This window comes from Pantoea sp. 18059, assembly GCF_902706165.1.
Taxonomy (GTDB): domain Bacteria; phylum Pseudomonadota; class Gammaproteobacteria; order Enterobacterales; family Enterobacteriaceae; genus Pantoea; species Pantoea agglomerans.
On sequence record NZ_CACSJS010000003.1, the window covers coordinates 456,927 to 512,901 of the forward strand.

The 55,975-nt window shown below is 51.9% G+C and carries 57 protein-coding genes and 1 pseudogene (1 of these 58 running past the window's edge); 28 read left to right on the forward strand and 30 right to left on the reverse strand.

The window, feature by feature from the left end:
* A protein-coding gene (locus GVJ63_RS11620; RefSeq protein ID WP_033786794.1) for a LysR family transcriptional regulator crosses the window boundary here: on the reverse strand, positions 1–701 show its 5' portion. Its footprint begins 202 nt before the window's first position; the window shows 701 of its 903 coding nt (coding positions 1–701); it begins with the start codon at positions 699–701; its stop codon lies beyond the left edge, outside the window.
* Between the two features lie 118 nt (positions 702–819).
* Between GVJ63_RS11620 and GVJ63_RS11625 the strand changes: the two genes are divergently transcribed.
* Entirely contained in the window at positions 820–1,545 is a 726-nt protein-coding gene (locus GVJ63_RS11625; RefSeq protein WP_159226895.1) for an SDR family NAD(P)-dependent oxidoreductase, read from the forward strand.
* Positions 1,546–1,951: 406 nt separating this feature from the next.
* Here the strand turns inward: GVJ63_RS11625 and GVJ63_RS11630 are convergent, their stop codons facing one another.
* Positions 1,952–2,299: a metalloregulator ArsR/SmtB family transcription factor gene (locus GVJ63_RS11630; RefSeq protein ID WP_064690677.1), complete on the reverse strand. Its 348-nt coding sequence runs from the start codon at positions 2,297–2,299 to the stop codon at positions 1,952–1,954.
* Positions 2,300–2,350: 51 nt separating this feature from the next.
* On the opposite strand from GVJ63_RS11630, the gene GVJ63_RS11635 reads away from it, so the two are divergent.
* Both GVJ63_RS11635 and GVJ63_RS11640 read left to right on the forward strand, forming a co-directional pair.
* Positions 2,351–3,343, forward strand: a complete 993-nt coding sequence (locus GVJ63_RS11635; protein ID WP_176442713.1) for a threonine/serine dehydratase — start codon at positions 2,351–2,353, stop codon at positions 3,341–3,343.
* A gap of 208 nt (positions 3,344–3,551) precedes the next feature.
* Positions 3,552–3,992: a GNAT family N-acetyltransferase gene (locus GVJ63_RS11640; RefSeq protein WP_187515290.1), complete on the forward strand. Its 441-nt coding sequence runs from the start codon at positions 3,552–3,554 to the stop codon at positions 3,990–3,992.
* A gap of 152 nt (positions 3,993–4,144) precedes the next feature.
* Here GVJ63_RS11640 and GVJ63_RS11645 read toward each other — a convergent pair whose 3' ends face one another.
* Together GVJ63_RS11645 and GVJ63_RS11650 are read right to left on the reverse strand one after the other, a co-directional pair.
* Positions 4,145–4,765 (reverse strand): protein phosphatase CheZ, encoded by a 621-nt coding sequence (locus GVJ63_RS11645; RefSeq protein WP_010259809.1) that lies wholly within the window; start codon positions 4,763–4,765, stop codon positions 4,145–4,147.
* Positions 4,766–5,093: 328 nt separating this feature from the next.
* On the reverse strand, positions 5,094–5,777 hold the full coding sequence (locus tag GVJ63_RS11650) for a hypothetical protein (RefSeq protein WP_159226896.1): 684 nt from the start codon (positions 5,775–5,777) through the stop codon (positions 5,094–5,096).
* Between the two features lie 310 nt (positions 5,778–6,087).
* Here GVJ63_RS11650 and GVJ63_RS11655 point away from each other — a divergent pair, with 310 nt between their 5' ends.
* Positions 6,088–6,399 (forward strand): cupin, encoded by a 312-nt coding sequence (locus GVJ63_RS11655; protein WP_031594071.1) that lies wholly within the window; start codon positions 6,088–6,090, stop codon positions 6,397–6,399.
* Here GVJ63_RS11655 and GVJ63_RS11660 read toward each other — a convergent pair.
* Together GVJ63_RS11660 and gstA are read right to left on the reverse strand one after the other, a co-directional pair.
* Entirely contained in the window at positions 6,396–7,139 is a 744-nt protein-coding gene (locus GVJ63_RS11660) for an alpha/beta fold hydrolase (protein WP_159226897.1), read from the reverse strand. The genes GVJ63_RS11655 and GVJ63_RS11660 overlap by 4 nt on opposite strands.
* A 171-nt stretch (positions 7,140–7,310) precedes the next feature.
* On the reverse strand, positions 7,311–7,916 hold the full coding sequence (gene gstA, locus GVJ63_RS11665; RefSeq protein WP_159226898.1) for a glutathione transferase GstA: 606 nt from the start codon (positions 7,914–7,916) through the stop codon (positions 7,311–7,313).
* A 129-nt stretch (positions 7,917–8,045) separates the two neighbouring features.
* On the opposite strand from gstA, the gene GVJ63_RS11670 reads away from it, so the two are divergent.
* A complete protein-coding gene (locus tag GVJ63_RS11670; RefSeq protein WP_200843120.1) occupies positions 8,046–8,936 on the forward strand; it encodes a LysR family transcriptional regulator in 891 nt (296 codons plus the stop codon).
* A 196-nt stretch (positions 8,937–9,132) separates the two neighbouring features.
* Here GVJ63_RS11670 and GVJ63_RS11675 read toward each other — a convergent pair whose 3' ends face one another.
* From GVJ63_RS11675 to GVJ63_RS11690, 4 genes are all read right to left on the reverse strand, one after another.
* Positions 9,133–10,650, reverse strand: a complete 1,518-nt coding sequence (locus GVJ63_RS11675; protein ID WP_159226899.1) for a hypothetical protein — start codon at positions 10,648–10,650, stop codon at positions 9,133–9,135.
* A 247-nt stretch (positions 10,651–10,897) separates the two neighbouring features.
* The gene (locus tag GVJ63_RS11680) at positions 10,898–11,866 is read right to left on the reverse strand and encodes a YiiG family protein (RefSeq protein WP_122890078.1); all 969 of its coding nucleotides are present in this window, start codon (positions 11,864–11,866) and stop codon (positions 10,898–10,900) included.
* 135 nt (positions 11,867–12,001) lie between these two features.
* Entirely contained in the window at positions 12,002–13,879 is a 1,878-nt protein-coding gene (locus tag GVJ63_RS11685) for a M48 family metallopeptidase (RefSeq protein ID WP_159226900.1), read from the reverse strand.
* A gap of 358 nt (positions 13,880–14,237) precedes the next feature.
* A complete protein-coding gene (locus GVJ63_RS11690; RefSeq protein ID WP_010670648.1) occupies positions 14,238–14,675 on the reverse strand; it encodes a DUF2628 domain-containing protein in 438 nt (145 codons plus the stop codon).
* 400 nt (positions 14,676–15,075) lie between these two features.
* Between GVJ63_RS11690 and GVJ63_RS11695 the strand changes: the two genes are divergently transcribed.
* Complete coding sequence (locus GVJ63_RS11695) at positions 15,076–15,417, forward strand: hypothetical protein (RefSeq protein WP_010259779.1); 342 nt, start codon at positions 15,076–15,078, stop codon at positions 15,415–15,417.
* A 30-nt stretch (positions 15,418–15,447) separates the two neighbouring features.
* Positions 15,448–16,047 carry a hypothetical protein gene (locus GVJ63_RS11700; RefSeq protein ID WP_010259156.1) on the forward strand — a complete coding sequence of 200 codons (600 nt, stop codon included), beginning with the start codon at positions 15,448–15,450 and terminating at the stop codon, positions 16,045–16,047.
* A 244-nt stretch (positions 16,048–16,291) separates the two neighbouring features.
* Here GVJ63_RS11700 and GVJ63_RS11705 read toward each other — a convergent pair whose 3' ends face one another.
* Positions 16,292–17,422 carry an ABC transporter ATP-binding protein gene (locus GVJ63_RS11705; protein ID WP_370516266.1) on the reverse strand — a complete coding sequence of 377 codons (1,131 nt, stop codon included), beginning with the start codon at positions 17,420–17,422 and terminating at the stop codon, positions 16,292–16,294.
* 312 nt (positions 17,423–17,734) lie between these two features.
* On the opposite strand from GVJ63_RS11705, the gene GVJ63_RS11710 reads away from it, so the two are divergent.
* The 6 genes from GVJ63_RS11710 to GVJ63_RS11735 all read left to right on the forward strand — a co-directional run bounded on the left by GVJ63_RS11710 (position 17,735) and on the right by GVJ63_RS11735 (position 25,224).
* Positions 17,735–18,955: an extracellular solute-binding protein gene (locus GVJ63_RS11710; protein ID WP_159226901.1), complete on the forward strand. Its 1,221-nt coding sequence runs from the start codon at positions 17,735–17,737 to the stop codon at positions 18,953–18,955.
* A 41-nt stretch (positions 18,956–18,996) separates the two neighbouring features.
* Complete coding sequence (locus tag GVJ63_RS11715) at positions 18,997–20,304, forward strand: carbohydrate ABC transporter permease (protein ID WP_029519279.1); 1,308 nt, start codon at positions 18,997–18,999, stop codon at positions 20,302–20,304.
* 10 nt (positions 20,305–20,314) lie between these two features.
* Entirely contained in the window at positions 20,315–21,166 is an 852-nt protein-coding gene (locus tag GVJ63_RS11720; RefSeq protein ID WP_010259151.1) for a sugar ABC transporter permease, read from the forward strand.
* A gap of 3 nt (positions 21,167–21,169) precedes the next feature.
* Positions 21,170–22,363: a glycosyl hydrolase 53 family protein gene (locus GVJ63_RS11725; protein ID WP_159226902.1), complete on the forward strand. Its 1,194-nt coding sequence runs from the start codon at positions 21,170–21,172 to the stop codon at positions 22,361–22,363.
* A 41-nt stretch (positions 22,364–22,404) separates the two neighbouring features.
* Complete coding sequence (locus tag GVJ63_RS11730) at positions 22,405–24,480, forward strand: beta-galactosidase (RefSeq protein WP_159226903.1); 2,076 nt, start codon at positions 22,405–22,407, stop codon at positions 24,478–24,480.
* A 420-nt stretch (positions 24,481–24,900) separates the two neighbouring features.
* Complete coding sequence (locus GVJ63_RS11735) at positions 24,901–25,224, forward strand: glucose PTS transporter subunit EIIB (protein WP_010259145.1); 324 nt, start codon at positions 24,901–24,903, stop codon at positions 25,222–25,224.
* Between the two features lie 83 nt (positions 25,225–25,307).
* Here the strand turns inward: GVJ63_RS11735 and GVJ63_RS11740 are convergent, their stop codons facing one another.
* Complete coding sequence (locus GVJ63_RS11740; protein ID WP_022624645.1) at positions 25,308–26,570, reverse strand: maltoporin; 1,263 nt, start codon at positions 26,568–26,570, stop codon at positions 25,308–25,310.
* A gap of 265 nt (positions 26,571–26,835) precedes the next feature.
* On the opposite strand from GVJ63_RS11740, the gene GVJ63_RS11745 reads away from it, so the two are divergent.
* Both GVJ63_RS11745 and GVJ63_RS11750 read left to right on the forward strand, forming a co-directional pair.
* Positions 26,836–27,906, forward strand: a complete 1,071-nt coding sequence (locus tag GVJ63_RS11745; RefSeq protein WP_010259142.1) for a LacI family DNA-binding transcriptional regulator — start codon at positions 26,836–26,838, stop codon at positions 27,904–27,906.
* A gap of 184 nt (positions 27,907–28,090) precedes the next feature.
* Positions 28,091–28,417, forward strand: coding sequence for a hypothetical protein (locus GVJ63_RS11750; protein WP_159226904.1), 327 nt, complete (start codon positions 28,091–28,093; stop codon positions 28,415–28,417).
* Positions 28,418–28,520: 103 nt separating this feature from the next.
* Here the strand turns inward: GVJ63_RS11750 and GVJ63_RS11755 are convergent, their stop codons facing one another.
* From GVJ63_RS11755 to GVJ63_RS11775, 5 genes are all read right to left on the reverse strand, one after another.
* The gene (locus tag GVJ63_RS11755) at positions 28,521–29,294 is read right to left on the reverse strand and encodes a membrane protein (protein ID WP_022624647.1); all 774 of its coding nucleotides are present in this window, start codon (positions 29,292–29,294) and stop codon (positions 28,521–28,523) included.
* 406 nt (positions 29,295–29,700) lie between these two features.
* On the reverse strand, positions 29,701–30,444 hold the full coding sequence (locus GVJ63_RS11760) for an SDR family oxidoreductase (RefSeq protein WP_122890060.1): 744 nt from the start codon (positions 30,442–30,444) through the stop codon (positions 29,701–29,703).
* Between the two features lie 54 nt (positions 30,445–30,498).
* Complete coding sequence (locus GVJ63_RS11765; RefSeq protein WP_159226905.1) at positions 30,499–31,602, reverse strand: alkene reductase; 1,104 nt, start codon at positions 31,600–31,602, stop codon at positions 30,499–30,501.
* Between the two features lie 53 nt (positions 31,603–31,655).
* Complete coding sequence (locus GVJ63_RS11770) at positions 31,656–32,237, reverse strand: TetR/AcrR family transcriptional regulator (protein WP_235038348.1); 582 nt, start codon at positions 32,235–32,237, stop codon at positions 31,656–31,658.
* 60 nt (positions 32,238–32,297) lie between these two features.
* The gene (locus GVJ63_RS11775) at positions 32,298–32,939 is read right to left on the reverse strand and encodes a TetR/AcrR family transcriptional regulator (RefSeq protein WP_060678978.1); all 642 of its coding nucleotides are present in this window, start codon (positions 32,937–32,939) and stop codon (positions 32,298–32,300) included.
* A gap of 233 nt (positions 32,940–33,172) precedes the next feature.
* Here GVJ63_RS11775 and GVJ63_RS11780 point away from each other — a divergent pair, with 233 nt between their 5' ends.
* Both GVJ63_RS11780 and GVJ63_RS11785 read left to right on the forward strand, forming a co-directional pair.
* Entirely contained in the window at positions 33,173–33,556 is a 384-nt protein-coding gene (locus GVJ63_RS11780) for a nuclear transport factor 2 family protein (RefSeq protein WP_010670660.1), read from the forward strand.
* A 433-nt stretch (positions 33,557–33,989) separates the two neighbouring features.
* Positions 33,990–35,237 carry a sensor domain-containing diguanylate cyclase gene (locus GVJ63_RS11785; protein WP_033780070.1) on the forward strand — a complete coding sequence of 416 codons (1,248 nt, stop codon included), beginning with the start codon at positions 33,990–33,992 and terminating at the stop codon, positions 35,235–35,237.
* Between the two features lie 292 nt (positions 35,238–35,529).
* Here the strand turns inward: GVJ63_RS11785 and GVJ63_RS11790 are convergent, their stop codons facing one another.
* From GVJ63_RS11790 to GVJ63_RS11800, 3 genes are all read right to left on the reverse strand, one after another.
* Entirely contained in the window at positions 35,530–35,781 is a 252-nt protein-coding gene (locus tag GVJ63_RS11790; protein WP_228312711.1) for a hypothetical protein, read from the reverse strand.
* A gap of 198 nt (positions 35,782–35,979) precedes the next feature.
* Positions 35,980–36,366 (reverse strand): hypothetical protein, encoded by a 387-nt coding sequence (locus GVJ63_RS11795; protein ID WP_159226907.1) that lies wholly within the window; start codon positions 36,364–36,366, stop codon positions 35,980–35,982.
* A gap of 613 nt (positions 36,367–36,979) precedes the next feature.
* A complete protein-coding gene (locus tag GVJ63_RS11800) occupies positions 36,980–37,753 on the reverse strand; it encodes a helix-turn-helix transcriptional regulator (RefSeq protein ID WP_010259125.1) in 774 nt (257 codons plus the stop codon).
* A gap of 113 nt (positions 37,754–37,866) precedes the next feature.
* Here GVJ63_RS11800 and GVJ63_RS11805 point away from each other — a divergent pair, with 113 nt between their 5' ends.
* The 4 genes from GVJ63_RS11805 to GVJ63_RS11820 all read left to right on the forward strand — a co-directional run bounded on the left by GVJ63_RS11805 (position 37,867) and on the right by GVJ63_RS11820 (position 40,804).
* A complete protein-coding gene (locus tag GVJ63_RS11805; RefSeq protein ID WP_010259124.1) occupies positions 37,867–38,592 on the forward strand; it encodes a type 1 glutamine amidotransferase in 726 nt (241 codons plus the stop codon).
* 66 nt (positions 38,593–38,658) lie between these two features.
* Positions 38,659–39,279, forward strand: coding sequence for a LysE family translocator (locus tag GVJ63_RS11810; RefSeq protein WP_159226908.1), 621 nt, complete (start codon positions 38,659–38,661; stop codon positions 39,277–39,279).
* Positions 39,280–39,321: 42 nt separating this feature from the next.
* A complete protein-coding gene (locus GVJ63_RS11815; protein ID WP_156323603.1) occupies positions 39,322–40,227 on the forward strand; it encodes a right-handed parallel beta-helix repeat-containing protein in 906 nt (301 codons plus the stop codon).
* A gap of 124 nt (positions 40,228–40,351) precedes the next feature.
* Complete coding sequence (locus GVJ63_RS11820; protein ID WP_122890079.1) at positions 40,352–40,804, forward strand: GNAT family N-acetyltransferase; 453 nt, start codon at positions 40,352–40,354, stop codon at positions 40,802–40,804.
* A gap of 240 nt (positions 40,805–41,044) precedes the next feature.
* Here the strand turns inward: GVJ63_RS11820 and GVJ63_RS11825 are convergent, their stop codons facing one another.
* Positions 41,045–41,776, reverse strand: a complete 732-nt coding sequence (locus GVJ63_RS11825; protein WP_033780081.1) for an aspartate/glutamate racemase family protein — start codon at positions 41,774–41,776, stop codon at positions 41,045–41,047.
* Positions 41,777–42,103: 327 nt separating this feature from the next.
* On the opposite strand from GVJ63_RS11825, the gene GVJ63_RS11830 reads away from it, so the two are divergent.
* Positions 42,104–42,520 carry a GNAT family N-acetyltransferase gene (locus GVJ63_RS11830; protein WP_159226909.1) on the forward strand — a complete coding sequence of 139 codons (417 nt, stop codon included), beginning with the start codon at positions 42,104–42,106 and terminating at the stop codon, positions 42,518–42,520.
* A gap of 81 nt (positions 42,521–42,601) precedes the next feature.
* Here the strand turns inward: GVJ63_RS11830 and GVJ63_RS11835 are convergent, their stop codons facing one another.
* The gene (locus GVJ63_RS11835) at positions 42,602–43,060 is read right to left on the reverse strand and encodes a GNAT family N-acetyltransferase (RefSeq protein WP_071998026.1); all 459 of its coding nucleotides are present in this window, start codon (positions 43,058–43,060) and stop codon (positions 42,602–42,604) included.
* 139 nt (positions 43,061–43,199) lie between these two features.
* Between GVJ63_RS11835 and GVJ63_RS11840 the strand changes: the two are divergent.
* From GVJ63_RS11840 to hemH, 3 genes and pseudogenes are all read left to right on the forward strand, one after another.
* Positions 43,200–43,334: pseudogene (locus tag GVJ63_RS11840) on the forward strand (molecular chaperone DnaJ); the annotation flags it as partial.
* Positions 43,335–43,535: 201 nt separating this feature from the next.
* Positions 43,536–43,826, forward strand: coding sequence for a Bor family protein (locus tag GVJ63_RS11845; RefSeq protein ID WP_010259114.1), 291 nt, complete (start codon positions 43,536–43,538; stop codon positions 43,824–43,826).
* 629 nt (positions 43,827–44,455) lie between these two features.
* The gene (gene hemH, locus GVJ63_RS11850) at positions 44,456–45,427 is read left to right on the forward strand and encodes a ferrochelatase (RefSeq protein ID WP_159226910.1); all 972 of its coding nucleotides are present in this window, start codon (positions 44,456–44,458) and stop codon (positions 45,425–45,427) included.
* A gap of 256 nt (positions 45,428–45,683) precedes the next feature.
* Here the strand turns inward: hemH and GVJ63_RS11855 are convergent, their stop codons facing one another.
* Together GVJ63_RS11855 and GVJ63_RS11860 are read right to left on the reverse strand one after the other, a co-directional pair.
* Positions 45,684–46,208 (reverse strand): VOC family protein, encoded by a 525-nt coding sequence (locus GVJ63_RS11855; protein ID WP_010670676.1) that lies wholly within the window; start codon positions 46,206–46,208, stop codon positions 45,684–45,686.
* 43 nt (positions 46,209–46,251) lie between these two features.
* A complete protein-coding gene (locus GVJ63_RS11860; protein WP_158132225.1) occupies positions 46,252–46,818 on the reverse strand; it encodes an NADPH-dependent FMN reductase in 567 nt (188 codons plus the stop codon).
* Between the two features lie 127 nt (positions 46,819–46,945).
* Between GVJ63_RS11860 and GVJ63_RS11865 the strand changes: the two genes are divergently transcribed.
* Both GVJ63_RS11865 and GVJ63_RS11870 read left to right on the forward strand, forming a co-directional pair.
* A complete protein-coding gene (locus tag GVJ63_RS11865; RefSeq protein ID WP_033773749.1) occupies positions 46,946–47,875 on the forward strand; it encodes a LysR family transcriptional regulator in 930 nt (309 codons plus the stop codon).
* 172 nt (positions 47,876–48,047) lie between these two features.
* Complete coding sequence (locus GVJ63_RS11870; RefSeq protein WP_022624669.1) at positions 48,048–49,235, forward strand: MFS transporter; 1,188 nt, start codon at positions 48,048–48,050, stop codon at positions 49,233–49,235.
* 116 nt (positions 49,236–49,351) lie between these two features.
* Here the strand turns inward: GVJ63_RS11870 and GVJ63_RS11875 are convergent, their stop codons facing one another.
* The 4 genes from GVJ63_RS11875 to GVJ63_RS11890 form a co-directional block, all read right to left on the reverse strand.
* Positions 49,352–49,828 carry a glutathione peroxidase gene (locus GVJ63_RS11875; RefSeq protein WP_050679441.1) on the reverse strand — a complete coding sequence of 159 codons (477 nt, stop codon included), beginning with the start codon at positions 49,826–49,828 and terminating at the stop codon, positions 49,352–49,354.
* Between the two features lie 161 nt (positions 49,829–49,989).
* Positions 49,990–51,012, reverse strand: a complete 1,023-nt coding sequence (locus GVJ63_RS11880) for an NADP-dependent oxidoreductase (protein WP_200843121.1) — start codon at positions 51,010–51,012, stop codon at positions 49,990–49,992.
* Between the two features lie 201 nt (positions 51,013–51,213).
* Positions 51,214–51,996, reverse strand: coding sequence for an SDR family oxidoreductase (locus tag GVJ63_RS11885; RefSeq protein ID WP_159226911.1), 783 nt, complete (start codon positions 51,994–51,996; stop codon positions 51,214–51,216).
* Positions 51,997–52,071: 75 nt separating this feature from the next.
* Positions 52,072–53,160 (reverse strand): alkene reductase, encoded by a 1,089-nt coding sequence (locus GVJ63_RS11890; RefSeq protein WP_159226912.1) that lies wholly within the window; start codon positions 53,158–53,160, stop codon positions 52,072–52,074.
* Positions 53,161–53,287: 127 nt separating this feature from the next.
* On the opposite strand from GVJ63_RS11890, the gene GVJ63_RS11895 reads away from it, so the two are divergent.
* Positions 53,288–53,836, forward strand: coding sequence for a TetR/AcrR family transcriptional regulator (locus GVJ63_RS11895; protein WP_159226913.1), 549 nt, complete (start codon positions 53,288–53,290; stop codon positions 53,834–53,836).
* 180 nt (positions 53,837–54,016) lie between these two features.
* Here the strand turns inward: GVJ63_RS11895 and GVJ63_RS11900 are convergent, their stop codons facing one another.
* Together GVJ63_RS11900 and GVJ63_RS11905 are read right to left on the reverse strand one after the other, a co-directional pair.
* Positions 54,017–54,817: an SDR family oxidoreductase gene (locus GVJ63_RS11900; RefSeq protein WP_010259100.1), complete on the reverse strand. Its 801-nt coding sequence runs from the start codon at positions 54,815–54,817 to the stop codon at positions 54,017–54,019.
* Between the two features lie 433 nt (positions 54,818–55,250).
* Positions 55,251–55,877: a LysE family translocator gene (locus GVJ63_RS11905; protein WP_159226914.1), complete on the reverse strand. Its 627-nt coding sequence runs from the start codon at positions 55,875–55,877 to the stop codon at positions 55,251–55,253.
* Positions 55,878–55,975 lie beyond the last annotated feature (98 nt).

Below are 55,975 nucleotides of genomic sequence, written 5' to 3' on the forward strand. Positions count from 1 at the left end.
TTTTTTGCCAGCTCAATTGCGCCTGATGCGCCATTGACACCGATAGTCAGGCGACCAGCAGGGTTGACGCTGACGGTTTCTCCGTTGCGTTCAAATTCCCAGGGAATCAGCGCGCCGCTGGAATACTTAAGGCGGATGCAGTGATGTTCGGCCAATGCCGTCGGGTGAACGGGGAGACCGCGCGAAGCAAGGTAGTCGGGTGCCGCCGCGAGAGCCAGACGCTGGCGGCGAGGGCCGACAGGAACGGCAACACTGTCCCGGGCCAGATGTTCGCCATAGCGTATGCCTGCATCGCAGCCTTCCGCCGTGGCATCAACAAGGCGATCGTCCACCATAATCTCCACCCGCAGCAACGGATGGCGATCGAGAAATTGCTCAAGCAGGGGCGGAAGAATATCGACCATCACCGCACCCGTCACGTTCAGCCTGAGTAGCCCGCGCACCTCCCGTTGAGAACTTGCCACGTCATTCATCACCGATCTCATTTCGCTCAGCAGAGGTGCCATGCGATCGGCCAGCATCCGGCCTGCTTCGGTGGGCGTTACGCTGCGGGTTGTGCGGATAAACAGCGGAACGCCCAGGCTGACTTCCAGCGCGGTAATCCTCTCACTGACCGTTGAGGGTGCCAGGCCTAACGTTTTAGCTGCGGCCCGGAAACCCTGACCCCTGAAGACGGCAAGAAATATCGCGACATCATCCATCTCAACTTCCGTTACTGTTCGCTTTTCCGAACAGCGTATTCGTATTGCGGCCTCTTATCAAACAGCTCTGAGAGATTTATAACTCAGATACACCTGCATAAATCACTGAGGCAACAACATGAAGAAGAGAACGGTTTTAATTACCGGCGCAAACAAAAGTATTGGCTTTGAAACGGCCAGAGTGATGGGGAAACTGGGATTTAATGTCTGGCTGGGTTGCCGCGATGGGGGGCGCGGTCAGGATGCTGTCAGCCGGTTGCTGTCGGAAGGCATTAAAGTGCGGCTGGCTATCATTGACGTGACAGACCAGAAAAGTGTTGATGCGGCCGTCGGGCAGATAAAGTCAGAAGATGGAAAACTAGATGTGCTGATCAACAATGCGGGTATTCCCGGAACCTGGCCCATCGCGCCTGAGTCGCAGAGCATCAGCGATATTATGACGGTGTATAATACCAACGTTTTCGGCGTCATCAGAATAACGCAGGCTTTTCTGCCGCTGCTCAAACTGGGCGAGGAACCCCGGATTATCATGGTCAGCAGCGGGTTGGGATCGCTGGAATGGGTATCTGGCAAAGCGCATCCCTACTCTCAGGTAGCGGCACTGGGCTATACCAGTTCAAAAACGGCATTAAATGGCGTTACGGTGGCATTTGCCAATTCACTGTCTGAGTATGGCATCAGCGTAAACGCAGTTGACCCGGGATATACGGCCACCGATTTTAACGGACATACCGGTTACCGGACTGTATCCCAGGCGGCCAGGGGGATCGTCTGGCTCGCTGCTGAAGCATCCCAGACAATCACCGCAGGATTCTTTTTGGATGGAGAGTGCGCACCCTGGTGAATCTCGTCTAATAAAGCATTCCACCTGCCTGGATGGGGCAGGTTGGTTGACGGGTGTGGGCAGAACGCCTGGCGTGTCGTGCGCAGTCGGTTCTCAAATATGTCCGAATCATCCTGAAGGAAAATAAGCGGCTCAATGTTTCTTAGCGCATCTGAATGTAATTAATGGCCGCCTCAGGCACGGATCGTACAGAAAATTAGGTCATAAGGTCCGCTTTGAACGAAAGCGGATCCAAACCTACAGGCTGGTCATCAGCCGGGGTAGTTTCTGAAGTTAAACGGCAGTTTTACAGAAGATGACAACAGATAACGATGACCGAATAAATTTATCTGAAAGGCGGGCACGCCAGGAGCGAGATACACACACACACTGGATTTACTGACCTGTAAATACACATACTGCCCAATTATGGCTGTTCAGGTGAATCAGTCGCCAGCTTCCCATATCCAGACAACATTGCCGTAGCTTCATCCATCCGTTGTCTATCAAGTTTATAGAACACCCAGTTCTTGATACGTTTCGATGTCACAATTCCGGCCTTAGCAAGAATTTGCAGATGGCCTGTCACGGTGGGCTGACTCAGTCCAATTTTTTCGGTGATAAATCCGACACACACACCATCCTTAACCAGATCGCCGTCCTGCTGCACCGGAAAATGTGACTCTGGATCGGACAGCCATTCAACAATCACGAGCCGATGCTCATTACCAAGGGCACGAAAAATATCGGCCATTAATGTCTTTGAGTTGTGCATATAGTCAATCGCCTATATAGTCATTTTCTTATATAACTTTAGGGGCATACTATGACAAACCACAGACAAAGGCTAACAGACAGTGTCACGCTGAAAGATATTTATGCAGCTTCCGGGCGAATTAAATCAACAGTATGCAAAACTCCGCTGGAGCTTTCGCACCCGCTGTCTGCTCTTGTCGGGACGGAGGTCAGGCTTAAGATGGAAAATCTTCAGCATACGGGTAGCTTTAAGCTGAGAGGTGCTGCAAACGTTCTTGCCAGTCTTAATGCAGACCAGCGACGTGCCGGCGTCATCGCTCCGACGGCAGGGAATCATGGTTTAGGGCTTGCCTGTGCGGGACATGCGGCAGGCATACCCGTATCCATATTCTTACCGTTTTCAGCAGACCCGATTAAGGTTTCTGCAATGAAGAGTTATGGTGCGCAGGTTACGTTTTTTGACAATATTGAAGATGCAAGGCAGGAAGCCATTGTTGCAGCGCAACAGTCCGGCGCAACGTTCGTCTCAGCCTATAATAATCAGCAGATGATTGCCGGAGGCGGCACCGTCGGTCTGGAAATCATGGAAGACTGGCCAGACGCTGACGTTATTCTCGTGAACATTGGCGGCGGCGGGCTGGCCTCCGGTATCGCAACAGCCATCAAGGGCATAAACCCTGCAGCCGAAGTGTGGGCAGTGCAGAGTGAAGCAAGCCCGACGTTTGAGCGCTGGAAAGAAGCTGGTGAGGCGATCCCAGTGGAAATATCGTCGTCAATCGCCGAAGGCATAAGTGGCTATATAGAGCCTGAAGCGATGACCTGGCCACTTATACGCGATCGTGTCGATCGTGTTCTTCTGGTTTCAGAAGCCGAAATCAAAGCAGCGATGCTGTTAATGCTTAATCTGCACAGCCATGTTGTAGAGCCTTCAGGCGTACCCGCAGTTGCGGCAGCCATCCGTTATGCAAAAGAACTGAGCGGGCGTAAAGTTGTCTGTGTGGTGAGCGGTAGAAACATATCGGGTTCCCGCTATCTCAAATTAGTTAATGAGGCGTCACTATGAAGAAACAGAGCGGAGTTAAGGTCGGCTGAGCTCATATTGCATAACGTTCTTATCATAACGGCTTCATTCATTACGCAGGCTTTGAGGTAGTGCCGCCTTTGACGGCCTGCCGTTTAACAGCCTTTTCGCTTAAAATTCTATGGTTCGTTTAAGGAAATGTCTGGCATCATAATCAAAAAATATTTTTGTCATACAAGGAGTAAGACTAATGAATATAAATATAAGAACAGCCCGGGCTTCTGATGTTGACAGTATTTTCGAAGTCAGAACCTCAGTGCTCGAGAATTATTTGAGTCGTGAAGAAATGCGTCAGATGGGGATCACTGAAAGCGTCGTGGCGGATATGATTGAAAAGAATTTATGCGCCTGGGTTGCGGCTGAAAGCGAAAAAATAGTCGGCTTTTCAATGGTTTTACCGGATGAAGGCTGTCTTTTTGCGGCCTTTGTTCTCCCGGAATATAAAGGCCAGGGGATAGGTCGCAGGCTGGTTTTTCTCGCCGAGCAGGAATTATTCAAACATCATAAGATTGCCTGGCTGGAAACCGATAAAAATAGTCGCGCGGCGAAATTTTACATGCAGCTCGGCTGGGGCAATAAAAAAGAGATTAACGATACCGATATCAAACTGGAGAAATATCGCAGCGTGTAATCTACTGTCATTTTCATAAACGTCTGCCAATGGCATAAGGCGGACGTTTAGCCAAAATAACATCTTTGCTGTCAGCAAGACCGATTGGGTGGCCTGGCGAAAACGCTTTAATCATTAATCGTCCTTTCTCAGAGCGATTTTATTACGTCGGCTTACATTCCCAGACTGGCCAGCAGGTCGTCCACATCATCCTGACTGGCAGGAGTCTCTGGTGCGGAGGAGGGTTTAGACGGCGCAGTGCGCTCGGCGGTGCTATGTGAGCCGGTATTATCGCGGATGACCTGTATCAGCTGCTGCTCAGCCTGATTCAGCACGGCCATCATAGCCTGCACAATCTGTCCTGTGAGGTCCTGGAAGCCCTGTGACATCATAATCGCGTGTAACTGCTGTTGCGTCAGACCCGTGACGCGGGGGACATCATTCAGCAAGGCAACGGTATCTGCCGCTAATGCCTGGGTCTGTTCTTTGTCTGACAGCGTACCGGAAGTGGCATCCCAGCGTTGCGAGAGTTTCTCAGCTTTTTCTCCCAGATCGGTTTGCAGAGGCTGCGTGATTTCCACGCTGTTGATTACGCCCTCTGCTGCTTCGCGGGTCATTGTGACGACATAACCCAGCCTTTCACGGGCGTTTGGGATGCTTCCCGCCACATCGGCGATGGTTTTATCAAGCCCCAGCTGTTGCAGACTGTCGCGAAGCTGCCGCAGGATGAAGCCAGCACGCGCCGTAATTTCGCCAATTTCCTGATGCTTACTATGGGTGTCGGATGGTGACATGGATGTTGTTTCCTGCGTAGAGATTTTCGATACCTGAGGTTATCGGCAGCTCGCGGCGGTTTTTTAAATTTCCTGAGGTTTTTACTCGTGTAAAAAGTGACATGATGTGAATGAGACACCCTAGAGCTAACGACATCAGGGTTGTAATAGGCAGAAAGTGTTGCGCGCAGGCCTTGTTTTTTCAGCCGGAGGGGGTTGTCAGGTATAGAGCGGAATGTGTGCGAGTTAATGACTGTTATGAGCGAAAAAAGGGGCGTATTACCCACTTCTGAAACGTTTACGCGAGGGCAGGCAGTATCTTATTTATCATGTAATTTCTTCGTCTTAATTAATCCGCCAACGAATAACATTTTGTCCAGTTGTAGTTAACCCTCGCCAGTTTTAATTCTCCATCTACATCCCCAAAATTAATGGTCTGACGTTCAAAAATAAACTCACGCACGGGTGCAGGTAAAAAATCAGCGCCGTAGCGCAGAATCGTGCTGTGCCAGAAGGGTGCCGGTAATGGGCTGCCGGTATGACGCATCAGCAACTCATTTTTCCAGTGCGAATCCAGAACTTTTTCGCAGAATGAGTGGCGCATGGCTATTGCCGAACTATCAGGGATCCCTGCAAGCAATAACTGACTGGGCAATGCAACTAACCGCAGATCTCTGATAACAATTTTTATCGCATCAAATCCGCTCCAGATATTCGTCAATTCATCGATTTTTTCGGGCAATGGCTCGTTTTCGTTATAGAGCGGCAGAGTCAGGGGCAGGAAGGTAAAATGGAAACCCTGTGTGGGCAGAATATCGGCAAGGGGATCATCCTTTGTGAGCTGCTGTAATTCACAAATAAGACGTGAGACATCAAAGGTCACCGGCGGCTGAATGCCCGCTGCAAGAGCCAGCCTTATAGGATCGTAGTAATTCCCCTCTTTAACAGCCCCAATTCCTGCATTTTCCGACCAGATGGAGAGGGTGTTCTCGTTGGCAGAGCGATACAAGCTTTCCAGATTTATCGATTTCATTACAGACCTTTTGCACTGGTATGAACAGAGGCGATTCGTCATCCATGCGATTTCAGCCCATAACTGTTCAGAAGTATCCCTGTGGCTAATCGTGAACACATTACCATACGCTCAACGCCTGCTCTGGCATAAAGCGGACATGTGCGGTGCCGGGTTTGCCTGAAAAGCATTGCGACCTTCCCGCTCTGCCCCTAAACGGACAACCAGAGGACAGATCAGGACAACAGATGCCTGACGTATAGAATCGATCAACTCTCTCTGATATTGATGATGTCGATGGCGTTAAATCACTCCTGTTGAGAGAGCTAAAATGAATTTTTATTGCAGTAAGGAATTTACCGGTTCGAAGGCCTGGGACTCACAGCATATTGCCAGCTTCGATAATGTCAGCGTGAAACTTCACTGGACCGATCAGCCTTATAAGTGGCACATCAACGATGGTCAGGAGGTTTTTGCTGTCATGGATGGGTGTGTTGAAATGCAATATAAAGAGCAGGGCGAAGTTAAAAGCCGGGTACTCAAAACCGGTGATATTTTTTATGCCAGTGAAGGGACAGAGCATATTGCGCGTCCACAGGGCGTCGCCCGCGTGCTGGTGATTGAAAAAGAGGGATCGGTTTAATTAAGTTGTGATTCATTATCTGGCTGAGCCAACAAGCCAGTGACAAAACGGGCAATCTCTTCTCCCAGATTGATAAGAAAGGCGTCGCGTGATGGGTGGGTGTCAGTGATATGCGGCGGCAGGATGTTCATGAAGGTGAAATGCCCGGCATCTTTAACCACGCAAAGTTTTGTCTCAGTTCGAATATCTAATTCTTCTTTGATGAACAGCGCTTGCGATGGCGGTGTCAGGGTGTCCTGCTCGCCAGTCCAGATCCTGACAGGCACTTTCACGGAGGCGAGGGCCGAGGGTGCTCTGAAAAAATCCGCAGGTGGCGCTAACAGCACCAGTTGATTCAAATCCTGTCTGCCTGCATATGTCACCTTCTCTCTGGTGCGAGTCCACGCCGTCGCCCCGGCGTGCATCAACAGAATCACGGTGCCGAGTGAGTGCCCGACGCCGGTAATCGAGGCATAATGTTGACAAAACGCATCGCGGGCGAGGGCCAGCCTTTGGCTGCGTTCCAGTAAGTCAGCCTTTGAGGGCGTGGAAGAGGTTAACCGTTCGAAATGGGGCGCTACAACTGAAATACCATTGCGGCTAAAGGTCTGCAGAAGCTCAAGATGACGCAATGGACTTCCGCCAGCACCTGCTGCAAAAAGGATACACTGGCTGGCCTCATTCACCTTCAATAACGTGACGTCAAAATTCCTGTCGGCATGCCTGATGACAGAGGTTTCCCCCCTGGTGTTGTTAATCATAAAGCCGACTCCCCGCTAAAAGGTCAGTCTGGAGATACTAACTTGTTCCCTGTGAAACGATAAATTTCCGTCTGCTTCTGGCTCCAGACCACCGTTACGCAAGGCGCCAGCAGCAGATCAAAGCGGACCGGTTATTCATACTCTGGCGTCAGGCCGCCGACCTTTCCGCGCTTACTGCGTCGCCTCTGCCCGTAATGCCGCCTGCACAGCACGGCGCGCACTGATATTTGCTCTGTACGCCACCAGCGCAGGCCAGCGATCCAGTTCAATGCTGAAGAACTTACACCAGCCCAGTACGGTGAAAAGGTAGGCGTCAGCAACGCTGAATGATGGCCCCATCAAAAACGCTTTTTCGGCGAGCGTGTCCTGCAGAAAGTCGAACCGCCGGAAGAGCTTTTCACGAAACAGTGACAGGACAGCGTCGGGCAGTGCCTGGTTAAACAACAGAGCGGAACCCGCGTGGATTTCACTGGTAATGAAGTTCAGCCACTCCTGCAGTCGAACACGCGCCCAGCTGCCTGCTGGCGGTGCCAGCCCGCTTTCCGGCCTCAGGTCGGCGAGGTACTGCACAATCGCCGGCCCTTCAGTCAATATCTGCCCGTCGTCCAGTTCCAGTGCAGCAACATAGCCCTTGGGGTTGATAAGGCGAAAGTCGCGTCCGTCAGAGGTGAGCTTGCTCCTGTTATCCACTTTAACCAGCTCAAACTCCAGTGCGAGTTCACACAGCACGATATGGGGTGACAGCGAACAGGTATCCGGGGCGTAATAAAGTTTCATGTCTTCTCCGTTAACATTGAAAGCGATGTGAGATTCTCTTTGTCGTTACGGAACAGACTGTACTTAACACAGAGGATTCTGTAAAATTAATACTTCAATAATTAACTATTAGCTGGGCTACTGATAACCATGATGAATCTTCTGCACTGGCGCTTGCTGGTGGCGGTGGCCGATGCCAGTAATATTTCGCGTGCTGCTGAAACGACAGGCATGACACAGTCCGGTGCCAGCCAGGCTATCGCCCAGTTAGAGTCGTCACTCGGGTTCGCGGTATTCGTGCGTGAGCGCCGGCACATCGGTGTTACCGCGCTGGGAGAGCAGGTCATTGAACATGCCAGAATTATGCTGTCGCAGCTCAGCGCGATCCGCGTGCTGGCTGATGAGAGCCGGGGTTTAAAGGGCGGACGCATTCGGCTTGCCAGCTTTCCCTCTGTGACGTCCACACTCCTGCCTGGGCTGTTGCGTAACTTCAGGCGTCTGCATCCGGGCATGGAGGTGGTGGTGCTGGAAGGGACGGATGAAGAAGTTGAGGAGTGGCTTGCAGCAGACACCGTTGAACTGGGGGTGGTAATGAACCCCACACCCGGACGTGCTGAGGTGATACTGGGAAAAGACGCCTGGGTCGCCGTCATGCCAGCCAGCGCTCCGCACATCGGTCAGTCAGGCGCGAACGGTATAACCCTGCAGGAACTGGCAGACCAGCCCTTTGTGCTTGCAACAGGCGGATGCGTCGTTAATGGCAAAAGCCTGATGGAACAGTCAGGATTCCACCTCTCTGACGTGCGCGTAAAGGTCCGCGACTGGATCAGCGCCTGCATGCTGGTGCGTGAAGGTATGGGTGTCGCGCTGGTGCCGGAATCAGCCCTGCCAGCGGAACGTCGCGGCCTGTCAGTGATGCCGGTCATCCCGCCTCTGCACCGTGAATTCGGGCTGGTCTGTTCGCCTTCCGGAAAAGCTTCTGGCGTGACTCAGGCACTCCTGAACGGGCTACGTAAAGGACAGGGTAATATCTCCGGATAATCCCACTGCACCGCTGACTTTATCTGCCGTTACCCGATCATAAACAGCAGAATGGCTGGCCGGGAAAGAGAGGTCTGCAGACTCTCCCGCCCGCGATCCTTTCTCAACTCACGTCTTAACGCTTTGCCGCATAAGGTGATCGGGGCGAATAACGGTTTTATGGCGTGGCGGAACACGCCTGAATCATCGGGATGGCTCAGAATTCGCGTAACTGGTCGAACAGCTGATACAACCGCGGCTGATCCACAAGCGTGGCGCCTTGCTCGCCCAGTTTCTGCTCCAGCGGGTTCAGAACATCGCACAGCACACTGTAGATCTCCTCACGCTCGACCGTCTCGAGCGCCTTTGAACGCCGGTCGATGAGATTAAAGGCTTCGGTGTAGGCGGTTACGGCGGCGGTTAACAGGCTCGCCACATCCATGCTGCTATCGATGTTGTTCGTGGCAGCCCGCAGGTTTTTGTAAGCCAGCGATGCTTTTTTGGCATAAGTGGCTGAAATATGTTCGCGTCCATCCCAGTCCCGGAACGGATTGTGCAGATTCTCAGCCAGCCATTCCGGCTTGCGTGCTTTACTCAGCGAGAGATCCAACCCCTGAGTTGTCGCCTTTTTATAAGCGGCTCTGACAGAGCTGACAACGTCAAGCGGGACGCTGGTCATCCACAGGCATGAGAGATTGGGCAACGCTTCTGGTGAGGGAAAGTCAGCCGCGCTGAAGCCAAACAGGTTGAAGAAGGTCAGCATCTGCAACTGTGGCAGTGCGGCAATACGATGCATATTGCTGGCTACGCCGGGATTTCCCCAGATGCGCAGCTCAGTCAAACAGGTAAAGCGTTCAACGACTGGCGCCAGGTCAATCTCTTTAACGCCTGTTAGTGACAATGCCCTGAGCCGGTCAATACCCTGCAGCACAGGCAAAGTCTGCGAACATTGCAGGCACAGATTGCGTCCCTCCTGATCCGCCTCTACCTGAAAGCCTGAAGAAGGCGTTGCGGTGAGTGACAGCAGGGAGAGATCAGGATTCAGACGCACGCAGCTGACGCCTTCAGGGTGCAGAATAAAACGCGACAAACGAGTCGCCCCGACATCGATTTCGCTGACGACAGCGGATTGCCAGTGCAACTCATTAATGAAGTCATGCTGCTGTATATAGGCCATCAGTTCCGGGGTGCCATGGCGGGTTTCGATGGTCATCAGGCAGGGCAGGCGATCCAGTTCAGAGAGATCGGTCAGGGTTTGCAGGAGGTGGTCATTGATACGGGTGGTGTCCTGGCGAAGTGTCTGGCCGCCGACAACCACGTTGTGCGCGCCTGAAGCAGCCTTGAACCGCGCACGGCTGGCCGGGTCGATCTTCTCCCAGTTTCGCTGACGAACAAGACTGTCTCCCACGTCCCAGCCGAACTTGTAGGCGTTTACTTCCTGATCTGACAGCGGCGGCAGGTTGGCAATTAATACATGTCCCGGTGGGACATTGGCAGAAACATAACCGTGATCGAAGCTGTCTTTGACAAAATAGTAGCTACAGCGCAAAGGCTGCATACGGCTGGCTTCCGCCCTGTCAGGCAAATGATCACCTGCCCAGTCGAGCTGGAGTATGGCTGCAAGGACTTTACCTCTGGCATTAGCAGGCTGCTGGAGGTGTGTCACCTGACAGGCGACGTACTGCTGCAACTGCGGGGAATACACGCTGTAGATATCGCCGACCTTTGCTTGCACTCTCACTCCTCTCAGTCAAAAATTTTACAGTCAGAAAATCTGATATAGCGCGCATCCTGCTCAGGGGTGCGCTTTGCCACGGATCTCAGATCCATCCAGCACACTAGCCTGGCATAACGTTTTAACGAAATGCTGGCGCGTGAACATTTTTATTTTTTTTTCGCGGCAGGTGACAGCGTCAGTCGGGTTGCACGCAGCAGCCCGACTGACGAAGTCTGCCCGGAGGCATGCGGGGCAGGTATTCAGCTTACAGGCGGTTACCGGCCTCAACCAGTTCGTTATAGGATTTTAAAACACGCATCGGTGAACCCGATACCATCCAGCCTGAATTGCCGCTTCCTTTCAGCAGACTCTGCTCACCCGTGCTGTAAGGTGTTTTATCGCGAATCCGACGCATGCGATCCTTGCAGTCTTTCAGGAAGGTTCCGGCATTATCCTGGAAGATGGACCAGGTTAATGGCTTGCCCGCTTCGCTGGCCGTTGCCTTTTCTGCCTCACTCAGCAGCGTACTGTAAGCATCAATCGCTTTTGTCATCTCTGTCACGTCGGGAGCGGAAGAGGTAAACAGGGTCGCCAGCGGTTTGGCCTGTGTGACTAATGCCAGGCGGTAGTAGCGACTATGACGGCCCTCAGACTTTTCAATCTCAACGAGTTGCGCAGCAACGACCTCATTGTTCTCTTTTTCAACTTCGGCACCGAACTGGTCGCTGGATTTCATAAAGCTGTTAAACGCCTTCATGAGTGGCGGATGCATTTGCTTGCCTTTCGCGAAGCCATCATCCTTGTAATCTTCCTGACTGTAGTAAAGATGAGCCTGCGAAACCAGCGGCTGCAATGTCGTTAAATCCGCCAGATACTGTGTTGCTGCAGCATCCAGCGCCGGTAACGTCGGTTTAGCCTTTGATGCCTGATTGATGGCTTTAGTGCAGCTCTCCAGTTCATAAGGCGTGACCTCGCCCAGTACGTTAACGCTGCGCTCTTTGCCGGTTGGCCCCTTTTCAGCATTCGCCATCCAGCTCACATAGCGCAGGGCACTATCGCGAACCGATCCATCCGTAGTGTTAAAGCAACCCACATAGGCGTTTAATTTTGTGGTGAGTTGCGCAGCGCTATCCTCCGCAACAGCCTGGGGTTGACTCTGCGGGGCGGGTTTTGCATCCGCTTTGTCACTGTTGTCACATGCTGCCAGCGGCAGCACAAGGGCAGTCAACAGCATCCCGGGTATCATGGCCCTGCTTGCTCTTTTAAACACAATCGTTCCTTTATTTATGTGGTCAGAAATAGAGATTGAAAATAAATGTTCGCATTGGCTCCCTTTTCAGCTGCGAGGAGGGAGCCGATGACAAACGGGTTATGCGTTTTGCGTCGCTGCCGCCGTTTCTTCTTTCAGCAACGCTCTGACTGTCTGATGACGATGCCAGTAATAGCCGAGGGTGTTTTTAAAGGCTTCAATCTCCTTTTTCAGGCCCGGCAGAGGGATCTCACTGCGTTTTTTTCCCTGCGAGTTTGGCTGCACATGTTGCACGTAGAGCTTATCCCGGCCGAAGCTACGAATGACGTTGATGTTTTTAACGTTATCCCACTCCAGCACTTCGCCGGTTTTCGGCGACACGATGCCCTGCCAGGTGATGACGATCTGCGAGCCATCTTTCAGGGTATAAGGAACATTGGGGAAATGCTTCAGCACCAGCGCGGTTTCCATTTCACCGTCAGGCTGATAGCGCCAGGCCAGGCTCTCTTCATGCACAGAAGAAAAGTCGCGCTCGTATTTCTGCCACAACTGCTGTTCAATCTCGTTGGCAACCGGCATCAGATCGACCCAGCTCTGGGCCGGGAAATCGGCGGCGATCGCTGCATAGTCAGCTTCGTTAATCTCATACCCTACGTTGCGCATCCTTTCCGCCAGCGGCGGGTGTGAATCAAACGGGTGCGGCACATTCTGCTCACGGATGACGCTGATAAAGTCCGGAGAGGCGACATGTTCAGGCAGACCGGCAGCAATAGCTTTACTGATCCCCAGTTCATTTTCGTGCAGCGTCTGATTATTAAAGAAGTTTCGTTCAACTTCATTCCGGTAGCTGGCATACGCAGATACTTTGATCAGTGATTCGATAATCGCGGCAGGGGAGACCAGCGTTGATGCATTGCGATCCGCGACAAACTCACGTTCACGGCTGTTACGCTGCCACGCCAGTTCAAACAGCATGCGATAAAGATAGAGCGGATAGAAGACGATCAGCGTGGCCACATTCTGACCCATCAGCTGCATATAGAGATCAAACCGATGCAGTTTCGGTCCCAGTAATGCGCCGGAGGCGGTGTCGCCTTCATGCAGGTGGGTCAGCTCATGGACCATCACGCCATCAGCCTGCGCAACGGTGAGCTGACGCAGGAGCGGAATACTGACATAGAGCTTACGGCCGGTGAGCGGATTCCCATTCACGTTCAGCGGAGCTTCGGTCACGTAGAAGTTGGTGTCGATACCCGCAACAATATGATCGGGTGGCGTGGTGCCCACTCTGGCGGCCAGCATATCAATCTGTGACCAGAGTGCCGGTGCCGCTTCGCGGGTCACGACTTCGCCTTCAATACTCTCTTCCGGTGGGAGTTTTTTGAAGATGCCTTTAATCATGTAATACATGCCGGCCAGCACCAGCAGTCCTACTGCCATCACCAGTTTTGGATAGTAGGTTTGTGTAAAGAAGGCGGTGCCCCAGAATGAGAGCCATACCAGCATGCCGCCCTGTACCATGACTTCCAGCGAACAGGCCAGCATCAGGAACTTGCGGGCCAGTGCCAGACTGATAACCTGTCCCTGGCGGCTTTTAAAGGCCAGCGCACTGAACAGCAACACCATCAGCAGGACAGCGCCGCTGCCGATCAGTGTCCAGAATGCCACTTTATCCATCATGTAGAACTGCCACAGTTCGGATTGCGGTTCGCAGACGGCGTTTTTGTAATCCTGCAGATTTTCATCTACCGGACCGCAGACACTGGAAGGCGGGTTCTGCTGCAGAAACGCCTGTAGTTTGTCCGTATCCTGATGTTGTTCCCGCGCATCGTCCATGAAGAACTGCGTGTATTGCTGATCAAGTTGTTTGTTGCCATATTCAGCAAAAAACAGGGTAATGACAGGGACGAGAAACAGTGTGAACAGCAGCCAGAAAAATACCTTTAGATAACCCTTTTTCAATTCCGTTAATGTATTCAAAATAATAACATCCTGCATGTCTATGAAAGGGAGAAGCTGCTGCTATCAGGAAATTCCGAAAAGAATATCCTGGCCCCGGTTAAACGGTGCGGAAACATTTATGCGAGCTTCACGATATTATAATTATTGCAGAGCGATTATAAGCCAGTCTGAAGCCGTTTTGAAAAGGTATAGCCGGATATTTTGGGCGATTTTTTCCTTTTCCGTCAGGTTATTTTTCTGGCGGCTTCCGGTGGTTCTGCCACGACAGCACTAATTTGAGTTAGTTCTCATCACTTATTCTGTCCGATCTCCTGACCGAGGGCTAATCCCCGCCATCTGTCTGCATCCGATACACCATAATCCTATATTTTACCATCAGAGCGGTGCGAAAAAATTACCAGCGCATCCCTTTGAAGGGATTCCAGCCGTTATCGCCTTTTTTCTCTTTCAGGTAATAACTGTAATTGGTGCTCATGCCGTACAGGGCATTAAAACCATAGCCCAGGCCAACCTGAAGATACCGTGGAAATTCCATGCCCGCTATCGCTAAGGCGATGATCAAAATAGTATAAACAACTACCATAATTAAAATCAGCATGATGTTCTTCTTCCACAGGCCGAGTACGAACAGATAAATCGGGCCGAAAAGAAAGGCAATTAAATTCATGTTCACTTTTAATTTTTGCCTGAAAGGCAGTTGTTTCAATGCCTGTCTGAAGCCTGGTGTACTGGGAGCACCATGAAGGTCGAAAAAATCAAATCGGGTCTGCCATTTCGCACTGTACTCTTTAGTAGCGTTTACTTTATTATGATTTTCAATAGGTTGATTCATGGTTGCCTCAATATCCTGCGCAGAAAACTACAGAGACCGACACTGTTACAGACGGGTGACAGCCGCATGAATGGTGCTCATCGACCGCCAGAACAGCGCATACGAATTTTAAAAACAGGGAAGCCGCGTTAATTCGCACCAAAATAATATCGGTACGGTACAAATAGCCATGCTACACCCTGGGTGCGCTATTATCTGCACGGGTGCCGAATTCAGGTTAAACAACAATATTTGAAAATAAATCCATCAGAATCAGTAATGTGAAACTTGCACAGGCCGGACATCTCCTGTGGTGGATGTAATTGATATTAGCACCAAAGAAAATATCGCCACAATGATAAAAATATGTTAATTTTCAAAAAAATATTCCTCGTTCCTCACACCTTAGAAGGATATAAAGATGATCGCATGGAGCGGAGTGGGTTTTTTCGTCGCAGTATTAATTTCTGCCGCCTACCTCCTGTGTAAATGGCTGTTAGATATTTATTACTACGACGGTTTCTTTGTCGCCCATCTATGGGCGACAGGGGCTACGCTGATCGTTTCTGCCCTTTTTTGTGCGGCCTTTGTCTGGGTGCTTCGGCAGGAAAAATGGCTGGACTCCCTTGCACAAGCAACGAAAAGCCAGCCAATGATGGCCCCCGAAAAAACCCACAACTTCTTTTTTATTCCCGTTCTCTACTGGCCGATTATTCTGTTTCTGCTCGGCTCAGGGATCTGTATTTACGACCTGACCCGATAACACTTCACATCACTGATACAGGCCATACTGATGCTGTATCAGCGAAATGGAAATATCATCAATACGAAGGAGTTCATGGTGAAATTAAGAAAATCATTAAACATTATGGGTGCGATCTGCCTGGCAACTGCCATCGGGGCTACTTCTCTGATGGCATCAGCCGCTGAGACAGCACCAGCTGCAAACACGCAGACTCAGACGATCTCTTTGCTGGATGGCAAACAGACGTTCAAACTGCAGGGCTATGAAAAGCAGCCTGTGCCGGGCGGCGGACCAGGCACCATGTATGTGAACAAGCAGGAAAAACGCGTATTGATCATTGGCGAAGAAGAGATCCCATTGATTGCGCGCGGTGGCAGTGACGCTGATTTTCTTGAAGGCGGGAAGTCTATCAAAGACAAGCAGAAGCAGGCTTCACCTTCTTATACGGTGATCAGTGAGAAAACTGAAAATACCAACGGTTTGCCGGTCTATCATATTGAAGCCACCGACAAAATGGGTGGCAACGATGTGCAACAGGCGACGCTGCTGGCGGTCGCCAACAAGAAATTCACCGTTATTCAGGTGATTTCAAACCACAAAGACAAGGCTGGCCACCTGAAAGCAGTAAACAATATCCTCGGTAAGTAAGGCCTCAGTCGATAAGCCCGGTTAGCTGATCGACCCGGATAAGGGGTTGCCGGTGGGGTTCATGAGTTTACTCAGAACTCACCTGCAATGCCTTGTCTGAACAATGCTCAGGCTGACGCGTCTGCGCGTCATCACGGCTTGCCCGCAAACCCCTTTCCTGACCTCTTTCTTCAGGCGTTATGCCAGACCTTAAAACAGAAAAGGCCGTCTCCGGCCTCTCGTTAACGCTCTGCAAACATCTACTTCAGGCTGCGCGAACCTGCGGCATCGCTATATCCGCGCTGATACGAGCACCTTCAGCATCAAACACCATGCAGTGGTGCGGATGGAAGGTGGGGCGCAGCGTCTGATAAGGACGGAAATGCACATCGCCGGGCAGCAGCATCTTGAAGCCGTCGTGGCCGTGGCTCTGACCAAACAGATAGGTGTTGTTGCCAAGTCGCTCAACCACTTCGCAGTGGAAATTGATATTCAGTGGCGCATCGCCGTTGATCTGCAACTGCTCCGGCCGGATACCCAGCGTGATCTCATCACCAGGCTGCAACTGGCGGATGGGCGAGGGGAGCTGCAGCCGATGCTCGCCGTCATTGATCAGGGCGACCAGGCCAGCAGGGCCGCACTGCTCCACGCGCGCAGGCAGGAAGTTCATCTTAGGTGAGCCGATAAAACCGGCGACAAAGCGGTTAATCGGGTTGTAATAGAGCGCCATCGGTGAACCCACCTGTTCAACCTTGCCGTAGTTCATGACCACAATCTTATCGGCCAGCGTCATCGCTTCCGTCTGATCGTGCGTCACATAGACCATGGTGGTTTTCAGCTCCTGGTGCAGCTTCGCAATGTGCAGCCTCATATCGACACGCAGCTCCGCATCCAGGTTCGATAAGGGCTCATCAAACATAAACACCCGGGGATTTCGCACGATTGCGCGACCAATGGCGACACGCTGACGCTGACCGCCGGAAAGCTGCTTTGGTTTACGATCCAGCAGATGCGCAAGCTGTAGCGTCTTCGCCACCATCTCTACCTGATGCTGAATCTGCGCTTTCGGCACGCCGTTCACCTTCAGTCCGTAACCGATATTTTCCGCCACCGTCATATGCGGGTAAAGCGCATAAGACTGAAACACCATTGCCACTCCGCGGTGCGAGGGTGCGACATCATTCATGACCTCATCACCAATCAAAATCTCACCGTCACTGATCTCTTCCAGCCCGGCGATCAGCCGCAGCAGTGTGGATTTACCGCAGCCTGACGGACCGACGAAGACCGCAAACTCACCGGCCTCAATATCAAGCGCGATATTTTTCAGCGTTTCTGTTTTACCAAAGCGTTTGGTGACGTTTCTCAATCTGATGCTGGACATGCTGATCCTCATGGCAAGGGATTTGGCGGCTGAAATGTATGACGTATAACAGTTTGTCTTTTTACACGTCAGCCCTGATGGTGCCTGCGCTGACTATATCGCTCCGCCAGAGTGCGCCCTACCGCTGATTTTGATTTCTGTAATAGCGATCACACATTGATGCGAACGGGCTGGAGCGCGGTACGCATTCCGCGTAGCGTATGGCTCAAATGCGATACGTTACTCAAACTGCATATGCTCAATAATTCCTTGTTCAGCATGTGCATGAAAAAAAATATCAGCAAATGACAGCTTAAAATGTCATACCTTCACATGAGGACAGTAATGAAAATCAAAATCAGCGTTACGCTACTTCTTTCCGCATTGATGCTTAATCAATCCGCCTGGGCCGCTCAGCAACTTACCGTCTGGGAAGACATTAAAAAATCAGACGGCATCAAAACGGCGATCGCCGATTTTCAGAAACAGTTCGGCGTTGAAGTAAAAGTTCAGGAGATGCCGTTTGCACAGCAGATTGAGAAGCTGCGTCTTGATGGCCCGGCGGGTATTGGCCCGGATGTCCTGGTGATCCCTAATGACCAGCTCGGCAGCGCGGTCGTACAGGGATTACTGGCACCGCTGAAAATAGATGCGGCAGAGCAGAGCGCTTACACCCCCTCAGCAATGGCGGCTTTCACACAGAACAGTGTGGTCTACGGCGTACCCAAAGCGGTGGAAACGCTGGTGCTGATCTACAACAAAGATCTGCTGCCGTCGCCGCTGAAAACGCTGGAGGAATACCGTGCCTTCTCCCAGAAGCAGCGTGAGGCGAAGCAGTATGGCCTGCTCGCTAAGTTTGACCAGATTTATTACAGCTGGGGTGTGATGGCTCCGATGGGCTCTTACATCTTTGGCAAAGACGCCAAAGGCGCAATTAACACTCAGGATATCGGTCTGAACACCCCGGGCAGCGTGGAAGCGGTGACTTATCTCAAACGTTTCTTCAGTGAAGGATTGCTGCCAGGCGGCATCATGGGCGACAACGGCCTCAACGCCATCGACTCGCTGTTTACCGAGAAAAAAGCGGCGGCGGTGATCAATGGGCCGTGGGCATTCCAGCCTTATCAGGCTGCCGGAATCAACTATGGCGTGGCACCGCTGCCGCTGCTGCCTAACGGCAAGCCGATGAGCTCCTTCCTGGGCGTCAAAGGCTATGTGGTCTCTACCTGGAGTAAAGATCAGGCGCTGGCGCAGAAGTTCCTCACCTTCATCAACCAGACGCAGTACGTGAAAGAGCGTTATCAGAAAACCCAGGAGATCCCACCGGTCACCGCGCTGATGAACGATCCGATTATCAAAGATGATGAGAAGGCCAACGCGGTCGCGGTGCAGGCGGCGCGTGCGTCAGCGATGCCTGGCGTGCCGGAAATGCAGGAAGTATGGGGACCAGCCAATGCTGCCCTTGAGCTGAGCGTATCCGGCAAGCAGGAGCCAAAAGCGGCACTGGATAATGCAGTGAAGCAGATCACCATGCAGATTGAAGCGATGCAGGCCAGCAACCAGTAATGCAGGTTCACGGGATAACCGTACAGGATAAGGATCAGGGTGTGGCTATATCTTCCGATGAAAATCTGGTGACGGCTAAGCGTCCGCGTCGTCATGCGACCACCGGTGCGCTGTTGGCACTGCTGCCTGGCTTCGGCCAGTTTTACCACCGCCAGTGGGCTAAAGGGCTCTGTTTTCTGATTTTGCTCAGCAGTTTTACCGGCGTCTTCCACGATTTTCTGCGTGAGGGATTCTGGGGGCTCTATACGCTGGGCGAATCGGTGCCGCGTGATAACTCCATTTTTCTGCTGGCAGAGGGCATTATCAGCGTACTGATTGCCGCCTTCGGCGTGGCGGTCTGGGGAGTGTCAATGCGCGACGCCTGGGTCAATGGCGTCAGGCGCGACAAGGGCCAGAAGCTGAACAGCGTGCGCCAGCAGTATCAGTTACTGCTGCGCGATGGCTTCCCCTATCTGATGATTTCGCCAGGCTTTATTCTGCTGGTGTTTGTAGTGGTGTTTCCGATTCTGTTCGGTTTCGCCATCGCCTTCACCAACTACAACCTCTATCACACGCCTCCGGCGAAGCTGGTGGACTGGGTGGGGTTCAAAAACTTCATCAACATTTTTACTCTGTCGATCTGGCGCTCCACCTTCTTTGATGTGCTGCAATGGACGGTTGTCTGGACACTGCTCGCTACCACGCTGCAGTGCACCGTGGGCGTCATGCTGGCGATTCTGGTCAATCAGAAGGACCTGCGCTTTAAGCCGCTGATCCGCACCATCTTTATCCTGCCGTGGGCGGTGCCGGGCTTCGTCACCATTCTGGTCTTCGCCGGAATGTTCAACGACAGCTTTGGGGTGATCAACAACGCTATTCTCGACTTCTTTGGCATTGCACCTAAAGCGTGGATGACCGATCCGTTCTGGACCAAAACCGCGCTGATTATGATGCAGACCTGGCTCGGTTTCCCGTTTGTGTTTGCGATGACTACCGGCGTCCTGCAGGCAATCCCTGACGATCTCTATGAGGCGGCGATCATGGACGGTGCCAGCGCCTGGACGCGGCTGAAAACCATCACGCTGCCGCTGGTGCTCTACGCCATTGCGCCGATCATCATCACGCAATACACCTTCAACTTTAATAATTTCAACATCATCTATCTGTTTAACAACGGCGGTCCGGCGGTGGCGGGGTCGAATGCCGGAGGAACCGATATCCTGGTGTCGTGGATCTACAAGCTCACCATGTCGTCGTCGCAATATGCTATCGCCGCCACTATCACCATTTTGCTGTCGATTTTCGTGGTAGGTCTGGCGCTGTGGCAGTTCCGCGCGACCCGGTCGTTTAAACAAGATGAGATGGCGTAAGGAAGCAGTTATGGCGAAGTCCGGCAGTATTAAACGCGAAAGGTGGATACGCCTGTCGCTGACCTGGCTGGTGGTGCTGGCCGTCTCGGCCATCATTATCTATCCGCTGGTCTGGACAGTAGGAGCATCACTGAATGCAGGTAACAGCCTGCTCAGCAGTTCGATCATTCCGGAGAATGCGTCGCTGCAGCACTACCGCGACCTGTTCAATGGCACGGTGCCTTACCTGACGTGGTACTGGAATTCGATGAAAATCAGTTTCCTGACCATGGTGCTGACGTTGATCAGCGTCAGCTGTACCGCCTACGCTTTTTCCCGTTTTCGGTTCAAGGGGCGGCAGAACGGACTAATGCTGTTTCTGTTGTTACAGATGATCCCGCAGTTTTCGGCGCTGATCGCGATTTTCGTGCTGTCGCAGCTGCTGGGGTTGATCAACAGCCATCTGGCGCTGGTGCTGATCTACGTTGGCGGGATGATCCCGATGAACACCTGGCTGATGAAGGGGTATCTCGACTCGATTCCCAAAGATCTGGATGAGTCGGCGCGCATGGACGGTGCGGGCAACTTCCGCATCTTTGTTGAGATCATTATGCCGCTGTCGAAGCCGATCCTGGCGGTAGTGGCGCTGTTCTCCTTCACCGGCCCGCTGGGTGATTTCATCCTCTCCAGCACCATTCTGCGAACGCCAGAGCAGTTCACGCTGCCGATTGGCCTCTATAACCTGGTGTCGCAAAAAATGGGCGCCAGTTACACCACCTATGCCGCCGGTGCCGTGCTGATAGCCGTGCCGGTGGCGGTGTTCTATCTGGCCCTGCAGAAATACTTCGTTTCTGGCCTGGCCTCAGGCAGTACTAAAGGATAAATCATGACGCCAAAAACATTGATTCTCGCCCTGGCGCTGGCCTGGGCGACACCGCTGCTCGCCGCCGATCAGCCTGTCATCGGCTCTGCCGGGCCGTGGCCAGCCGATTTTATCAAAGGTGCGGATATCTCATCGCTGGCCGAACTGGAGAAGCAGGGTGCGAAATTCTACAACGCAGATAACCAGCAGCAGGATGCCATCGCCATCCTGAAAGCCAGCGGCATCAACACCATACGGCTGCGGTTGTGGGTGGATCCCCGCGACGGCAGCGGTCAGACCTACGGTGGTGGCGGCAACGATCTGGCGACCACGCTGGCGCTGGCGAAGCGCGTTAAAGCGGCGGGCCTGAAGCTACTGCTGGATATCCACTACAGCGATTTCTGGACTGATCCAGGCAAGCAGTTCAAGCCCAAAGCCTGGCAGTCGCTGCCTTTTCCGCAGCTGGAAACCCAGGTTCATGACTACACCCGCGACACCATCGCCCGTTTCAAAGCGGAAGGTGTGATGCCGGATATCGTGCAGATTGGCAATGAACTTAACGGTGGCATGCTCTGGCCGGAAGGCAAAAGCTGGGGCCAGAACGGCGGTGAGTTTGATCGGCTGGCCGGTCTGCTGAAAGCCGGGATCAGCGGGGTTCGCGAGAACCTCAGCGACCCGCATCAGGTGAAGATCATGCTGCACCTGGCTGAGGGCACAAAGAACGACATGTTCCGCTGGTGGTTCGACGAGATCGTTAAGCGTGATGTGCCATTCGATGTGATTGGCCTGTCGATGTACACCTACTGGAACGGCCCCATCAGCGCCCTGAAAGCCAACATGGATGATATCTCCCGGCGCTATGAGAAAGACGTGATGGTGGTGGAGGCGGCCTACGGCTACACGCTGGAAAACTGCGATAGCGCGGAGAACAGTTTCCAGGCCAAAGAGGAGCAGGCGGGCGGCTATCCCGGCAGCGTAGCAGGCCAGGCGGCCTATCTGCACGACCTGATCAAAGCGGTGCTGGCGGTGCCGGACCATCGCGGCAAGGGTGTCGTCTACTGGGAACCGGCGTGGATCCCTGCGCCCGGCAATACCTGGGCGACACCCGCCGGCATGAAATATATCCACGACGAATGGAAACAGGGTAACGCCCGCGAAAACCAGGCGCTGTTTGACTGTCACGGCAAGGCGCTGCCTTCGCTGCAGGTTTTTCATTAACCATTAGCGCAAACGCTGATGTCTACCTCTGAGGAACAGGTATGAATAAATTTCCCCCGCTCAGCGCACGGGTTAACCGGCTGCTGCATGGTGCTGACTACAATCCCGAACAGTGGGCGCACCAGCCGGGCATTATTGATGACGACGTCATGATGATGAAGCAGGCGAACTGTAACGTTATGTCGGTGGGTATTTTCAGCTGGGCGAAGCTGGAGCCGGAAGAGGGGCGCTATGAATTTGGCTGGCTGGATGAGGTGATTGATACGCTCTGGCTGCAGGGGATTTCTGTGTTTCTTGCTACCCCGAGCGGGGCCAGACCAGCCTGGATGTCGCAGGCGTATCCGGAGGTACTGCGTGTGGGGCGCGATCGCGTGCCGGCTCTGCATGGTGGCCGTCATAACCACTGCATGACCTCGCCGATGTATCGCCAGAAAGTGCAGGCGATGAACAGCCGGCTGGCGGCGCGCTATGCGCATCATCCGGCGGTGCTCGGCTGGCATATTTCCAATGAGTATGGCGGAGAATGTCATTGCGATCGCTGTCAGCAGGCGTTTCGCAGCTGGTTGCAGCGCCGTTATGAGACGCTGGAGAACCTGAATCTCGCCTGGTGGAGTGATTTCTGGAGTCATACCTACAGCGACTGGTCACAGATTGTGTCGCCAGCGCCACAGGGTGAGATGTCGATTCACGGTCTGAATCTGGACTGGCGGCGGTTTATGACCGATCAGGTTACTGACTTCTGTCGTGAGGAGATTAAACCGCTGAAGCAGGCCAATCCCGATCTGCCTGCGACCACCAATTTTATGGAATATTTCTACGACTACGATTACTGGAAGCTGGCACCGGCGCTCGATTTTATCTCCTGGGATAGCTACCCGATGTGGCATAACGAGAAGGATGAGACCACGCTCGCCTGTTATACCGCGATGTACCACGATTTGATGCGCACCCTGAAGCAGGGAAAGCCTTTCGTGTTGATGGAGTCGACGCCGAGCGCCACCAACTGGCAGCCGACCAGCAAGCTGAAGAAGCCGGGGATGCATATTCTGTCGTCACTGCAGGCGGTGGCCCATGGTGCGGACGCGGTGCAATATTTTCAGTGGCGAAAGAGCCGTGGTTCGGTCGAGAAGTTTCATGGCGCGGTGGTCGATCATGTGGGTCATCTTGATACGCGCACCGGTCGTGAGGTGAGTGAGCTGGGCCGGATGCTGGCCGCGATGACGCCGGTGATGGGCAGCCGGGTTGAGGCGCGGGTGGCGATTATTTTCGACTGGGAGAGTCGCTGGGCGATGGATAATGCGCAGGGGCCGCGCAATCTCGGCCTGCATTATGAGCGCACAGTGAACGAGCACTATCGTGCTTTCTGGGAGCAGGGCGTGGCGGTGGATGTGATTAACGGCGACTGCGATCTCAGTGGTTACGATCTGGTGATTGCGCCGATGCTGTATATGGTGCGGGATGGTTTTGCGGCGCGGGTGGAACAGCATCTTGAGCAGGGCGGGCATTTCGTTGCCAGCTACTGGAGCGGCATCGTGAATGAGAGCGATCTGTGTTATCCCGGTGGCTTCCCGGGGCCGTTACGGCCGTTGCTTGGCATCTGGTCAGAAGAGATCGATAGTCTGACTGATGAGGAGTTCAATGGCGTACGCGGGGTGCGCGGCAATGAGCTGGGTCTGAGCGGGCCTTATCAGGCGCGAGAGCTTTGCGAGCATATTCATCTGGAAGGGGCAACGGCGCTGGCCAGCTATGAGAGCGATTTTTATGCCGGTACCCCGGCGGTGACGGTGAATCGCGTGGGTCAGGGCAAAGCCTGGTATATCGCATCGCGTAATGATCTGTCTTTCCAGCGGGATTTTTATGGTGCGTTGATTAAGCAGCTGGCGTTGCCACGCGCTCTGGCGATTGATCTGCCACCGGGTGTGGTCGTTCAGCAGCGCACTGATGGCGAACAGGCGTTTCTTTTTGTGCAGAATTTTACCGGTCAGGTGCAGCAGCTGTCGTTGCCTGCTGGGCTCAGCGATTTGATCGATGGCTCGGTTGTGGGGGAATCGCTGGTGCTGGCGCCGTGGGGATGTCGCGTTCTGAGTGTGATGCTAACTGAAGGCGCAAGCCTTTGACGTTAGTTTAATGCCGTTTGCTGGCAGGTTTAGCATCGGCTCAGGGGGCCAGTACCTTCCGCAAAGACGCAAAAGATGGCATCCCTGCCAGCTCAACACGGGCAATTACGCACCTCATCCCTGAGGTGCGCCCGTTCCCGGGCCAACGCGTTGCGTTGTTCAAAAACGCTCCCGGCGTTTTTGTCCCTGGCCCGTGATGCTTTGCTACAGGTACTGGCCCCCATCGCTTTGCGCATGGGAGTTGTCTGTTGGAAGTTTTGGACCGGCTTTAATTGCGGACTTTGTGGCGGAGGAATAGGGTTTGAGGGCAGGAAGAGTGTATTTTCTGTGAGTGCCCTGAAGCCATTCCCCCTCGTTTTCGTTTATCAGTCGTGAGTGGCGGGCAGCAGCCCGCCTTTTTATTATCTGGAGGAGAACAACATGGTGAGTCTGAAATCGTTTAAGCAATATTTCAGTCGGCAGCCGCTGACGGCGGAAGAGGTTGAGATAGACAGTGCGCTGCTGGAGCGTCTTGTAGAGTGCTTTGGCGGGCGTGAAAATATTCAGCAGGTGGACGCCTGTTTAACCCGGCTGCGGGTGAAAGTGACATCGCTGAGGGCGGTAGATACGGCAGGATTACAGAAGGCGGGGGCGATTGGCGTGGTGATTCTGGGGCAGGAAGTTCATGCCATCTTTGGTACGCAATCCGACCAGCTGCGTCAGTTGCTGGAAGCCCGATTCTTTAAGCCGCTTCAGCCGGAGTAAAAAAAATGGATAACCGTCGCCGGTTATCCAAATAAGCCCCTGCATAAGAGCTTAACAATGATCACAATGAGGAGACTGCTTGGTTACCACCAGGCTTCGACCTGTACGCCGAAGTTCCAGGTGTTGTTACTGGTGTTGTCCTGGAAGCTGTGTCCGTCTTCTGAGTCATTCAGGTAAGAGGCAAACAGACGCAGTTCCGGGCGTGACATAAATTCGGGACCGGCTGCGAGACCCAGCGCCAGCGTATATTTCTGACCCGCCTGTTTGTAGTCGCTGCCGACTTTGTTCTCATCTTTCTGCCAGAAACTACCCACTTCGCCGATGCCGCGGACATACTGTGTGAACTGATACTGACCACGACCCACCAGCGACAGCAGGGTGCTTTTGCTGGTCTGCGCGGTGACGTCATCCGCTGAACCCCAGGTAAAGACCTGATTCAGGGAGAACTTGTCGGTGATCGGCAGCAGGCCGGTATTGATTACGCGGTATCCGGTGGCATCGCGGGTATCGTTCCACATGTCATACCAGCCACCGCCCTGTGAAATCATATTTTGTGCCAGGCCTTTGTTAGCGTACTGGAACACCAGTTTCTGATAGCCGCCCCACATATCCTGACTGATTTCACTGGTGAGCATAACGCCGTTTTCCGCATCATACAGGCCACCATACTCTTCCTGCTTTTTGGTGGTGTTCGGCATGGCGTAATCAATACCAAACTCGGTCCAGGCGCCGCTCCACGGTTTCCAGCCAGCATACCGAAGATCGAGGTAGTTAATGTTGACGTCGTTATCGCCATCCACCCGGTAATCGACGTCATTGGCATCGCCACGGATCCAGGCAAAGGAGATCGCGCCCGGGCCCAGAGTGTAATTTTCGATACCCGCACCGGAGCCGGAGATATTCCAGTATTTGGTATCAATGATGTGCAAATCGTGACGCTGGTAGTAACGTTTACCGCCCCAGATCACCGCATTCTTGTCACCCGGCACCAGCCCTTTGATCTGCAGATTAAGCTGACGCAAACCAAACTGCGCATCGTCACCGAAGGTGGTTTCGTTATCGTTAGAACCGTCGGAGAACATGCTTACCATGGTGTCAACGTAAAAACTGACGTCATCCTTTTTGTAGACTTCGCTGCCCAGCTCAACCTCGCCGTAGGTGTCGGCTTCATTGCCGAGACGGCCAATCTTGTTCTTTTGATACTCTTCAATACCGCCATCCTGCGATACGCCAACGCCACCACGCAGATAGCCATGGAAATCAATGTTGTCGATAGCAGCATAGAGCGTCGGGGAGGTCAGGGCCGCAGCAAGCGCCACAGCAGCAGTACGTAACCTTGTTTCCATGTTATCCTCAATTTTATTTGTAATACGTTCACATGACAGCGGCAGTTAACGCTTTTTGTCAGATGAGTGACAAACAAAATCGCGATAATGTGTGATGCAGTGCAAATAAAGTGGCGGTATTTGTAACGATTAGTGAATCAGATCACCAAATCTCGTGATGTGAAGGTATGACTTTTACTTTTTATTTGCGCAATGTGACTGCGGTAACCTGGCTTATTCGGCTGCTGTGATACCATTCCGCCATCGGTAATCAGGGATGCGAATTATGAAATCAAAAAATGCCACCTTAGAGGATGTCGCCCGCCATGCTGGCGTCTCTTATCAGACGGTTTCGCGGGTTTTGAATAAGTCGGCAAACGTCTCAGAATCAACGCGGCGCAAGGTGGAGCACTCTATTGAAACCCTGCGCTACGTGCCAAACAGACTTGCGCAACAGCTGGTGGGTAAGCAGAGCACAACGCTGGGTCTGGTGACCACATCGCTGGCGTTGCATGCTCCTTCGCAGGTGGCCGCTGCGGTTAAACGATATGCCAATGCCGCTGACTATCAGGTGCTGATCGCCATGATTGATGAGAACGTCAATCAAAGTCTGCAGAATTGTATCAATGAGCTTAAGTCGCAGCGCGTGGATAAGGTGATTATCAACGTCCCGCTGGAGAGCAGTGATGCGGAGCAGATCGTGCAGGAGAACGACGATATCCTGTGCCTGTTTCTTGATGTTGATCCCTACAGCGCGGTGTTTAACGTTTCGTTTAACCCGGCTGACGGTACCCGTGCCAGTGTCAAATATCTCTATGAGCAGGGGCATCGGGAATTTGCTCTGCTGGCCGGGCCAGAGGAGTCCGTTTCTGCCAATCTGCGGTTAAAGAGCTGGCTGGATACGCTGGAGAGCTATCGTCTGAAGCCGGTCAGCGTCAGCCACGGTAACTGGGATGCGCAAAGTGGTTACAACGGCGTGCTGCAGCTGCTGCGTGAAGCGCCGGAGTTCAGCGCGCTGCTGGTGGGAAACGATCAGATGGCACTGGGTGTGCTGAGCGCGCTGCATCAGCGCGGTGTAGCGGTGCCGGGGCAGATTTCGGTGATTGGCTACGATGACACCTATGAAAGTGCCTTCTTCCATCCGGCGCTGACCACGGTGTCGCTCGATCTTGATTTACAGGGCAAAGAGGCGGTCGCGCGTCTGTTGTTAGCCAGTGAGCAGGATGAGCAGCGTTCCTCTTCTATCCTTCCGGCAAAACTGGTGGTACGCAGCTCGACGGGTATCGCCGGTCAGCAGCAGCGTGATCTGAAGCAGATTGCTGAGCAGCTGCGGCTGCTCGCCAGTCGTCTTGAGTAGCAGAGCACCGCAAGCAGATAAAAAAAGCATAAGAACGCGCCGCTGCTATGCTCAGATCAGGATAACGATTCTGCATGTCGGAAAATTATCCGATCACTAAATCGGTCAGTGAACGGGCATTCTGCTTCGCGGTAATGCAGCCGACACGTTCAGCCCGGTTTCTCTACTCTCAGGGAGTGACATTATGTTGTGGCTTGAACAGGGGCTTTACCTCAGGATTGAAGAGTTAGCGCATGGCCCCAGGCCACTGCCGCTTTCCAGCGGTTTTACCCCGCAGACGGCTTATCGCGCGCTGGGCTGTTTTAACCCCTCTGAAACATCAGATGCTTACTACATTCTTTCAAATGACCGCGATGAAATATGGTTCATCTGTAACCGTCATCTGAGAACCGTTTTCTTTGATGCCAGCAACACGGCGTTTCGGGTGAAAATGCAGGAGCCAGCAGAGAGTCTGCCGGTACTCGCTGCTGCACCCGATGGTCAAATCGTCTCCTTTGAGCGCTCTGTCTGATGTAGCCTGTTACGCATCAGATAATAAAAAAAAGCCGCCATCGCTGGCGGCCTTGATTACGTTTAAGTCGATGCGTTATCTGTAAATCTGCCAGTAACGTCTTTTAACTCGCCGTGGCGGTCTTCATTGCCGGACGCTGGGGCAGTATCACCAGAAGAGCGATGATGATTAGCGCCAGCGTCAGTGAGGCACCGTAGCGGCTTAGCGCGAGTCCGCCTGAGGCAAGGGGTTTGTCCAGAAAGTCGCCGACCACGGCACCCAGTGGTCGGGTCAGGATAAAGGCCGCCCAGAAGAGCCCCGTACGCGAAAGTGATGTGAAGCGACTGGCCGCCCAGATGATTGCCAGCGCGCCAACAAACAGCAGGATCCCGCCATCGTAGCCCAGCCCTTCAGTGTCTGCCGTCCAGTCACCTAAGGCCGTGCCCAGGGTTTGTGAAAACATAATAGTGACCCAGTAAAAACTCTCTGTGACGCCGTTGCTCACTGAACTGACCGCAACCGTACCGCAGGTGATTTTCCACAGGAAAAGCGAGAGGATAAGCAGGGTGCTCAGCAGCAAGGTGCCCCCTAAATATCCTATGCCCAGAGAGCGATCGGCAAAATCTGCCATCGTCGTGCCGACCGTGGTTGTGGCCACCACGGTGAACCAGTAAATCCATTTGTTGAAACTGTGGCGATTTATCTGCACCACCACCGCGATCAGAAAGATGATGGCGAAAATCAGTGTCCCGGTCAGGTAACCGAGATTCATCGACATGGTCACCGCATCGCCGCCGGTTTCACCCAGGGTAGTCGCAGCGATTTTGGTTAACCAGAAAGCCGCGGTAACGGCCGGAACTTTACTGAGAGCGTGAGAAGCTGTGTTGTTATTTTGCATAGGGTGATACTCCGGAACAGCCCAACATGGGCTAATACAGAGACGATGTTATAAGATTAATCTTAAGAAAAGGTTAAGCTAAAGAAAACTATGACAGGAATTTTGATCACAGCTTGTCACTCGCTAAACCGGCATTTACCCTATGATTTAATGTAATATTTGCCCTGTCGGAGTGCAGTGTTTGGGCTGTTTCCCCTGTTAACCTATAAGAATTAATTCTGAGTTACTCTGTTTTCTTCTTAATTTTCAGGCGATGCAACGAGTGAAAGCCTGCCGGTTTAATCAGGTAAAAATTGCAGAAAAAGTAGCATCAGGGCGTGCGAGCCATGCCGGGGCAGTATTGCCCTGATAATCAGCATCGGGGCAGGGTGGATGGCATAGCAACCCCGACGCTCTTATCCGGATATCACCAGTTTTGTCTGGTGGGAGAAACGATCAGGTCGTTGACGGTAACGTTCTGCGGCTGATTAAGTGCATACACCACCGCATTAGCCACATCCTGTGGGCTGATGGCTAATTTATTGAGTTCCTGAGCCACTTTACGGCCCTGAGGATCGCCGACTTTATCGGCCCAGCCGGTATTGATAACGCCAGGGCTGATGGTATTGACGCGTATCCCGTTATTAACCCCTAAGTCTTTGCGCATCGATTCTGTCATGGCATGGACGAAGAATTTTGTTGCACTGTAAACCCCTGCACCCGCATCAACCTGATGACCTGCAACCGATGCCATATTCAGGATCTGTCCCTCATTTTTCTTCAGCATAACGGGTAACACAGAGGCAATGGCGTTCAGATAGCCTTTGATGTTGACGTCGACCATTTTGTTCCACTCTTCCCAGGCAACGTCACTCCAGCTTGAGAAAAGCATCAGGCCCGCATTGTTAATCAGTATGTCTATGGCGCCGAAGATGTCACTGGCGAACTTCACCAGCGCCTGGGTTTCTTCCAGACGTGTAACATCGGTTACCAGGCCGACAGCGCGTCCCCCTTCAGCTTCAATCTGGCGTACCAGCGTATCGAGGCCGTTCTGGTCCAGTGCTGCCGCCACAATATTCACGCCATGACGCGCAAGTTCCCGCGCGGTAGCCGCACCAATCCCGGAGGATGCACCCGTAATAATGGCTGTTTTCTGTTGCAGGTAATTCATTTTTAATTCTCCTTCTGGTGAAAGGGGCGGGTGCTCACCCGCCATAAACCGTTATCAGCAGCTGGCTTCCGGCCAGTCGGTATAACCCTCTGCACCACCGCCGTAATAGGCTTCTTTCGGCGCGATGGTCAGCGCGGCACCGTAACGCAGACGCTTAACCAGATCCGGGTTGGAGATGAACAGGCGTCCAAAGGCAACCGCATCAATAATTCCGGCGTTGCGGCGGCTGATGGCCATCTCAAGGTCATAGTTGTTATTGCCAATAAACGGACCGTTGAACTGTGCGCTCAGCGCGTCCATGTCCACATCGGAAGGCACATCACGAGAGGTGGCCGTCGCGCCTTCAACGAAGTGCAGATAAGCCAGGTTGAACCGGTTAAGTTGCTGAATGAGGTAGCCGTACATCGCCATAACATTGCTGTCTGGCGGCGTGTTACCGGCATCAGGTGTGACCGGAGAGAGGCGGATACCGACTTTGTCATTGCCCCAGATGTTGATGATGGCTTCTGTCACTTCCAGCGTCAGGCGGGCGCGGTTTTCAATAGAGCCACCGTAGGCGTCAGTACGGTGATTGGTGGAATCACGCAGGAACTGATCGAGCAGGTAGCTGTTGGCGGAGTGCACCTCAACGCCGTCAAAACCCGCACGCAGGGCATTTTCAGCTGCACGTTTGTATTGCTCAATGATGCCGGGGATTTCTTCTGTTTCCAGCGCACGCGGCGTCGATACCGGCACAAAACCGTTTACGGTGTAAGTCTGTCCTTCAGCTTTGATGGCAGAAGGTGCAACCGGACGCTGGCCCTCAGGCTGCAGTTCCACGCTTGAAAAACGGCCCACGTGCCATAACTGGCAGACGATTTTGCCGCCTTTAGCGTGAACCGCATCAGTGACTTTTTTCCATCCAGCCACCTGCTCTTCGCTCCATATCCCCGGCGTAGCGGCATAGCCGCGTCCCTGCGGAGAGATGTTGGTGGCTTCAGAAATAATCAGGCCAGCCCCGGCACGCTGTGCATAGTAGGTAGCATGGAGTTCATCAGGCACACCCTCTTCACCGTAACGGCTACGCGTGACCGGTGCCATTACAATGCGGTTTGACAGCTGAAGACTGCCCATCGAAACAGGTGAGAATAAATCGGTACGAGTACTGTTGTCAGTCATATAAACCTCTTAATAGTTGACCGGTCGTCTAGTAGGTGGACAAAAAAAACCGGCTACTCGAGTAGCCGTGTTGTTGCGTTCATTGCCTGACTGAACGCTTTGTCAGGATCGTGGATTTTCGCCATCAGAGAAGCCCCCAGCCAGAGCTGATAGAGTTCTTCTGCCAGTTCAGTGGCATCCGTTACGGCGGGCAGGGAGCCATCTTCCTGACCGAGCCGGAGGCAGGCAGCAATTTTGAGCACAATTTCATGGGTGCCCGTTGCCAGCACATGCCGCATGTTATCGTACTGGTCGCAGACTTCCGCCCCCAGCTTGACCACGAGACATTTACTTTCAGGCAGGTCTGCGCCCTGGGTCGTTTTCCAGAAGGTAAAATAGCGCAGCAGTCGCTCTCTCGCCGTTCCTGTTCCGCCTAGCTGATGCTCTACTTCCAGCAAATAGTGGCTGAAGTAGTGCTCCAGCAGCGCCTCTGCAAACGCTTCCTTCGACGGAAAGTAGTAATAGAACGAGCCTTTTGGGATATCCGCCGCTTTTACAATCTCGGAAATCCCGACGGCGCTGTAGCCCTTATGAGTAATGATCGCCCTGGCCACATCAATGATGTGCTGCCGCATATCTGTCACGTTTCTTTTCATAATGTGCACACTCTAGTGAAAAACTGACCGGTCGTCTAGTAACTTTTAACCTGTTTCATGCTATCTGTTTCTGATTGTGAGCGGGTGAAGCAGTCGGGTGGCGTGCTGCCCGATCAATTTCAGGCTCTGAAGCGTCGCACCGTCTTTCGCCTCTATCGACATGCCTTCCAGCAGCGTATTCAGAACGGTAGCCAGCGCGACGGTGTTGGTATCTGCGGGCAGTTGCTTCTCCTGAACCGCTCTGACCAGCCTTTTTTCAAACAGATCTTTTCCTTCCTGCCTGAGAACGCTAACCGCCCTGACAACATCCGTCGATTCTGCTGAAACATTGATGGCTGCCAGCACCACCATGCAGCCGCAGGGCGCTGAAGGGGAGAGCAGAATATCGGCTGCTTCGCTAAAGAAACCGTCAATCGCTTCACCAATATCCTGCGTCTCCTCAAGCCGCAGCCAGGTCGCTTTCCAGTACTTCGTTTCGTAGTAGTTCACGGCCTCCAGAAAAAGTTTTGCCTTGTTGCCAAAGGCGGAATAGAGGCTGGGTGGGTTGATTTCCATGGCGGCGCAAAGTTCGGCAACCGATGCCGGCTCAAAACCTTTGCGCCAGAAAAGATCCAGCGCCTTCAGCAACGCTTTATCACGGTCAAAGCTTCGTGGCCGGCCTTTCGGCTTTTCAGTGGCAGCAGGCTGGTCAGGTATTTTCATAGACGGCCTCAATCATTCTCTTGACATATTACATAGTGAGCACTATACAATAATACTATTACGTAGTGCTCACTACAGAATTAAATCGACACAGTGGCTCGCCTTTTATCCCGCCTGCTCTTCCCCGGCAGGCTGATGTCGCGCTGAGTCGGTACGTGTCTGTGTCAGAAAATATCACCCAAAAGCGGGGTGTCTGAAGGGATACCTTGTTAATCAGAACGGAGAGAAAACAGATGAATAACACGACCTATGTGCAGGACTATAACGCCATCGTGGCAGTGCTGAATCAGTATAACGAGGGAGGAAAGCAGGCGAAAAGTGAGCTCATGAAGCCCGCTTTCAGCGACAGGGCGACCATTTTTGGTCTCGACAGTGACGGCAACCTCAGCGGCGGTCCAATTCAGGGATTGTTTGACACCATCGACACCGCATTCCGTCCTTCACCCGAAGCAAAAGCGGCTATCGTGCGCGTAGATATTGTTGGGTCTGCCGCCAGTGCCCGCATCGACACTGACGACATTTCTGGTTTCCGTTTCACTGATTTTTTTAACCTGCTGAAAGTGAACGATCGCTGGACCGTGGTCAGCAAGATCTATCACACACATACGGCAGACTGAACCAGGTCTGGTCAGCTGACCGTTGCAGCCTGCGTTTGCTGCGGGCTGCAAAAAAGTATTGAGACGAATAAAACAGTAAGGTGATTTTACGCCTGATTATCCGGTTGCTATTAATCAACATAATCATACCCCAGCGCTTTTGGCAGAGGTGGCATCATTAAAGATTCTGGCCCGATCGGCCGATAAACACTGGCTCATACTTCTGACACTGAATCCCGGGTTCGCTCACTTTTGTGCGGGCAGGGCGGCACCTCAGCAGCTGCAGACGGATAAGCGCAGCGTCAGCCGCCGTCAATGGCGGGTATTCTCGCAATGATGAACCTGTCTCCGGATCCTCCTTCAGCTACAGGCGGACATTAACGGTTATAATCAGGTCTGTAGCGACGAGTATTGAGCCTGTTTAATATCGTCAGCGACGTCGGAGTCGGCCGCCATGAACACAATGATCAAACCCTCTTTTACCGCTGTCTGGTCTACAGACGCCCAGGGTATCTGCGTCGCCAGTCAGGAAAGCCCTGCTGGTCTGATGCCTGAACTGAAGGGTGTGACGCTGAGTTCATGGCTGAGACTGGCACAGGCCGACGACGATGCAAAGATCGCGCTGCAACTGACCGCTGCGCTTGATTTCCTGACGCCTTTTCATATTGAAGTGCCGATCAACTGTCTGGATGGCAAGACGCGTCGGGTTATTGTATCTGGCCTGCCGGATCGCCAGCCTGGCACGTCCCGTCTGCAGTATAACGGCTTCATTCTTGATGTGACCGGACAGCGTAAAGCGCTGGAAGATGCGCTGCGCACGGCGGCAGAATATCGTCTGTTAATTGAAAACAGCACCGATCTGATTGCCCATTGCGACGCGGATGGCCGGTACGTTTCAATCTCGCCCTCTTATAGCGAAATGATTGGCTGGACAGCCGAAGAAGTTGTCGGTCAGCTGGTGGTGGATTTCCTGCATCCCGATGACCGCGGCCCCGCCTCTGAAGCTCTGGCCTGCATCTTCAACGGGGGAGTGCTGCCGGACGTCGTTGAGGTGCGCAAGCTGCATCGTGACGGCCACTACATCATTCTGGGCACCAAAGCCTGTGGCGTCATCAATCCCTCTACCGGCAAAAATATCGGTGCAGTTCTGGTGTCGCGCGACATTACGCGAGACAAAGAGAGGATGCGCAATCTGGAGAAGCTGGCAACGCTGGATACGCTGACCGGGCTGCATAATCGTACCTGGATCAACGACCAGGTCGGGCGCATGCTGGCGAAGGTGGATGATGAGGCCTATACGACGGTGATGTTTATCGATCTGAATGGCTTTAAGGCGGTGAACGATTTGATGGGCCACGCGACAGGGGATGCCTTGCTGCAGCAGGTCAGTGAACGGCTGCAACGCTGTATGCGTCCGGGCGACTCACTGGCGCGACTGGGCGGAGATGAATTTGTTGTGGCGGCAAAGTGCAGAAATCGCGATACAGCCGCTGCCATTGCCCTGCGTATTATTGAAAGTCTGCACGCGCCATTCGCCATTGATAATATGGATGTGCGCATTGGCGCGGCTATCGGTATCAGCCTTGCCCGCTTTGGGACGGCATCGGCCAAAATATTATTCGAAAACGCGGATAAAGCGATGTACCAGGCCAAAGCCCGACGTGATGGGTCGTATCAGTTTTTTGAGTCAGAAGAGCCTTAGTCGATGCATATGATTGCTGGTATGACCTTCCGGATTTGAAGGTAATAGATCTTACGTTTAACGCTTTGCCGCCTGTTCCCGCAAGGATACATTTCCTGAACGCCTGATTAACCCGCCTTATATTCTGAAACCGCGTGCCACGGCAGAAAGATTTTCTGTTTCAGGCACAAAAAGAAGTCTGTTGCTGATGACCAAAATCTATGTGCAAGACAGGTTACTGAATTCACTCAAACGTCTGTGATGAACTGGCCTGAGTGACTTCGCGAAACTCCGCGTACGGCAATTCATTGCGTCAGTTTATTATTTCTGTTGGTTTTTCACTTTCGGGAGACCAGTAACCCCCACTGCCATGATAGGTTTCAGCTCCCAGCACGAACGAGGTTCCGCAATGATTACATGCAAAATGGTAATCAACGATATCGCCCCAAATCATCTGTTCAGCACATTCAGAAAAGGTGTACTGATTCCAGTTATTGATGGTTGAAACTTCGGAAATGATCTCTTCTTTAACTGCGTTATGTGCAATACGTATTGCCAGGCGCAACTTACGAGGTTCCCGTATAACGTATTTAACACATAGATCCTGACAGAACTCACAACTCACTCTGTAAAACCTCCCTTTTATCTGAATGTTCAGGTGTAGAGCTATCGCAGGACACTGTTTTGCACTTTATATCCCACCTGAAGGGACAGTCGCTTTCACTTCATAAAGTTTAAATGTGTTCTTTAGTACTCATTGTATTCATTGTGAGACAGAACGCCGGTCCATGATTTCTTTCACGTAATGCTCTATAACAATGTGATGTTCATGGCTTATCTGAGAAATGAATGTTTGCAGGAAATCGGGTGTGGAGTGAAGGGTGTTCGTGACCAGTTTATCGAAGTCTTTCTGGGTGAAGTGGTCATAGCCTTTTAGCGTCGAACGCTGGAGCAAGGTATGCGCAGCAATTTCGAGCACGGCACGTCTGTAATCATCAGAAAGCAGAATATCCAGATCGTGCCGGCTGATCTCAAAGGCAAACTCATAGCTGATAAAACCAGAATCGACAGGCAATGAGTAGGTCAGTTTACCTTCCTCCTGTGTCACATGAGGTTCGTATCCGTCACCCATGAGGCGAACTGATTGCATATTAATCTCCTGCTCTTTCAGCCCTGGGTTGTTACTTCAACAGTTTAAAACCACCGGAATCGATATTATTCCGCTTCTGACGACGAGCGCAGATACTCACAATATCAGATCGTTCGATAGCGGAAGTTCCCGGTTGTTCACCTGTTCGCTAACGGCAAAACTGACAAAGTGGTATGCCTGTTACGGAGAGTCATGTCAATCGTGAGCAGTGAGCTAAAGTTTTCCAGGTGACTTTATGAGCCGGTCGCCTCTCCCCACTATTTTCGAGACAAAAAATAGCAGAGAGGAAGTCGTCGCTTACACGTTCTGGAAAAATCATCAGGCGATGCTTCTGAAAGGTCTTTAGCGCCCAGCCCATACCTCCTGTTTTCTTGTCTGCCACGGATAGGTGCTTTTAAGCTGACCCGCCAGTGCCAGCAATAAATTCTCCTGATTAAATCCTGCACAGAACTGCATGCCAATCGGCAGATTATGGGAAGAAAGGAGCCCAGAGGAACAGACATCGCGGGGGTTACGCACACGTTCGCCAGCGCAGTAAACGGTGACTGATTGAAAACGTGATGTTAGCGCATCGACTGGCTGCTTTGAGCGAAAAGCGGACATTGGCCATGTGCTAAAGAAGAAAATTGCGTGGTGTTAATTCCAGAATGGAACGAAATGCAGCGGTAAATGCAGCCGGACATGAGAAGCCCAGTTGGTAGGAGACCTGCTTAATTGAGATGCCATTGGCGAGGAGATCTAATGACGCACAAATTCTTGCTCTTTGCTTCCAGGTTCTGAAGCTGAAGCCCGTATCCTTAATAAACATTCGCGAGAAGGTGCGTTCAGACATATTGGCAATATGGGCCAGATCGCTTAGAGACGCTTCCCAGCGGTGACTGACCAGTAACTCTTTGGTTGCCCTGTTTAAGCGCTCATCATGCGGCATAGGTAGCTCCGCGGTCAAAGGCTTTGCCTCACTGAGAATTTCTAAAATTAACAGCGCCATTTTACGCTGGCTCGGTCCAGTGTAGTCGGCATTGAAAAGCCCGGCTATCAGCTCTTTCACCAGTGCGGTGGCTGTAATCACATGCACCTGACGACTCTTAGTAAAATTCAGGCATTCTTCAATAAGACTGCTACTGAAATAAATGGCCCGTAAGTCGGTGTGGGATAGCAGATTGTAGCTGTGAATCTGCAGAGGCGGTAGCCATAATGCCCGCTGAGGGGGGATCACCCAACGATTGCCCTCTGTTTCGACCAACATAACGCCCCTGGTAGCAAATAATAGCTGTCCTTCAATATGATGATGAGGAGGATCGGTCTCTCCGCGTTGATAGCTGATGGCGGTGCTAGACCATCCCGTCGCTTCATCATGTCTTGGCGCTTTATCTATGCTACCTGGCATTTCAAATTTAGTTCCTGCAGTTATCTTAGTTGGACTCACCCGATTCATAACATCCCGACAGGGTGAAACTTGAAAAATTAAGGTTAACATAAGCATTACAGGAGCATATTTAAATGCACGTGCATTTCATCATCCATGAAAGTTTTGAGGCTCCCGGCGCTTATGAGTCCTGGGCCATAGGCAAAGGTAATCACGTCACCTATTCACGAGTTTATGAAGGTGAGGCTCTACCGTCCAGCGTGGATGACATCGATTTTTTGATTGTTATGGGCGGTCCACAGGACCCGGCAACCACCCCTGAAGAGTGCCCGCATTTTGATGCAAAGGCTGAGCAGGCGGTCATCGCATCCGCTGTGCGCGCAGGTAAAGCCGTTATTGGCATCTGCCTGGGTTCCCAGCTCATTGGTGAGGCGCTCGGTGCTTCTTTTGCACACAGCCCGGAAAAAGAGATCGGCAAGTTTCCTGTCTCTCTGACGCAGGCAGGGCAACAGCATGAGCTGTTTTCACATTTCGGACACACGCTTGAGGTCGGTCACTGGCATAACGATATGCCTGGGCTGACGCCTGATGCCACGGTCATCGCCCACAGTGAAGGGTGCCCGCGTCAGATCGTCGCCTACAGCGATCTGGTGTTCGGTTTCCAGTGCCACATGGAGCTGACACCGGAAGTAGTCGAACTGCTTATTGCCCACTCCGAAAAGGATCTGGGCCGGGCGGGTGAATACCGCTTTGTCCATACGCCTGCACAACTGCGTGCACATGATTACCGGGAGATGAACCAGGCTCTGTTCACATTCCTGGACAAACTGGCCGGGCGTTACAACCAGAGCCATCAATGATCGTCTTTTGCGCAGATTATCCTGCTCAAAAGAGGCAATTCTGAAACTAACAGTGCAGGTAACACTATGACTGAATCGCCAGCCGCCCTTCTGACGATAGCCGGCGCTATCCTGGTAGGCGCCATGAGTCCCGGGCCAAGCTTCATCATGATAGTACGTACTGCCGTAGTCTCATCTCGCCTCAGTGCGCTGTCCGCCGCCGCAGGCATGGGCGTGGGATGCATGATTTTCTCAGTCATTGCGCTGGCCGGGCTGCACTCTCTGCTGGAGCTGGTTCCCTGGCTGTATGCCGCGCTTAAAACCGCCGGTGGGGTTTACCTTCTCTGGCTTGGCTGTGGCATGCTTTTCAGAACGGGCAACAGCCTGGATCTGAGCCTGGGAGGCGAAAACGCACACCGTCCGGGCCGCGCGTTTCTTACCGGTATGGCGACTCAGCTCAGTAATCCGAATACAGCAATTGTATTTGGCAGTATTTTTGCTGCGCTGCTCAGTCAGCATATCTCGCCCTATCTTTATCTTTTGTTGCCCGGTATGGCGTTCTTCATTGATGCAGTCTGGTATGGCCTGGTGGCATGGCTGTTATCGGCTGAAAAGCCACGTCTCACCTATATGAAATACAAATCCCGGCTGGATAAAGTGAGTGGGCTGGTGATGGGGTATCTGGGGATCCGGCTCCTTCTGAGATGATCTCTGTCAGTGTTGACCTCTCCCTCTGTTCTTAAGTTAACTGTGAGCAAAATTACTTTGAAAGCCCTTTTACGCAATGTCAGTTTTATCGCTGGTTTCATGCTGGCATGTTACCTCCCCGCTGCAGTTGCTGCTGGCACGGTGGCGTGTTCATCTTCACAAAAACTGTCTGAATGCATTAAGCAGGTCGCCGGTGGCGGCACGGTACTGCTCGGTAAAGGTACCTGGTTTCAGGCCAGCAGCCTGTTGCTGAGCAGCAATGTGGCACTTCAAGGCACGGGGCCGGGTACGGTTATCACCTGGAGTCCTGCGGTGAGGAGCACCATTAATGCGCCGCTGCTCTATACCACTGCCGCCAGCCACGTCACGATAAAGGATGTGAAACTGGTCGGCACTATTGACCAACGGGCTGACAGTCAGGATCTGAGGAATAATCAGATTGGTCTCTTTTTTAACTGCAGCGGAGACCCGACCGCCGATGAAAAAACCGGCTGTAATGATATTACTCTTCAGAACGTTGAGGTGGAGAACAGCAGCGATGGGATCCATATCAAAGGCGCCAGTCATGTCATGGCGACGGATCTGAAGTTGCATAACAATGGCAACACTGACAAGGACTATTTTCACAACATCTACCTTCGCCGCGTCGCAGATGTTCGTCTAATCCAGACCGGAAAAAACAGCGGAGGTTATTATGCCAGCCCACGCGGGCACGGCATTCGGGGTTCGCACCTGATCAACGTTTATATGAGCGGTCTGGAGGTGCATGACAATGCCGATTACGGTATCCATATGGACACCGTCTTTAATGTCAGACTGCATAACATGCACGTTTATCACAATTGCCTCAGCGGTAAGCCTGCCTGCCAGCAGATACAATGCTTTGGCCCTCAGTGTGATGTTCATCTCAATGCGCCGGCTGAACCAGCGTCCATAATCTCCCAATAATTTTTGTCCGCTTTTGGCACAAAGCGAGCATTGATGGCAGTAGGAAGTATGAGAGTGCCATTGTCATACTGGACACAATCATAATTCTGTCCTGACTATGCAGATTGAAATCATTGGAAGAATCATGAATATCCAACTCACAAGCGTCACCCCGGACAGCCCAGGATTTACTGAGTTAAGATCGCAGAGCATGGCTGAAGGGTTTAACATGTTACGCCGACTGGAAGACAACTGGCTTAGCGGACATAACCGCTTTGACAGACCCGGAGAAAAACTAATTGGGGCTTCTGTAGATGGATTAATCATTGGCGTGTGTGGACTCAACATCGACCCGTTTACACTAAAAACTGGCATCGGACGTCTGCGACATCTCTATGTAGACTCAGGATGGAGAAAAAGGCAGGTTGGCAGCGCTCTGCTCAGTGAGATACTTAAGGATTCTGGCCACTGGTTTGATTTTATCAACACAAACGCTCCTCAATCGGCATTCACTTTCTATGAACGAGCTGGCTTTGTTGCTTTGACGGGCATAGAAAAAGTCACGCACCATCTCTGTCTCAGAGACCCAGTGCGTTGATATAGTCACGTCATGGATAGACCGCATTTTCTGTCCACTGAACCACTTTTCAGGAACGCCTGCCGGGATACAGCACTGACATAACCAAACCACTTTCAGGCAAATCAGAGCAATTACAGGTAAATCCGCGCCGCTCTGGACACACTGCGTTTCTGACCAGGCATGCAGAACGGCGGCTTAAACTTCTTCAGGAAATCAAAGGAACTGACTGGCAGCTTTGAGCGAAGAGCGGACATCAGGTTAGCCGGTATTATGGGTGTCGCTTGTAATTTTCCCGGACAGACGTCTGTAGTTTTTAATGGTCGCACTGGAAAGGCTTGCAGCCGTATCCACGATAACAAAGCTGAAAGTGTTTTCTGTTATCAGGGGACTAAGATCTGTACAGGCAATAAGGAGAGCCTCCACCTTAAGAATTGCCACTACAGACATTAAATTCATCCACTCTGACTGTACACCAGAGTCATGAAAACCTTTCTTTTTAACCCGTCCAATTAGCGATGTGGTCATCTCACGAAGCAGAGGTGAATCAATAATCTCTTTGCCAGAAGCTTCTATCCGCTCCTGATAAAAACTCGCTTCCAGTGTAGGTTCCGTAGCCAGTACAGCAATCCTGGTTGCTTCTGCAGGCAGTGACTCAAGTGCACTGTCTGCGATATGCAGAAGTGGAATAGCGAAGCTCACCGCCTTCATTTCGGCAAAGTAGCAGTGCGCAAGATTACAGGGAACAGCTATCAGACTCACTTTGGCCCTGACGAGTTCGGCAATACCCTGCTGCAGGGTTGCGATCATCGCATTATCATCAACTTTCTTGCCAGGCCAGAAAGGTGTCGGCAACGAGATAATATGCATTTTAGGAAAATCCATATCATATTTCGCTCCGTACCCGATGTGACACTCTGTCACCAGCATATCAACGAAGGGGGCTGTGGAGCGGGGTCCCATTCCTGCAAGCACACCTATAGAAACAGTCATTGTCAGTGCCTCCTTTTAAGATCTTCTTTCCGCTTAACAAATTATAGCTAAGTTGCCTGCAAAATTACTGACGAACGGAATGAACATGCGGGAGGTCACTCAGAAAGGTGCAGGTGAACTGCCGCAATTGATCAACATATCATGATGCGGAGAGAGCAGGCTTCAGGCACAAAGCGGACCTACGCTCCGGAAGGTCCGCTATGAGCGAGGAGCAGACGTTTCACTTATGGCAACTGAATGTTCTAATACGTTAAACATAACTTCACTGTTGCGGATCATTGCTCATAAGTTTATAAAATCAGAAACCTATATGGAAATGAAGGCACTATGAACATTTCAATCAGAAATTTACTGCCGCTAGAATGGGATCATGCTTACAGTCTGATTTCACAGCTACGGAACATTTCCAAAGAAAAATTTATCGAAAGCGTCAGAATTCAGACGTTGAACGGTTATGAACTTGTTGGCGCATTTGGTAATGAAAAAATGCTTGGCTTGATGGGTTTCCGTCCCGTTCATACTCTGGCCAGAGGATCACATCTCCATATTGATGATTTGATCGTAGATGAGGCTTTAAGAAGCACAGGGATAGGGAAAAAATTGCTGGATTTTGCCACCACTGAATCAGAAAGCAGGGATATGAACTTCGTGTTCCTTGATGCCCGACAGCAGGCGATACCGTTTTATGAACGGAATGGCTTTGTGGCTCACACATCACCTTCAATGAAAAAGCCTCTCCGATAAAACCAGATGGCCTGTTCATAGGTGGGGGTGCGGACATTATAACTTTGCTTAAACACCCTTTAGCAACATAAAAACATGAAGTTAAGGAAGTTTTTTGCACATAAAAACACTCAACGGATCTGTTGCATAAGGTGGGAATGAATTGCATATCTCATAACCGCATCTACGATAAAGTGCTATAGCCGCTTGCTGGTGAATCCCTGTTTCAAGCTGCAATAGGCTCAAATTCTTTTCTGAAGCAATCGTCTCGATTGCGCTGACTATCTGTTCTCCGAGCTTCCTACGCCGATATTCCGGTCGAATATAAACCCGCTTAATCTCAGCTGAGCCATTTTCATGAAATAGCAAAGCACCACAACCTGCAGGTAAGCCACCTTCATCACGTACGATAATGCACCGGAGCTGCTCATCAGTAACTGTTGAAAGATCCAGGCAGTGATTACTTTCTGCAGGATATAGTGCGTTCTGAAAGGCATCGAGTTCGCTTACCAGCCACAGTAGGTCAGAATCACTTTTATCTACTTCTGAAATGCTGAACATTCGCTATCCTGGATTCAGTTTTAACTACTGAATCTAACATAATGTTCCATCTATGACGGCCTTCAGTATTTTACATAGGAGTGCATGTGAAACATCCGCTTCTGGCACAAAGCGGACTAACGGCAGGCCAGGGTCCACTATGAGCGAGAAGCATAAGTCGCTGCTGCGTAAGCCGGAATAGAGCTTTGGTGGTGCGGCGGGCGAGAAGAACAGTCCGCATTCAAAAAGCTTTCTCGATGGCGTCAAAAAGTTCTTCGACGATTTGACTCGCTAAGCGGAAACGCTGCGGTAAACATAAAAAGCTCCTGCTGTACAGGGGCTTTTTTTATTGCTGTACGATTCAGCAAAACGTATCTGTTAGGCGTACTTAAACATCTTTCTCAAGTTTCCGCTTTCGTTGTCGATAACCTGATTGCTGGCTGAGTGATGATTTCACTCAGCATTTATTTTTTAATTTCAGGCGATAAGGATATTTATGAACAAGCTTTGTGTTGCGGCGTTGTTGGCTCTGAGTTTAACCGGCTGTGCGCAGCAGACTTTCGTAATGAAACAGAATCAAGTTGGCGCGGCGACGAAAACCACCAGCCAGCCGTTCTTTGTTTCAGGTATCGGTCAGCGTAAGAGCATTGATGCGGCGCAGGTGTGCGGCGGCCAGGAAAAAGTTAACCGGGTTGAAGTGCAGCAGACGTTTGTTAATGGCTTACTGAGCGTGGTGACGTTTGGTATCTACACGCCACGTGAAGCGCGCGTTTATTGCGCCATCTGATAATGCCTCAGGCCGGTTCGCCGGCCTAATCCTGCGCCTGTTATTAAATCGCATTAGTATATTGTAACTATTAAATTCTGCTCTCGCACCGCTGCGCGGCTCGCCTGCTGACGACGATATCCGAAACGAGTTCAGGCAACGTCGTCCAGCCTGGTAAAAGCAGTGGTAAGCTGTTGATGCGTGTCAGTCCGTTTGAGCGAGTAACGGACATTGCTAAAAGCGTTCTGTAAGGATTAACAGGGAGCAGGTCAGTCGCCTTCATCACTTATACGCATAAAAAGATCAAGCCTAAGGCATGCATCTGCGCGGGCATCCAGATGCGGTTTTTCGCACCTCCTCCAGCTAACTCCTCCACATGCCGACTTCAATGATGACGTCGCGTAGCCCCGCACCGGTTAAATCTGACGATAGAGAAAGTAATGTTTTCACTGATGATATGTCCTAAAATCATGATCATTGAGTAAAAACGATGGCTGCAATCAGATTCATAGCATCATAAGCCGTGAAACAGTCAATCTGCATTTCAATTATTTCTACAAAATGAGGTCAAATTGAGGCCTTTAAGACAAGCTGCTACGGAGTGACTGGCATGAGTGAGTTAGTGACAATGGCCTTGAGGATCCCACCTGATGACGAATAAGCAGGGTGTTTTGATTGTTAACCTTGGAACACCAAAAGAACCAACGCCTGTTGCGGTAAAGAAATTTTTATCTAAATTTCTGCATGACTACAGAGTAGTCGACTTACCGAGAATCATTTGGTGCCCCATTTTACATGGCGTGATTATCCCATTACGTGCAAGGCGAGTGGCGAAATTATATTCTTCGATTTGGATGGAGGAAGGCTCCCCTCTCATGGTTTACAGCGTCAGGCAAGCCCGTGCGCTTGAAGAAGTGACAGGTATGCCCGTCGAGCTGGGGATGAGTTATGGCGAGCCCAGTATAGGTAGTGCAATTGACAGGCTACTGGAAAAAGGCGTCGATAAAATTATCGTCATTCCTTTGTATCCCCAGTTTTCATCTTCGACCGTTTCTTCTGTTTGGGATAGCGTGAGCCGTCACCTGCAGATAATGAAGAACCGGTATACACCCTCCATAAATTTCATCAATGACTATGCCGATCACCCTGCCTACATTGAAGCGTTAAGAGCATCCGTTCAGGCATCTTTCGAAGCTAACGGCGTTCCAGATGCATTGTTAATTTCATATCATGGTATACCGGTAAGGTTTGTCAAAGAGGGGGACCGATACCAGGAAAGATGTGAGTTAACGACAAAATTACTCATTGAAGCAATCAATATGCCGTCACTGAAAATATTGATGACGTTCCAGTCAAGATTCGGCAGAGAGCCATGGTTAACGCCTTTTACTGATGAGACAATTAAAAATCTACCGAATGAAGGAATAAAAAGCCTGCATGTAATCAGCCCGGGGTTCGCATCAGACTGTTTAGAAACGCTTGAGGAGCTTGATGAGCAGAACAGGGAGATTTTTATGCATGCGGGTGGTACATCGTTTACTTACATACCGGCGCTTAATGATAAACCGATTCATATCGAGATGCTGCGACAACTTGTGAACCTTAATCGGTTTCAGGGATGATTTTCACACTCTTGAGAGCAGGGTGTTGCAGGTGTCAATATTCATAGTGAAACCAGAAGTGGGCCCTCTCGGACATGTATGTGATACGTGCCGGGGCGGCGTTATAGGGGCCGCCTGGAAACCCGCTACTCCAGCTGCAAGCAACTGTCTTGTACGAGGGTATGAGTCGGAGATTATTCGTGGGCAAGTCAGCTATGAGCGAGGAGCGGACGTTTAGTATTTACGGGTACGCCTGCGCTGGCGCACCCGGTTACACTCAGGGCTTCCAGCGGCGCAGAGAGGTATGGTCTTCATACGGCAGCTTTGAAGGTAAAGAAATCAGTTCAATGACGCTACCCCACGGCGTGCGGCCGTAGCAGAAAAAGTTATTCTCTCCCACCTCAGTTGGAAACATCAGGGGCTGAGGAGAAGTAAACATTTTCCCGCCAGCCTGCTCGAACAAGCTGATAGCCTCGTTGATGTCATCAACGTAAACAGCAAAATGCTGCAGGCCATAATCACTGGGTCGCACGGGCTGACTTTGCTCTGGCCCCTTCATTTCAAAAAGTTCCAGTCCCGGGCCGTGCTTCAGCTTCATCATTCTGACCGTGGTAATTTTCGTTCCCGGGAACAGGTTCAGAATATTTTCCGTTTCTTCGCCTTTTACGTCATCGTCTGAAGGCGAGACGGAGTCATAAATAACTTCTGCACCAAAGGCGTCAGAAAAGAAGCGGGTAGCCTCATCAATATCAGAAACGGTAATGCCGACGTGGTCCATACCGCGAATAACGTTGGTAGACATAGTTTTCTCCCTGTGGTTGTTCAGATGTGAGTAATGTTATTAATCAGCCCTGGCGGGCCGCCATTGTTGCGAGCGCACTAAGCTGAGCCGAAATATGGTCACGGGTGTCCGCATCCGTTATGCGGCCGGATTTCGGGTCAAGCCGGGAAGAGGCCTGTCCAATCATGACCTCTGGCTTGTTAAGCACTCTGCCGTCGAGAAAGACCAGAATCTGGCGCAGGTGATACTGCGCCCTTGCGCCACCTATGGCACCGGGTGACGCAGTGATTATGGCGACGGGCTTACCGGCGACAGGGGTATCCGGAAGACGTGAAAGCCAGTCCAGCGCATTTTTCAGGGCACCCGGCACAGAATAGTTATATTCAGGTGTGACAATAATCAGGCCGTCTGCTGCCGCTATCGCTTGTCCCATTTCCACAACCAATTCAGGAAACCCCTGAGCCTGCAGGTCAGCGTCGTAATGCGGTATTTCTCCGACAGAGCTGAGCGTGCTGACATCCACGCCTGCCGGCGCCAGCAGGCTAAGATTGCGGGCTACGACGGCGTTAAAAGATTCCGCGCGAAGACTGCCCAGCAGTGAGACAAATTTCAAAGGTCTTGTCTGTGACATGACTGCTCCCCGTGTTTTTAAGATGGATACGCCGACAGGTGCCGGCACTTTGTTTTCGAACTGACTTAAGCCTGGTATAGAATTACACATCGATAAACACGCTATGAGTCGCCAGAGAGTCAACTTTATGTCTACCGGTTTTACAGCGGAATCCTTGCGAGGAATCACGACTTTTGTCACAACGGCCAGGTCCAGCAGCTTTACTGAAGCTGCGGAGCAGTTGGGCATTACAAAATCTGCCGTCGGAAAAAGCGTGGCGCGGCTTGAGGAGAGGCTGGGAACGCGGCTGTTTCACCGCTCAACCCGTAAGCTAAGCCTGACCAGTGACGGAGAGGCCTATCTCACCAGTTGCCTCTCTGCGCTGGAAATTCTGGACTCGGCTGAAAATACGCTCAGCCGGCGGCAGGACAATCCTGCCGGAACGGTGCGTATAGACATGCCAGCATCATTCGGACGCAATCTGATGATGCCGGTGCTGCTTGAAGTGATGAATCGTTATCCAGCCCTGCGTCTGGTGTTGACCTTTAACGACCGTCTGATTGATCCGGTTGAGGAGGGCGTTGACCTGGTACTGCGCCTGGGCGAACTGCAGAGTACCGATGAGCTGATTGCGCGTCGTCTGAGCCGACAGCGCCTCATGCTCTGCGCATCTCCCGCTTATGTTGAGCGGCATGGTCAGCCCTTTGATGTCGAAGCGCTAAAAAAACACTGCTGCATTATGGGGTACCGGCGGGGGGCGCCGCTTGCCTGGCGGCTGCGGCCAGCCGGGGAGCGGGAATTAAAGTTTATCTCGGCCTCGGCACACCAGATAAGCGACGGAGACGCCATGCTTCAGGCCTGCCTCGCAGGAGCAGGTATTGCCCAGTTTCCGGAATCGATGGTGAACAGCCATATTGATGAGGGCAGGCTTGTTGCTGTTATGCCCGATCATATGCCCGTACCCGTCGGGCTGAACGTTGTCTGGCCCCGGACAAGGCATCTGATCCCCAAGGTCAGGCTTATTGTCGATGAACTGCTGAGTAAAGCCGAAAAAGGATACTTTGGCACTCTTAAGTAGAATTTTTGTCACCACTCAGGCGATTTCAGGGCTGTTTATCAACTCTAAGCAAGCTTATATCCTGTCTGTCCTGCTGCCATCACCGTGTCATGTGCCGGTTCTCTAAACGAAAGCCGGCACGTGTTATGCGCAGCTCAGACAAAAAAATAGGTTAACTGACAGGATATTTGTTATGCCACTTGCTCTCTGGGCGCTGGCGATTGGTGCATTCGGTATCGGTACGACTGAATTCATCATTGCCGGCCTGCTTCCCGTTATTGCCGCTGATTTCAACGTTACAATTCCCGTGGCCGGAAATCTGGCAACGGCTTATGCGCTGGGTGTTTTTGTCGGCGCGCCGGCCCTGATTATTCTGGGCTCAAAAGTGCCCCGAAAAGCCATGCTGGTTTTCCTGATGCTGCTGTTTGTGGCGGGTAACCTCGTTACGGCCTTTGCGCCCACGCTGGGCATTGCCATTCTGGGCAGGATCATCACGTCGCTGACTCACGGCGCCTTCTTCGGTATTGGTTCGATCATTGCTGCCGATATGGTTGCGCCGTCTAAGCGGGTAAGGGCGATTGCATTCATGTTCATGGGACTGACCGTAGCAAATCTTATTGGTGTTCCCGTCGGTACCTGGATCGGGCAGCATCTTTCCTGGCGAGATGCTTTTATGGTTATTGCCGCAATTGGAGTTGTTACGGTTATCAGCGTCGGTATGCTTATCCCGCATCAGCCCCGTCCGGAGAACCATAATTTCGCACACGAGTTTAATGCCTTCCGCAACGTCAATGTTCTGCTGGCGATGGGCATAACGGTCTTTGGGCCGGGTGCATTTTTTACCTCCATTACCTATATCGCACCCATGATGATCGGGTTGGCTGGATACAGCGAAAGCAGCCTGGCATGGCTGATGCTGCTGTTCGGTCTGGGGCTATTTGTCGGTAATCAGCTGGGCGGCAGATATGCCGATCGCGCGCTGATGCCGATGCTTTACGTCACCCTGGCCGCTCAGGCCGTAGTCCTGCTGGTATTTAACTTTACTGCCCACAGCCAGGTCATGTCAGCGGTCTGTATTTTTCTGATGGCTGCGTTTGGGTTTGCGACCGTGTCCCCCATCCAGAAACTGGTGATGGACAAAGCGCGAGCGGCAGGGGCTCCGACGCTGGCTGCAGCCGTTAACATAGGTCTCTTCAATCTCGGTAATGCCCTGGGTGCATGGCTAGGAGGGGCAGTTATAGCGGCGGGCTTTGGTCTTCAGTCGCCTGACTGGGCAGGCGCGATACTCTCGGTTATAGCGCTGATTCTGGCGGTTATATCCGGACTGACTGACAAAACCGGGCATAGCGCTGCTATGCGTTCTGCTTCTCACAGTGAGTAACGTCCGCTTCTGGCCCTGAACAGACGTCGATGAGTTACAGGCGCTGCCAGATGGAGCGGAAAGAAACAGTTTACTGGTAATCCCGTCATTGACAGTGAGATGGTAAAACACCTCACTTAAAGAGCAGCAAGAATGGCGGATTCCATTTTCTCCGGGGTGGTGGTCGGGGCAAAGCGTTTGATCGGTTTGCCGTCGCGTCCGATCAGGAACTTAGTGAAGTTCCACTTAATACGACCACCCAGCACGCCGGGTAATTCATCTTTCAGGTAACGGAAAATCGGGTGCGTTGAGGTGCCATTGACCTCAACTTTCCCGAACATCGGAAAACTCACACCATAGTTGATGTGGCATGTCTGCGCGATTTCTTCGGCACCGCCGGGTTCCTGCTTTCCGAACTGGTTGCAGGGAAAACCCAGCACCACCAGGCCCTGCGCGGCGTACTTTTTATAGAGCAATTCAAGACCTGTGTACTGTGGCGTGAATCCACAATGGCTGGCGGTATTAACCACCAGAACCACCTTGTCAGCGTAGTCGGCCATCGGGATAAGCTGGTCATTCAGACTGGTGGCAGTGAGTTGATAAAAGGGAGACATGTCGCAATCCTCAGAGCAAAAACCGTATGGCGTTAACATTACCACAGAGTGCATAACGACAGCGGGGTCTGGGAAGCAGATGCTTAGTTAGCAGGTCAGGCATCCTGGCTTCAGACGCTACCACAAGGCTTAATGATTATTTCTCACTTCAGATCTGGTTGTTATTCCTGATGAATTTTAACCACGACTTTACCCTTTGCATGTCCCTGTTCAAGGTAAGCCAGGGCATCTTTTGTGTCTGCAAATGGGAACACCCTGTCGATTACCGGTTTGATATGTCCTGCTTCAATAAGTTTGCCGATTTGGGTGAGTTGATTGCCATCAGAACGAACAAAGAGAAATGAATAATCCAGACCGCGCTTTTTTGAAAGGCGCATAATTTTGCGACTCATCAGGGCAAAAATCAGCCGCAGGAAGATATTCAGCTGCCGGGCTCGTGCGAAATTAACGTCTAATGGACCGACCAGAGAAAGAATCTTTCCGCCAGGTTTAAGAATCTGCATGGATTTTTCAATTGAACCCCCCCGCAGCGTGCCGAGTACAAGATCGTAGCCGCTCAGCACGGTTTCAAATTCCTGCTTTTTATAGTCAACCACTTCTTCTGCGCCCAGCCGACTCACCCACTCTACGTTGGCTGAACTGGTCGTCGTCGCTACCCGGGCGCCAAGATGCTTTGCCAGCTGAATCGCAATAGTGCCAATCCCTCCCGAACCTGCCGGAATAAACACTTTTTGGCCTGGTCGCAGATGTGCTCTCTCTGTAAACGCCTGCCAGGCGGTGAGGCTAACCATCGGCAACGAAGCAGCCTCAATGAAATCCATATTTTCAGGCTTAAAAGCCGCGAGACTTTCAGGAACGCATGCAAAATCGGCGAGTGAACCTGTTCCCGTGTCGAAAATGCTGGCGAAGACTTCATCGCCCGGCTTGAAACGTGTCACCCGACTTCCTGTTGCAATCACCACGCCTGACAAATCACTGCCCAGTGTCGCCGGAAGTTTAAAATGCAGAATCGGTTTGAAAATTCCGCCGGGGATAATGTTATCAATGGGATTCAGACCAACGGCATAGACTTTTACCAGGATTTCATCGGCAGCGGGGGAAGGGTAATCTACATTTTCAAATCCCAGCTCAGGTGACTTCCCGTAGCGTTTAAACGTAAAGGCTCGCATCGTCCTGGTTTTCATTTGGTGTTTATCCTCTGATGTTTAGCACTGACCTACTTTCAGGTGCCTCTGTTGCTGAGCAAAAAAGCGGCTTCGGGGAGCAACGTAATAAATAATGGAATAAGGTTTTGCCGGTTAATATGCTCATGCCGCCATTAAGACATTCATGGTCGATTTACCGCTCAGCAGAACCCGTAAAAGGTTCTGCTGAGCAGGGCTTGGCTAAAGGGTTTTGTATCGCTCTGCGGCCTCTTCCTGTCTGATGTCCGAGAGCAGACCCTGACGGGAGGCATCAAGAACATCCCAGCGCTCAGCTGTATGTAATGGCGGAATCGTCACGTGCTCGCGGCGGTCAAAACCCGCCAGAGCGGCGTCAACCAGTTCGCCCACTTCCATCATTTTTGAGGCGTTACTGATGTCGATACCGGCACGATCCCAGATTTCGGTGTACGTACCTGCAGGGAGCACCGCCTGGATATAAATGCCTTTTGAAGAGAGCTCAACGTTCATTCCCTGAGAGAGGAAAAGAACAAAGGCTTTTGTTGCGCCGTAAACCGTCATTGCAAATTCCGGGGCGAGTCCGACTACGGAACTGATATTGACGATCGAACCTTCTCCGGCTTCTGCGAACCGGCGTGCTGCAGCAGTGGCCAGTCTCGTCAGGGCAGTGACGTTAAGCGCGATAAGGCGTTCGATGGAATCAGGCGTCTGCTCGGTAAACGTGCCGGACTGAGCGATACCTGCGTTATTGATAAGAGTGCCTATCCGCGTGTCTTCCCGGAGGCGTGCTTCAACAGCAGCTAAATCACTCGCCAGCATGAGGTCGGCAGGCAGCACATCGACGGAAATATGATTTTCCTGTCGCAGCCGTTCAGCAAGCGCCTCTAATTTCAATTTGTCGCGAGCAACCAGAACAAGGTCATGTCCACGACGTGCAAAGCGCTCAGCGTAAACAGCACCAATACCCGTTGATGCGCCTGTAATGAGGACTGAAGTACGAGTCATAATTTTATCTTCTTCATTTGTTTGATAAAAATCGCTGTTAGCGATGTAGGGTTAACCGTGATACCTGAAGAGTGATTAACTGTTACCGCTAAGCGATGGATAGTCGGTGTAGCCCTCCGCACCTCCGCCATGCAGTGTTTCAGGATTAAGCGGGGCCAGAGGTGCTCCCGACTTAAGTCTTTCGACAAAATCGGGGTTAGAAATGAAGGGGCGACCGAATGCGAACAAATCGGCTTTGTCCTGTGCAAGATGGTCAGACGCCAGCGCCAGGTCATAGCCATTGTTACCGATGTAGGTGTTTTTAAAGCGGCGACGCAGTGAAGCGTAATCGAACGGTGAGACATCACGGGGACCTCCCGTCGCGCCTTCAACAACATGCAGATAAACGATACCTGAAGCATCAAGTTGCTCTGCCAGGTAGTCATATTGTGGCTGCGGATCGCTGCATGAAATCGCATTAGCAGGTGAGACCGGTGAGATGCGAACGCCCGTCCGCGCTGCGCCGATCTCATCTTTCACGGCCTCCACGACCTCTAATAGCAGACGCGCACGATTCTCAACTGAACCGCCATATTCATCGGTGCGCTGATTGGCACCATCTTTCAGGAACTGCTCAAGCAGATAGCCATTTGCACCGTGTATCTCAACGCCATCAAAGCCTGCGGTAATGGCATTGGCTGATGCCTTTCTGAAATCGGCAACAATGCCTTTTATTTCCTTCAGCTCAAGTGCTCTGGGTTCTGAAACATCAACAAAATGGTTGTTCACGAAGGTTTTGGTTTCAGCACGGATAGCTGACGGCGCGCCTGGTGCGGCACCTTCTGGCTGTAAATCGACATGTGAAATTCGACCTGTGTGCCACAACTGCACAAGTATACGTCCGCCTTTGTCATGTACCGCATCTGTGACTTTACGCCAGCCCTCAATCTGGGCCTGCGTGTAGATCCCCGGCGTATCCTCATAGCCCTGCGCCTCTGCTGAAATCTGCGTAGCTTCGGTAATCAGTAACCCTGCTGTGGCACGCTGAGCGTAGTAAGTCGCTGCCAGTTCACCTGGCACCAGGCCTGCGCCTGCCCGGTTACGCGTCAGCGGGGCCATCACGATGCGATTCGCAAGCGTGACAGATCCCAGTTCATAGGGCTGAAATAAGGATTGATTCGTCATGGTTATTCCTTTGCGGATTAGCGGGTCAGTAAACTGATTTAATGATGATGATCGTAATCATTAAAGTCAACTGGTTTGATTATGATCATCATCAATGTATACTTAAGCTCAGTTTCAGGAGGAAAAGATGAAAGTGTCAAAAGAGCAGGTTCGCGAAAACAGGAACCGAATCGTTGAAACGGCGTCAGAACTTTTCCGTGAGCGGGGTTACGATGGGGTAGGCGTCGCTGAACTGATGTCAGCCGCAGGGTTAACGCATGGCGGGTTCTATAAGCACTTTGGGTCGAAAGCCGATTTGTTAGCCGAAGCGATGAGCTGCGGCTTCGCGCAATCGGCGGAAAAAACTCAGGGTGTGAGTCGGGAAAAGTTCGTTAAATATTACCTTTCCCGGCAGCATCGCGATGATATGGCAAAGGGGTGTGTCATGTCGGCTTTGGGCACCGATGCAGCGCGCCAGTCTGAATCCATCCGCGAGACCTTTGCGGCCGGAATTGAACGACAGCTTGCCGTTTTAGAAACGGAACAGGTCACGCGTGCGGATCTGATCAATACGCTCGCGCATCTTGTGGGTGCACTGATGCTTTCGCGTGCCTGCCCGGATAATTCCGGGCTTGCTGATGAAATTCTGGAGGTCTGCCGTACGCGTCTGATCAGCCCGGATGCCTGTAAAGATTGAATCGATGCTCTTCCCGTTCAACCTTACTAAAATCGTTGCGGCCTGGACTGAACGCACCAGCCCGCTGGCGTTTTATTATGAACGGCGGGAATGCGTAATCCGGACTTCCCGTTCCGGATACCATTCCCATCAACGCGCTATCAATCAGTCGGCCATCCACCTGGGACAGTGACCCATCACTCAGCCGTTGTCGCGGAATCCAGGATAAAGGCTCATTCCACCATCGATAAAAAGCGTGGTGCCATGAACGTAATCAGAGAGATCACTGGCAAGCCAGACGACGGCGTTCGCCACATCTTCAGCCGCACCGATACGTCCATAAGGAATGAGCTTTAACAGCGCTTTGCCCGCTTCACCCTGGGTGCTTTCCTCGTTGATGGCGGTAGCGATAGCGCCGGGTGCCACTGCATTGACACGAATACGTTCTTCACCCACTTCCTGAGCCAGCGTTTTCATCAGCAAGTCAACGCCGCCTTTTGATGCGGCATAGTTGACGTGTCCGGCCCAGGGAATGAGCTGGTGAACCGAGCTCATATGAATAATCTTACCGACAGCTTTGCTGATATCTTGGCGATGCTCCTGGCGCTTGAACTGACGCAACGCAGCACGCGCGCAGAGGAACTGGCCAGTCAGGTTCACGTCCAGAACGGTATTCCAGTCCTCTAGCGTCATCTCAATGGACGGGGCATCTTTCTGCAGTCCTGAGTTCGCCACCAGGATATCCAGCCTGCCAAATTCCCTGATTGTCTGGTCAAAAAGATTCTCTACATCCGCCTCTTTAGACACGTCACCTTTGACAGCAATTGCACGGCCTCCATCGGCGCGGATTTTCTCAGCCAGCTCCCCGGCCGGTTCCGCCTGGCTATGGTAGTTAATCACTACACAGGCACCTTCTTTAGCGAGTGCTTCTGCGCAGGCATAGCCGAGACCCGAGCTGGCACCGGTAACCAGCGCAACCTGATTTTTGAGAGAAAAGATCATAAGGCATCCTTATTTCTGTAAATGATGAGCGTCTTAAACCCGGCCGGCATCATCAGGGGAGTGAATATCGATGTATCGCTGACACTACGATGTCCAGCCACCCCCAAACTGATTAATCGGCTAGCCGGATCGGGCGCATGGGCCTGAGTCACTGAATTATAGATGTGAAGTACAGGGTTAGCCGCTAATGCGGTCTGGGTGGATAGTCAGGAAACGTTGAAGCAGGAACATAAGCAGTAAAAAATGGGATATCTGAAAGGCAAAAAAGCAGCTATCAGAAGATAGCTGCTTTTGGCGCTCAGGCTTTTCTGGCTGGAATCACTTTTACTATTTATTGCTTATTGCCTGATAAACAGGCCAGAGCTTGATCATTTTCTATCAAGACCACGAGACCGGCCCCCTTTTCCTGAGGCAGAGGAGGTGGTAATGAACGCTAAAGAGCCTTTACCACCATTCCAGCCGCGGCCAGCATCATGATGGTACCGGCTGAACGGAAAAGGAGTCGTTGCGCTTTAGCACTGGTCAGGAGGTGGCGTATCCTGAGGGCTGCAAAAATAAAAACGGCTCCCACACTTAAAAGGACTAACACGGTAAGCGGAACCAGCAGTCCTCCCCACATCTGAAAAGATACATTATCGAGAGAGATAACCAGAGGCAGTATAGCCAGATAGAAAGCGATGGTTTTAGGGTTTCCCAGCGTTATGGTCAGTCCTGAAAACCAGGCTGATGCCAGTTCTCGTTTTGTCGCTTTTTGATCGATATTTATTGCCTGAGGCTGGTGGCACCAGAACTGCCATGCCAGCAGGCATAAAAAGAGTGAGGCAGCCCAGTTAATCAGCGTAAAGAGAGAGGTAAAGGTATGAGCGATCACCGCCAGACCAAATACCGCCACAGATAAATAAATCAAATCTCCGAGAATGAGACCGGCCAGCATCGTAAAGCCTGTTATTGCGCCCCCACTCACGCTGCGAGCGACTAATGCAGTCATCCCCGGACCCGGAATTGCAGCAGCTAAACCGAGTGCAGCAATATAAGATAGTATTTCAGTAGTTCCTGACATAGTTATTCCTGTTGAAATGCACTTCGGTAAAAGGGAACAGAGTTAGTTGTTCAAAAATGCCTGGTTCTGAGCGATGGTTGTCATATAAAAATCTTAAT

Bases quoted from the DNA above. Each gene is read 5' to 3' on its own strand.
- GVJ63_RS11855 (WP_010670676.1), bottom strand. From the start codon at position 46,208: ATGTCTACCAACGTTATTCGCGGTATGGACCACGTCGGCATTACCGTT.
- GVJ63_RS11645 (WP_010259809.1), bottom strand. From the start codon at position 4,765: ATGTCACCATCCGACACCCATAGTAAGCATCAGGAAATTGGCGAAATT.
- GVJ63_RS11640 (WP_187515290.1), top strand. From the start codon at position 3,552: ATGAATATAAATATAAGAACAGCCCGGGCTTCTGATGTTGACAGTATT.
- GVJ63_RS11795 (WP_159226907.1), bottom strand. From the start codon at position 36,366: ATGCAATCAGTTCGCCTCATGGGTGACGGATACGAACCTCATGTGACA.
- GVJ63_RS11740 (WP_022624645.1), bottom strand. From the start codon at position 26,570: ATGGAAACAAGGTTACGTACTGCTGCTGTGGCGCTTGCTGCGGCCCTG.
- GVJ63_RS11805 (WP_010259124.1), top strand. From the start codon at position 37,867: ATGCACGTGCATTTCATCATCCATGAAAGTTTTGAGGCTCCCGGCGCT.
- hemH (WP_159226910.1), top strand. From the start codon at position 44,456: ATGACGAATAAGCAGGGTGTTTTGATTGTTAACCTTGGAACACCAAAA.
- GVJ63_RS11875 (WP_050679441.1), bottom strand. From the start codon at position 49,828: ATGTCTCCCTTTTATCAACTCACTGCCACCAGTCTGAATGACCAGCTT.
- GVJ63_RS11700 (WP_010259156.1), top strand. From the start codon at position 15,448: ATGCTGTATCAGCGAAATGGAAATATCATCAATACGAAGGAGTTCATG.
- GVJ63_RS11825 (WP_033780081.1), bottom strand. From the start codon at position 41,776: ATGACTGTTTCTATAGGTGTGCTTGCAGGAATGGGACCCCGCTCCACA.
- GVJ63_RS11625 (WP_159226895.1), top strand. From the start codon at position 820: ATGAAGAAGAGAACGGTTTTAATTACCGGCGCAAACAAAAGTATTGGC.
- GVJ63_RS11735 (WP_010259145.1), top strand. From the start codon at position 24,901: ATGGTGAGTCTGAAATCGTTTAAGCAATATTTCAGTCGGCAGCCGCTG.
- GVJ63_RS11890 (WP_159226912.1), bottom strand. From the start codon at position 53,160: ATGACGAATCAATCCTTATTTCAGCCCTATGAACTGGGATCTGTCACG.
- GVJ63_RS11670 (WP_200843120.1), top strand. From the start codon at position 8,046: ATGATGAATCTTCTGCACTGGCGCTTGCTGGTGGCGGTGGCCGATGCC.
- GVJ63_RS11695 (WP_010259779.1), top strand. From the start codon at position 15,076: ATGATCGCATGGAGCGGAGTGGGTTTTTTCGTCGCAGTATTAATTTCT.
- GVJ63_RS11765 (WP_159226905.1), bottom strand. From the start codon at position 31,602: ATGACTGACAACAGTACTCGTACCGATTTATTCTCACCTGTTTCGATG.
- GVJ63_RS11630 (WP_064690677.1), bottom strand. From the start codon at position 2,299: ATGCACAACTCAAAGACATTAATGGCCGATATTTTTCGTGCCCTTGGT.
- GVJ63_RS11820 (WP_122890079.1), top strand. From the start codon at position 40,352: ATGAATATCCAACTCACAAGCGTCACCCCGGACAGCCCAGGATTTACT.
- GVJ63_RS11885 (WP_159226911.1), bottom strand. From the start codon at position 51,996: ATGACTCGTACTTCAGTCCTCATTACAGGCGCATCAACGGGTATTGGT.
- GVJ63_RS11880 (WP_200843121.1), bottom strand. From the start codon at position 51,012: ATGAAAACCAGGACGATGCGAGCCTTTACGTTTAAACGCTACGGGAAG.
- GVJ63_RS11780 (WP_010670660.1), top strand. From the start codon at position 33,173: ATGAATAACACGACCTATGTGCAGGACTATAACGCCATCGTGGCAGTG.
- GVJ63_RS11830 (WP_159226909.1), top strand. From the start codon at position 42,104: ATGAACATTTCAATCAGAAATTTACTGCCGCTAGAATGGGATCATGCT.
- GVJ63_RS11895 (WP_159226913.1), top strand. From the start codon at position 53,288: ATGAAAGTGTCAAAAGAGCAGGTTCGCGAAAACAGGAACCGAATCGTT.
- GVJ63_RS11835 (WP_071998026.1), bottom strand. From the start codon at position 43,060: ATGTTCAGCATTTCAGAAGTAGATAAAAGTGATTCTGACCTACTGTGG.
- GVJ63_RS11730 (WP_159226903.1), top strand. From the start codon at position 22,405: ATGAATAAATTTCCCCCGCTCAGCGCACGGGTTAACCGGCTGCTGCAT.
- GVJ63_RS11635 (WP_176442713.1), top strand. From the start codon at position 2,351: ATGACAAACCACAGACAAAGGCTAACAGACAGTGTCACGCTGAAAGAT.
- GVJ63_RS11900 (WP_010259100.1), bottom strand. From the start codon at position 54,817: ATGATCTTTTCTCTCAAAAATCAGGTTGCGCTGGTTACCGGTGCCAGC.
- GVJ63_RS11690 (WP_010670648.1), bottom strand. From the start codon at position 14,675: ATGAATCAACCTATTGAAAATCATAATAAAGTAAACGCTACTAAAGAG.
- GVJ63_RS11660 (WP_159226897.1), bottom strand. From the start codon at position 7,139: ATGATTAACAACACCAGGGGGGAAACCTCTGTCATCAGGCATGCCGAC.
- GVJ63_RS11745 (WP_010259142.1), top strand. From the start codon at position 26,836: ATGAAATCAAAAAATGCCACCTTAGAGGATGTCGCCCGCCATGCTGGC.
- GVJ63_RS11770 (WP_235038348.1), bottom strand. From the start codon at position 32,237: ATGAAAAGAAACGTGACAGATATGCGGCAGCACATCATTGATGTGGCC.
- GVJ63_RS11870 (WP_022624669.1), top strand. From the start codon at position 48,048: ATGCCACTTGCTCTCTGGGCGCTGGCGATTGGTGCATTCGGTATCGGT.
- GVJ63_RS11680 (WP_122890078.1), bottom strand. From the start codon at position 11,866: ATGCTGTTGACTGCCCTTGTGCTGCCGCTGGCAGCATGTGACAACAGT.
- GVJ63_RS11775 (WP_060678978.1), bottom strand. From the start codon at position 32,939: ATGAAAATACCTGACCAGCCTGCTGCCACTGAAAAGCCGAAAGGCCGG.
- gstA (WP_159226898.1), bottom strand. From the start codon at position 7,916: ATGAAACTTTATTACGCCCCGGATACCTGTTCGCTGTCACCCCATATC.
- GVJ63_RS11650 (WP_159226896.1), bottom strand. From the start codon at position 5,777: ATGAAATCGATAAATCTGGAAAGCTTGTATCGCTCTGCCAACGAGAAC.
- GVJ63_RS11725 (WP_159226902.1), top strand. From the start codon at position 21,170: ATGACGCCAAAAACATTGATTCTCGCCCTGGCGCTGGCCTGGGCGACA.
- GVJ63_RS11760 (WP_122890060.1), bottom strand. From the start codon at position 30,444: ATGAATTACCTGCAACAGAAAACAGCCATTATTACGGGTGCATCCTCC.
- GVJ63_RS11845 (WP_010259114.1), top strand. From the start codon at position 43,536: ATGAACAAGCTTTGTGTTGCGGCGTTGTTGGCTCTGAGTTTAACCGGC.
- GVJ63_RS11865 (WP_033773749.1), top strand. From the start codon at position 46,946: ATGTCTACCGGTTTTACAGCGGAATCCTTGCGAGGAATCACGACTTTT.
- GVJ63_RS11655 (WP_031594071.1), top strand. From the start codon at position 6,088: ATGAATTTTTATTGCAGTAAGGAATTTACCGGTTCGAAGGCCTGGGAC.
- GVJ63_RS11705 (WP_370516266.1), bottom strand. From the start codon at position 17,422: ATGAGGATCAGCATGTCCAGCATCAGATTGAGAAACGTCACCAAACGC.
- GVJ63_RS11860 (WP_158132225.1), bottom strand. From the start codon at position 46,818: ATGTCACAGACAAGACCTTTGAAATTTGTCTCACTGCTGGGCAGTCTT.
- GVJ63_RS11685 (WP_159226900.1), bottom strand. From the start codon at position 13,879: ATGCAGGATGTTATTATTTTGAATACATTAACGGAATTGAAAAAGGGT.
- GVJ63_RS11755 (WP_022624647.1), bottom strand. From the start codon at position 29,294: ATGCAAAATAACAACACAGCTTCTCACGCTCTCAGTAAAGTTCCGGCC.
- GVJ63_RS11710 (WP_159226901.1), top strand. From the start codon at position 17,735: ATGAAAATCAAAATCAGCGTTACGCTACTTCTTTCCGCATTGATGCTT.
- GVJ63_RS11800 (WP_010259125.1), bottom strand. From the start codon at position 37,753: ATGCCAGGTAGCATAGATAAAGCGCCAAGACATGATGAAGCGACGGGA.
- GVJ63_RS11785 (WP_033780070.1), top strand. From the start codon at position 33,990: ATGAACACAATGATCAAACCCTCTTTTACCGCTGTCTGGTCTACAGAC.
- GVJ63_RS11905 (WP_159226914.1), bottom strand. From the start codon at position 55,877: ATGTCAGGAACTACTGAAATACTATCTTATATTGCTGCACTCGGTTTA.
- GVJ63_RS11750 (WP_159226904.1), top strand. From the start codon at position 28,091: ATGTTGTGGCTTGAACAGGGGCTTTACCTCAGGATTGAAGAGTTAGCG.
- GVJ63_RS11720 (WP_010259151.1), top strand. From the start codon at position 20,315: ATGGCGAAGTCCGGCAGTATTAAACGCGAAAGGTGGATACGCCTGTCG.
- GVJ63_RS11810 (WP_159226908.1), top strand. From the start codon at position 38,659: ATGACTGAATCGCCAGCCGCCCTTCTGACGATAGCCGGCGCTATCCTG.